The sequence below is a fragment of the Streptomyces sp. MNU76 genome (assembly GCF_020982545.1).
In the GTDB taxonomy this organism is placed as follows: Bacteria; Actinomycetota; Actinomycetes; order Streptomycetales; family Streptomycetaceae; genus Streptomyces.
This window is the reverse complement of the sequence record NZ_JAJKLK010000004.1, coordinates 1-43339: the sequence shown is the minus strand read 5'-3', so window position 1 is coordinate 43339 and position 43339 is coordinate 1. Positions and strand designations below refer to the sequence as shown.

Here is a 43339-nt window from a genome sequence, read left to right as displayed (position 1 = left end):
TCGTCCGCGTACGACTGTGCAGACGATGTCGCGGATGCGGTCGGCGAGGTGCCTATCGACGTTCCCGACCAGCCGCACGATCAGGCCGACCGGATCCGCGATGACCTCCTCGGCAAGGCCAGTCACCGGTCGACTCCGCTGATGCGGGCCGTCGAGGAGCCAGCTCACCGAGCCGGAGACCGAAGTCCCGCCCGCCGCAACCTTCTTCGGCTTCGGCGCGGAGCTGGCCGCGGAGATGGGCTCGATGAGGTCGTCCATGGTGCAGTCGAGGATGTCGAGCAGGGCCATGAGGATCTTCAGGCTGAGTCGCTCCGGTCGCTCGACGACGAGCCGGTAGACCTGGCTCGACGAAGTGTGATGCCGCGTTCCTTCAGCTGCGGGAGGAGGTCGGTGGTGGAGAACATCCCGCGGTCCGCCATCACCTTGCGCAGGTGCCAGTGGTAGTCGAGCTTGGCGGCCATCATCGGGTCCTTCCTCGTCAGGCGCCGGCGAACGCCGGGGCCAGGGCCTTGCTCAGGGCAGTGTTCATGAAGTCGTCGCTGACGTGCGTGTAGATGGCCGTGGAGCTGTCGCACTCGTGACCGACCTGCTGCTGGATGAAGCGCCGGTCCACTCCGTCTTCGGTCAGATGCGTGACGTAAGAATGACGAATTGAGTGCGGAACTAGGTCTTTCGGGAGCTTTAGGGCATCGCGGTATGCCTCGAACCGGTCGTTGATGGAGCCGGGCTGCAGACGCCCTCCGCGTTCAGTGATCCACAGTGCTGGGTGGTCGGGGAATCCGAAGCGCGGCCGGACGTTCTCGACGTAGTCGGCGACCGCCTCGACGGCCCAGTCCATCACCGACAGCACGTTCCGTCGTCGCGGCGGCTGGCCCTTCTTTGCCTTGCCGTAGCGGACGTTAAGCGTGCCGAACCGGCCGAACTGCCGAGCCTGCGGATTGCGCCCGAAGTCGACGACATCCAGCTTGGAGGTCTCCGTCCGGCGAAGGCCCCAGCCGTAGATGACCTTGAAGAGGGTGGCGTCGCGGTAGGCGGCAAGGGCGCCCTTGCGCTTGGACTTCACGGCGCGGGTGACCTGGTCGTCGGCGTAGTCGAGGAATCGCTGCAGTTCCTCGCGAGTGAAGGGCCTGGCCTCCGGGTCGCCCTCGTAATCCTGGAGGTGGGGAAGGGTGTTCCACTCGTGAGCGATGGCCACCGGATGGGTGCCGAAGGCTTCTTCGCAAGCCGTCCCCCACCCGTAGCGGCCGTCGATGAGGAACTCGCTGAACAGTCGAACGTCGCCCTGGTAGCTGCGGATCGTGGACGGCGCCAGATGCTTCTCGCTCGCCAAGGAGGCCGACCACTCGTCCATGTGGGCCGGCGTCCATTGCCACGGGTAGTCGTTCGCGAACTCGAGGAACCGGCGGACCAGGCGTTCCCGCGGGTCGATCGTCTCATCCTTCAGCCCGCGCGACTTCTGCTGAGCCCTCCAGCCCCGCAGCATCGCGTCGAACATCGCGTCCTCGGGACGCAGTTGAACGACCCCGGACACGAGCTCCAGTTGAGCTGCCCCGGCAAGGGCCACCTTCTGCTGATGCACCACTCCAGACCATCCCTTCTGGAGGGCAAATCATGCATTAGACGGGCTCTTCTTGGCAACATGCCTGTTCAGAAGGTCAGTTCGTAGTAGCGTTGGAGTCCTTCAGGCCGTCGCGCTGAACTTGCGACCTGCGACTTCTCGCCCGTCTGATGCAATTCCCGAGGGTCTGCATAGCCCTGCAGTATGCGGGTGTGCAGATGGCCGTACTGAATCGAGGCCGCGATCAGGCCCCGCGGTCGGCGGCGGATGAACCAGGCCAGGGTGCGCCGGAAGCGACTGGCCGTCAGCCGACCGCGCCCGTCATCAGGGATGGCATCGGTGCGCACACGGCGCGCGCACTCGGCGTTGACCCACGCCACGAACGCCGCCAGATCCTTGACGATGGAGCTCGTCGTGCGGGCCTGCCCGCGGCGCTGACTTGCTCGGCCCCGGTCCCTGCTGTCGAGATGGGTCGGGAACAGCAGAGTGTGGAAATGCAGCCGCTCCAGCAGCGTGATCGCGCGGGCAACCAGTTCGATGATCACCCAGGGGTCCTCGCGGATCTTCCCCTCGGGGACCACGTTGCCGTCCTGGTCCGTGGCGCCTTTGAAGTAGAGGCCCTCCATCAGCCACAGTCCGGTGTCCGCGTCGAAGCGCACGCAGCCGCGCCGGAGGTTGAGGACTTCCCCGACGCGGGCGCCGGACAGGTACGCGATGATGATCAGGCATGCCGTACTCAGCAGGCGTGCCAGCTGCGGTGCCTCGTGGTGGGTGATGCGCTCTGTCCGCCAGGTCACCCCGTCCAACAGGCCGGTCACCGGTGCGTCCAGGTAGGTGCAGGACCCGATGGGAACCCCGGACTCGGTGATCATCCGCCCGGTCCCGGTGTCCTCGACGGAGTCAGAGCAGCCCAGGATGGCGGCCAGACGGCGCCAGTCGATCTCCAGGTTCCCGGCCTCGTTGCGCCGGCCAGGAAGCGTCTCTCCGCGCTCGCGCAGGCCCGCCAGATAGGCGGCGACCTTCGGCTTCAGCCCGCCGCGGCCGTACCGGGCCCGCGCGGGCTCTCCCCTTCCGACGGCGGCCCGGCGCGCATCGGGCGTCCGGCTCATCAGTTCACGGTGCTCTGCGTGGCCAGCCAGGATGTCCTCGGCGAAGTCCTCGACAAAACGGATCGCCCAGGCCAGAAGCATCTCCATCGTGGCCGCGCCGATCCGGCGGGTGCGGTTCTCCCTCCGGCTGCACGTGCGCCCCAGGAGGTCGCCGGTGTCCTCGCCGTCCCAGGGCGGTGCCTGGGGAAGGCGCATACTCGCGGGCAGGACACTGCGATAGGCCCACAGCCTGCGGACTTCGGTGAGCTTGCGGTAGCAGCTCTCCAATGCGCCCTCTTGGCGGGAGATCTCGATGAGGTAGGCGTCCAGCATGGAGTTCGTCACCTGGCAGAACGCTGTCACTCCCTGGCCGGCGAACCAGTCGAGCACGAATTTGAGCGCGGTGTTGAACTGCGTCGCGATCGTGGTGACCCAGATCCGGCTGCCATTGGCGCCGCGCACCGAGGGCGGCTCGGTGTGGTTGAGCAGTTGCCAGGCGTAGTGCTTGGCCGCCAGCCTCAACGGGGCTGGGACCATCTTGAAGTTGAGGGTGTAGGAGCTGGAGTGGTCAGCGAAGACCGCTGGGTTGAGGTCCCAGTGATCGTGACGGAACCTCGACAGCTGGGAGAGGTCGGTCTCCGGCCGTAGATCACGGTTCACCAGCACCCGGGTGTCCGGAGTCGGCCACTGCGTCCCGGGCGGGATCTCCTCGGCCGCCAGCTGCTGCGCGAGCCTTGTCGTTGTCATCGCAGGTCAAGCTCCCGGTTCAAGAGACGCTCGGCCAGCGAACGGTCAGCATCCGTAGCGCAGTGCCGGGCGTCCGTGACAGCCGCCTCGTCATGCTGATCGAGCAGGTCGGCGAGCTGCGCGTGAGGACCGGCGAACCGCTCGGCCCACTGCAGCGGGTCCAACTGCTCGCGCCGCTCGGCCAGCCGGTCGTGGACCAGCACCTGAACGGGCAGATGATGCGGAAGGGCGCGGGCGCACTCACAGCCCAAGCACAGCATGAACGAGGCCGGACACGGCTGTCCCGGCGGCCCATGAGGACCGTTTCGGTTGTCAGTACAGGCCGCCAGCACCGTGTCCAGTTCCCTCGCGATCACCCGCCTGAGGACGGCGATGTCGAGCCGATGCTCGGCGGCTACCGCATCCGGATCCGTTCGGGCCCGCTCAACGTCCTGCGCGGACATCACCGCCACTGCGCCGAGTGTGCGGGCCTTGGCCACCTCGTCCACCAAGGTGGCCGCGACGACCTTGCGGTACTCGGTGATGTTGCCGCGGTTGCGGGCCAGGTAGGACGTCGCCGCGGTCTGCTCCGTGTGCGCGACCGGCATCTGGTGCAGCTCGATGAACGTCAACCGCAGCAGGTCCAACCGCAACGGCAGAGGCACCGGCTCGCCCCGCCCATCCGGGTCGTCCCGCAGCAAGCCCTGAGTCCTGCCCAGCTGTGAGACGTGCAGGCCGGCATAGGTCAGTGGACGCAAGCCTCGACTGGCCCCCTTGCCACCCGCCGCGCAATAGCCCACGAGCAGCCGGTCACTGTCGGTCAGTGCCCGCGAACGCCTCGTCAGCTCGTGCAGCAGCAGATAGAGGCCGAACGGTGTGTGCAGCTCGTCCCGGGTCGTGACCTCTTCCGGCTCGGCCGGGATGCTGATCCAGTCGGGGATCTCCGAGAGCGCCAGGTCCATGTAGGCGCGGCGGCCCCGCCGCGGCTTGCGCACGCCGACGATGGCCGTCGCCCTCTCACCCGTGTACCCGTCCGCGCGATGATGCACCGCCGGAGTCTTGAGGATCACTTCCGGGTTCTCGCCCGTCATCGCCGCCAACAGCACCGCGCCGGCGGCGGTCTCGGCGATCGTCAGGTGCAAGGCTGAAACGAACTCCACCACCGAGCCGAGCCTGCTCACCCAGGTGCAAGGGCGAGGAAAGGGACTGCTGGCCGACGGAGAGGGCGCCGACGCCCGGGGAACATCCGCGAAGCGGTCGACCCAGTCCAGCAGTTCCAGCCTCCGCGCGACGCTCCGGTCGCCCTGGGCGACATCCTCCCCGCGGCGAACGCGCTGCAACAGCTCCCGGTTGCCGCGAATACGCGCCGCCGCCGCGCGCAAGTCCGCGCGGGAGGCTTCTGTGATCCGCTTCAACTCCGCCCGGCTGTAACTCCGCCGTCCCTCACCCCTGATCTGCTTCGGAAGCGGCCCCGCCAGCCGGGCGGATACGGCATCACTGACCCCGTCGGCCAAGGCCAGCAGCTGCCGCAGATGGCTCAGGTCGACGCGAATGCTGTCGATGTGCCTGCGGCTCTGGTAGAACCCGTCGATGTGTTCGGCCGTCAGATGCGCCAACTCGGTCGGCGGCCAGGCCAGCGTCTCCAGGTAGTGGTCCAGCCGTACCACCGCGCCGTGCACCTTGTTCACCGACTGCAGGGACGTCAGCCCGGCCCCTGGCGCGGTCCGCTTCACGAACGCGGCCAGCAGGGCATCGCGCAGCCCCGGAGCCATACGTAAACGCGAGAAGTCATAGTCCCTTCGGTCCTCACCGTCCTGGCTGAAGCAGCGCACCGCGAGGGACCCGTCGTCCTCGACCAACAGGCCGCGCTGAGTCCTCGGGCCGTGACCAGGCAGCGACGCCTTGCGCCCGCGTGGACTCACCGGACGCCGGCCAGGGGATCGGTGCGGACCCGAGGGTGCCCGGTGAACACATCCGTCATGAAAGTCTCGACGGGGAACCCTTCCGCGTGGGCCAGCAGCATCTCGACATCCAGCGTCCGGAAGGGCTCAAGGTAGATCGACTTGGTCGTCTCGACCCTCAGGTGTCCGAGCATCGTCTGCACCAAGTGCCAGGTGTCACCGAACTGTTCTCGAAAGTCCTGCCGTTCATCCTCCGTGAGGTGTCCGATCCGCGGAGCGTGGACCAGCTTGCCGATCGCGTACCACTTCAGCGCGAATGAATGGCGCAGCATATGGGCGGTGCAGGTGAACCCCTCCAGCCCGAGCATCGCGATCCGCTTGTTCGCGGCGTCGAAGGTGTGTTCCCACCCTCGCCCGTCGCGTGGCAGACCGTCCTCGTTCAGCCACAACGCCAACGGCTCCAGCCCAAGGTCGGTGCGCCGCAGCAGACGCAGCCGGGTACGGGGGCCGATGTCATTCCACTGCCGACGCTCGGCGCCACCGTTCGCCCCCTCCAGGGTCACGGCCTCCATGCCGTGCGTCGCCAACACCATCCGCGCCCGGCCCAGACGCTCGTAACGGCCGGCGGCCTGGGCTCTTCGCACCGCAGCCGCCCGAGCGCCTTCCACGTACGACAGCAGCCCCTTCATCGCCACGCGGGGAGTCCAGTACGGATGGCCGTACCCGCCCTTCGCGCAGGCATCCGCCAACTGGCAGGTGTAGTAGCCGCGCCGGCCGTCGTAGGAAGACAGTTCGGGCAACATCACGCTCGCCCACTCCGACACCCGCAGCCCGTTGCCGTAGAGGCCGTCACAGAAGGCGACGTCCCGCTGCTCGTTGCGGCCACGCCACCACCTATCCGGGCGCCCGGACAGGTCCCTGCCACGGATCCCGAGGTCCCGCCACCGCTTATAGCCCCCGACGTCCAACCACTTGACGTCCTCCGTGCGCCGCGCCCTGGGAGCATCGAAGTCGCTGAAGGGATTCTCGACGCCATAGCGACGACGCATCCACCTGTAAAACTTGTTCAGGCCCGCAAGATCGCGGGAGAACGAGCTCGTCTGGACGCGCCCGGTGTTGGCCGGATCGGTAACCCGCCAGAACAGGAACTCCTCCGCGTCGTCTTCGACCGCCTCCCACCAGTTCACCCCCCTGGTGAGCAGGAAGTTCAACCACACGACGAGCGAGTACGTGTAGTCCCGGGCTGTGCGTTCCGCGAGGATTCGCCACTTTGCCGAACCAAGGCAGGCATTGATGCGACGGTCTGGCCAGCCATTGGGCCCCAGGAGGAATCTCTGGCCATCCCGACCGCCTCGGGCCTTCGCCCACGATTCCAAGTCCGGGGCGAAGACCGTCAGCATGGCGGCGAGTTCGCCGAAGCCCCGGCCGAAGTCATATCGGTGCACCTGCCAGCAGCAGGCACCACTGTCTTCTCCCACGGACGGTCTAACGAACCCGTGCAACAACGGTCACTGGATACCGAACGTACTGGGCGATGGAAGAGGAATCCGAGGACCTGTACGAGACCGCCCAGGCGCTCCTCGATCCCGCAACAGGCTCCTTCACCACCGAGGTCAGCGAGCGGCTGGAGTACGTCGGCTCCGCGCTGCTCGTCATGGACCGGGTGACGCTGGATCCCCTCTGGCGTGGGCACGGACTGGCGGCGGTACTCGGCTGCGAGTCATCACCCGGCTCATGGCCGGCTGCCGGGCCATCGCCTGCTCACCCGGTATCACCGACCTCGGCAGCCGGCGTCTGACGGACCAGGCCGAGTGGGGCCGCGTGAACACCAAGATCGCCCAGGGATGGCAGAGCCTCGGATTCCGCCTGTACCGCGACAACGTCTATCTCCTCTCGCCCGCCTCGCAGGACCTGGAGGAACGGCGCGGCGCACTTCGAGGATGGCTCGCGGAACTCGGTGCGTCTTGGCGGACCGGGACATCATGACGGGCATCGCCGCTGGGAGGGACAAGCACTCCAAGGAAGCACCGACCGAAGCCGCGAGGCGTGCCTCACTCCATTTCGGGGAGGGGCTGGATGTGCTTGGTCACCTCATCGAGCGCATCCCTGGCCAAGCCGAGAAACGCCTTCCGATCGGCGATGAACCGCATGCCGGCCTCGTGCACGTCGTCGCCCCCGATGGAGCTGCTCTCCGCTGCGACTGCTTCCGCGTACTGCCGAACGTCTTGGACGAGGGAGGACAGTTGTTCGACGAGGGTGTGGGCTGCTTCCGCGACGTGCTCGGGGCCCTCCAGCACCACCATCAGCCCCGCGCTCTCGGCATCCTTGAACTTCAGCCTTATCGCGGCGCTCCGCGTCTCGTCGAGCGGGACCGGAGCGTGCCCGGCACGCAATTCACGGAAGAAGGCTTGGTTCTCCCGGTCGGCGATGCCCAGCGCTTCGAGGAATGAGTGGTAGGCGGCCTGCCGGCGCTCGCGGCGCCATCGCTGATGCTCTACCCGCAGGTCACTCAGCCGGACCCGGTCCTGTGATCTTTCTCTGCGCCGTTCCGTACGAGCTGCGATGAAGGCAGTGAGGGCGGCTCCCACCACGGTTCCCAGCACACCCACGGCCGATACGAAGATGGCGGTCATATCTGCGTTCTTCCCAGAGGAAGTGCACGCGTACGCCAACATGGGCGCGCCCCAGGGGGCCGAGTCCACCGAGTCCTCCGGGCTGACCGGTTCACCAGCCGGACATCGACGACCAGTCCCGAGCCCCCTGGGTGGAGCGGTCACGCGGTGAGGGTGCGGCTGGCTCCGGAAAGCGATGTGAAGGTGCGGAGGACGGCTGCCCCCAACCAGGAGGATCGCTTGCCGAGTTCGTGAGTCGGTGAAGGCGGTGTCTGTTGAGGGGTGAGGTCGTGACGCGGACACGAAGCGTAGCTGCCTGCAACGTTGGCGGCATCGGCGGTGAAGTCGGTGTCCGGGTTGGTCGGACAGGGCGGTACTCCAGCTTTCCCGGGTTCCTCAACCAGTACTGAAATGCCGCCCGTTCCCGGCAGTGCCCCGGAGACCAGCGGCTGAGGGGGGGAGCGCTTGTTCGGCGGTGTTGGCGCGTGAACCGCGTACACGTGGCGGTGTGGCGACCAAGATCTCAAAAATGTGGGTTAAGGGGTGTTGTGCCTGGTCAGAGGCTCCGGTTGATCGGGTTGGCCACGCGCTGAGAGCTTCCCTGGCTTTGGTCTCGTCGAAGTTGACGCGGCGTTGGGGAGTGAGGCGGTCATCCTGGGCGGTGACGGTGGGCGTTGATGGGCAAGGGCGAAGCCGGTACCTCGGGCGAGGTGTCGGCTTCGGTGCGAGGTGGTTGGGCTCGTCGTCCAGCAGTGGTCAGGGACGGCTCCGTCTGCGGAGATGGCCTGGGGTCTTCAGGTGGGATCCGGTTCGAGGTCGGGGATCTCGAACATGGTGTCGGTGGGTGGCTCGAAGTGGAATCGGCCGCGCATGTTGATGTGGCCGTACATCATCCGAGAGAGCTGGCGGAGGTCGCTTTGGGCGATGACCTTGCCCTGGGCGCGCATTTTGTCGACGATCTTCTGGATGTAGACCGTGTTGAAGAGGGCCACGGTGTTGAGGACGAGACCGAGAACGCCGAGCCGGTTTTCCAGACCGGGGTAGTAGTCGGGGAAGGGGCCGTCGATGCCGTGACAGATACGCCTGGCGAGGTCGGCACGTTCCTTGTGCAGCCTGCTCTGTGCTTCGATCCCGTGCCGGTACTCGGGGTTGTCGTAGAGGCGGAGCAGGTGGCGTGTTTTGGCGATGCGGCCGACGGCGACGATCGCTGATCCGACGTCGGTGGGCTGGCCGTTGCGGGTCACGATCCGAAGTGCGTCGTGTGCGCTGACGGCACCGTGGTGGATCGAGCCGATCACTCGCAGGATGTCTTCCCAGTGCGTGGCGATCCGCGAAAGGTCGATCTGCCGGCGTGTTGCGCCCTGGAGCGGTCCGTAGTCTGCTGGCCTGTCGATGCGCCATAGCCTGGTGTCGTTGATCTGGTGCGGGGCGGGCTGGTAGGAGTAGCCGGAGAGAGTCAGAAGGCCGAAGACGAGATCCTCGTGCGTTCCGGCCTCGGCGACGATGGCTTCGGGGTGTCGGCTGTCCGGGACGTTGGTCTGGTCCCGGTACGTCGTAAGGGTGTTCAGCGCTTCCAGCGCGGCGCTGGGCCGGCCGCTGACCATGCGTCCGGACAGTTGGATGGCCTGTTCGTTCAGCATGGTCAGCCAGGTGACCTCTGAATTGCCTTCGGGCGCGATGAGCAGGCCGGGCTGTGACGTGGGGACGACGAAGCCGTGGCCGTCCACGGAGGCGAGGCGCTCCCCGTCCAACTGCAGGGTGTTGAGCGCGTCGCTCTCAGCGCCGAGCATGAGGGCGGTGCACGCCTCGATCACATCGGGGCGGAAGTATTCGCGGCTGATGCTGGTGAGACGGTCGAGTTTGAGGGCGTCCTTTTCTTCGTTCGCGACGGCTTCGAGGCCGATGTTGCAGCCGTACGCGACCATTACGGCGGCTACGGACAGCTCGAATTCCGGGTAGGGGGAAGGGTTGCCGTTGCGGGTGGTGAACGCGGCGATCCCGCCGGTCCGGATCAGCACGTCCAGCACGACTTGGGGCAGCTCTACCTTGGGGAGCATCTTCTCCACCTGCCGGCTCAGGCTCGATGGACGCGGTGGCCGCCCCTTCGGCAAGGCCAAGTCGCCGTTGCCGGACGGCATTTGAGCGCCCTCGGGCATGCGGGAGGCGACTCTGACGAGGTCGGCGTGCAGGCTTGTGGCAGCGCGGTCGAGGTAGGCGCTGGGGTCTTCGGGCAGACCCAAGCTGGTGAGCAGGCTGGGCCGGGCCTGCGCCCAGACCTCGCCTGACAGGAGTTGCGCGAGGAGGTCTCTCCAGCGGGAGCAGCCCTGCACGAAGATCTCACGTTTGCACAGATGCCGGTGGAAGGTCTTCACCACGCACAGGGCGTATGCCGCAAGGTTCACCGCGCCGTCGGACTGTTCCGGTTCACCTACTACGAGGCGTCTCCAGGAGCCTTCCAACAGCGTGGTGTCGATGTCTTCGAGCTGGACGTCCTCGCGATCCAGGAGAGGCGGCAATGCGTGGAGCGCGTTCAGCGCGGCCTGGCCCGCGGGACGTGCGCCGAAGCGAACCCTGTCGACAAGGACGGGTACGAGCGTCCGTACGTCTCGGAACCGTTCCAGTGCCTTGGCACGACGAGCCTCATGGGTATCGGAGTCCCGGGCCGGCATGTACTCCAGGAGATTCTTGGCCGCACGCAGGAGAGTGTCCCGGTCGGCGACCGCCTCCAGTACGGTGCGCGTGGAGTCGGTGTCGGTGACTGGGTCGGTGATTTCACCGCTGTCGTGGTCGATGCTCTCCGCCACGGATTCCAGGACGGCGAGTAGTGCCTGTGCGGTCAGGGTGCCGTCTGGGGCGAACGTCGGGTAGGCGTCGACCAGGGCCTTGTCGGCCCACCTCTTGGGTTTGCTGATAAAGCCCTCGGTGATCAGCTTGTCGAGCATGTCGATGGCATCGTCCAGTGCGCTCGTCTCCAGGCGCTTGACGGCCGCAAGTACCGCAGCCCGCTTGCCGGTCTGCTCTTTCAGGCGCGGTACCCGCTCGGTCAAGGCGTGATCGGCTAGTTGTGCCAGCTTGCGGCCGGGGATGGACGAGACATCCACATCAACGAATCCGAGAGCGCGGATCTCGTCCGTGCGTGTCAGCGCCTTCACGAAGTTCGCCCACGAGGGCACGCCTACCCCGCGGCGCAGCCCCTCCAGACGACTGATGCGCCCGGCGGGAGGAACCTCCATCAACCAGTCGATGGTGCCGACCTGGTGAGGGTTCAATTGGGAGACGAGTTCCTTCGACACTGCGTCTTCGGCTCTACTACGGCACAGCGTCACCAGGTCGCGCAGCGTCGAGTATCGGGGGAGCAGCACACGCTGCTCGCGGAGCCAGACCAGGGCCTGGAGCGTCATCGCCTTCGGGCCGTCCGTGGAGTACTTCAGCCGGTCTTCCAACCAGGCGACGAGCTGAGCCTCGCCCTCCAGGAAGGAGGTCCAGCCGTGTTCCCGTCTGATCTCTCGTACGTGGTCTCGAACGGTGTCGCCGTTCTCCCCGTACAGGATGATCTTGGCGAGCGGGTCGGAGATGCCGAGCTGCTCGCCCACACGCAGCACCAGGTCCTCCGGGATCCTCTCCATGTCGGTCTGGAAACGGCCCAGCAAGCGCACGACCGTCAGCTGCACGGCGAGGCCGTGCCGGTTGTGCTCGCCTCGCTTGCCCTGGATCAGCCGCTGGTCCTCCTCACCGAGCCGGAGATGGGGCCAGTCGCGCTCCGGGATCCCATTGACGAACGACGGGTACCCCGCGCTCACCTCCTGCCGCTCCTCTGCGCTGAGCATTGCCTCTCCTGACGATCGGATTGTCACGCAGGGCAGATTCAGGCCGTCGACTGGGCCGGGTCAAACCGGACTTCGGGGGTGATCAGCCGTAGGGCACATTTTTGAGATCTTGGTCGTCGACCCGATTTCTGCGCGACCGTTCGAGTGGCTCGCGGCCATTTCCGAGGGCTCGGGCTTCTACCGTCCTCGGCCATGGAGAACGTATGGATCGAGCCGGGCGGTAGCGCAGATCCCGGCTACACCGACGATCAGCTCAAACGCGCGAGAGGGTTCGCTGAGCAGGACGTCCAGGCGACGCGAGTGCAGCTTGCGGCGCGCTTCGGACTCGGCGACGTGTGCGCCGAGATCGCCGAGCAATCCAACCTGGCGGTGAGCAGCGCCCTGGAACCGCTGGCACGCCAACTCGGCTATGCGGCCGACACGCTTGAGCGATACCAGCGCGTCACGGCGTTGGCGGGCGCGGAACTTCGTGAACGTCTCGCCACGTCGTCCGTCCACGTGCCGTGGAAGTGCGTGGTCGCAGCCTGCGTAACCGACACGGCCGAGCGCGCGCGTCGTGTCGGACTGCTGCTCGGGCGGCTCGCCGGCGCTGAGCGGGCGGGATGGCCGGCCGTACTCGACGCCGGGGAGTACTGCCGGGCCGTGGGCCTGGCGGACGGAGCGGCCTGCGGCATTGAGACGCCGGGCGAGATCGTCGCACAGCTCGGCCGTGCAGGAGTGCGGGAGGCCGTCGTCGCGGAACTGACCAAGAACCCGGAAGCTGTCCTGTCCATCCTGCGGGAGCCGACCGTGCGTGAGGTCCTCCAGGATCAGGAGGTCGCCCGGTACGTGCGCGAGCAGATGCGCCCCGTGCCGGACCCGGACGAGGAACTGGTCAACGAGCTGATCGGCGACGACGCACGCGACCCGCGTGCCGACTGGACCATCCGCTACTTCGGCCTGGCCCACAGGTGCAGGGAAATCCTCCTGCTGGGTCCCGACGATTTCGCACACGTCGACGACCCCGACGTGTGGCAGTCCGTCGAATCCATCCGTGACTCGGTCACCTCCTGGGCCGGCCGCGTCCTGGACAAGCGCCCCCGCACGATCCGACTCCTCTCCGGAAAGTAGAAACCCGTGCCTATCCCCAATGCCGCCGGCCGCTACCCCAACGCCGTACGCGACGTCCTCGACCGGGAGGCTCTGCGGTGCATCCGCCAGGGCGGGAGCGAAGTCGAGCAGCTCGCCCGGATGCAAAGCGTCGTCCGGTCGAAGATCAACGTGCTCTCTACGGAATACCGTCCGGTATTCGACCGCGCCGTGAAATCGATGTGCACCACCTCGTTCAACAAGGTCTGCAAAGAACTTCGAATCGCCGCTCTCGCTGGTCCGGCCGGACCCACACAGGTCGGTACCACCATCATGGGTCCGAACTGTGGGACCGGAGCATCAGGCCCTGGCGACGCTGCGGTTCCCGGCCCGCACAGCGCTGGATGCGACGACGAAAGGGTCGTGGCGAAGGTTCTGATCGGTGAGGGCGGCGAGCTGACGGAGAAGTCGGCCCAGCAACTCGTGCTGGAAGACCTCGACCGCATCATGGAAGTCCTCCCTCCTCTTGCCGAGCGCGACTTCATGGAAGCGGACCGGCTTGAGAGCGCGGCCAAGGAATCCGCCCAAGGAGCCAAGGAGCATCGGGCCCGCGGAAACCGCATCCTCGCTCTGTTCAAACGCTACGACCGGCTCGTCGTCGGCATCGACAGCATCCCCGGCATCTTCAACCTCGCCGACTACCTTGCCGAGGTCGGAGCCCAGGCCCTTGGCCTGGACGACGAAGACGCCGAACTCCTCCGGTACGCGGGCGCCCTATGACCGAGTCCACGTGGCACAAAGAAGTCAAGGACTGGGGTGTGGCCACCGAAATCCCGCTCGGGAACCGCAGAGCGGACTGCCTGCTGCGCTGCGGCAAGCGGGCAGAAATCCAGGCCCATCCGCTTGCCCCGGTGGAAGTCGCCGGCCGGGAGGCCCACACAGACCTGTGGATCCTCGACTGCCGAGCCGCCCACGCGCGCAACCGCCTCCTGGTCTGGGACGACCCGGAGTTCGGCACGCTGTTCCGCTGGGACCGCGCCTGGCAGGGCTTCGCGGTGGCCAAGCGGCCCGCCTTCCTCAACACGGAACTGGCCATCAGCACGGGCCACGGCACCTTCCTGGAGGTGACCGGCTGGACCTTTGACGGATACCGCACTCTCGGTTCCGGCAGGCCCCATACCGCTGCCGCCATGCGTTCTTGGATGCGCTACGACATCCCGCTCACCTCGCACCTGGCCGTGACCCAGTGACCTGGGAGCCACTCCACGGACAGACGGGAAAGCGCCACCGCACCATCGTGATCGAGCTGGACGGTCTCCTCCAACAGGTGCCGGCCGAATACCACGCGCCCGGTGCGCTCGCGGAACGCATGGTGACAGCCAGGGCCTTCCACGCCGACTCCGTGTTCGGCGAATGCCCGGTTCCCGTGGCGGTACCCCTGTACCGGCCCACTGCCGGCACCCACCCGGCACTGATCGTCGTGGATGACCTGGCCGAGCCCTGGGTCATGGACTTCAACGTCTGGCACAACCAGATCCGCTACCACATCACAGGCTTCTACCCCGTCGGACGACGGGCGCCCCGACCACACTCGATCTTCGGCGACTTCGCCGTGCCGAAGCGTGATATCGCGAGTGTTCGCAATTCACGACGCATTCGACAGTGCCGGATTGCTGAGGTAACGCGCATCGACCGAAACGCAAATGATCAGCATGGTCAACCGTGGTAACTTCCGGGCCGTCGTGACAAGTTGGAGGACATGTGAACAGCGAGTTCCTGCTCGGCTTGATCGCTGCGGGAGCGGCGTTCGGCGGAGCACTTCTAGGCGCCGGTGGTACAGCCATAGCCGGACGCAGTCAGGCCAGTGCCGCCCGCTACCAAGCCGACGCTCCCTGGATTAGAGAACTCCTGCCCACCCTCTGCGCAGAGTTTCTCCTCCAGGCCGAGCAGCTCTACCAGGACTATCAAGCCATGTACGAGGACGCGTTCCAGGAACGCTGGGACGAGATGGAGCGCCGGGCCAGGGAATTGGACTCCCAACGGTTGAAGCGGGCCTTCGCTGCACTCGAACTCCGCGCTCCAAAAGACGTAGTCGATACGGCCACTGCACTTCAGCAGTCCCTCCTCTACGACCATGCCCCACAACCAGTCTGGCTTGGCACAGTACAAAGAGACCGCGGCCAACAGATGGCGGCCCGCACCAGGCTCTCCAGTGCTTACCACGGCCAGCACAACCTGTTCTTGAAGGCGGCCAGAACCGCTCTCCAGGTTGGCGCCGACGAGGCGCCGGCCCGGAGAGCGTGGCTGGCCAGGCGGCACCGCCAGCTGTAAACGGGCCCGCTGCTCGGCGAGACAGTGCGCACCAGAACATGTCGCTCTTGCCCTGTCTCAACGAATCCAGTGAACCCTGGAAGGAGCCTGCGGGGAGCACCAGATGTCAGGCAGCCGACTCGTACGACAGCATCACGTCCGGACACCCGGCCGCATAGCGGAACAGTGCAGTACGCTCCGCCTCGTCGACACTGAGGCCCCACCGCTTCTTCGTGACGACCCACTCCCCGACGTACCGGCAGTGCACCGCTTCCATCGGCATCCACGTGGCCGGGTCCTGGTCACTCTTCTGCCGGTTCGAACGCGCGCTGACCCCGACCAGGGTGACCTCGGAGCCGAGATCGTTGGCGTACCGGCGGCGTCGCTCGGTGCTCCAGCCGTAGCCGCCCGAGTCGTGGACCTCGGCCAATGGCACCATATGGTCGATGTCCACGCCTGCGGGGCCGCGGACGACGGCGTCATCGTAGTAGCTGTGCCACACGCCGCCGGTCAGAGTGCAGCCGGCACCCACGGTCGGGGCTTCGATCGCCTCAGAGATCAATACGTCGTTCCGGGCCGAGCAGCCGTTCTTGTCGTCGTCCTTCCAGTGCGGGTACAGCTCACGCTTGTACCCTTCGCGGATCTCATCGGCGATGGGCAGGGACGCGATGCCCTCCATGAGCGTGAACTCGTCAGCTTGGGCGGGTGTTGGGGCAAGGGCGGCGAACGCGAGGACGGCGGCAATCAGACCGCGGCGCAGGTTCTTGATCATGCAGCCGTTGATACTGCCTGGCGGACATCGCCGTGCCTCAGGGCGGTCATTTGTCACCCGGGTGGGCTGCTGGATTCACCGGCGAAACGATCATGCCCAGTCTCGCCAGTGGCGGCGGATCCGACTCCGATCAGACACCAGTCAGCAGATTCCGACATGCGAAATGGGATCCCACAATGTTGGCGGACAACAGTTCGCCGGGGGCAGACAGGAAAGATCGCGGAAGGACTGGCCAACGCGGTCGGGGGCATGCCAACGTAGACATCTTGCAAGAAATGCCAGGTCAGAGAGGTGATTGCCCGTGACCGTAGCGTCTGTGGGCTCCGGTTTCTCCACCACCGTCGAAGCCCTGCGGCTGCGCGAGTGGCAGCTCGGCCCCGGCCAGCCCGCGCTCGTGATGGACCAGTTCTCCGCAGAGGACTTCCATCTGATTGTGGACGACCGCGCGGACGTGCACGTCAGCTCGAAGGACGGTCGCTTCTACCTCGGTTGGTTCCCGCTCGGCCGTCCCGGCACGGACGGTGAGGGATGGAAGATCGCTGTGTCCGGCACGGCCAGGGTGCGTGGTTATCACCTGTCGTTCGACATCGAGACGCCGGCCGACATCGTCGCCGCCGCCGTGGCGCGCGTGCTGGAGACATCACGTCGTGTGCGACAGCCAAGCGCCCACGAGTAGTTCTCGCTCGGGCGGCCGGTCAGATGTCGGGCCCCGCCCTCTTCACCGCTCACTGTTTCCGCTCACCCCAGGAGGCTGTTCGTGACGTCCTCGGAGATGACCGTCGGTGATCTCATCGACCTGCTGTCCGCCTGCGACCGGGATGCTCCGGTCCGCCAGGCCATGAACCCCTTCTTTCCGATGGCGCACCGCCTGGAGCAGGTCGTGCAGTCCGTGGACGAGACCGGCCGGACCGTTGTCTACCTCGCCGAGGGGCGGGACGAGGGCGCCCAGCTCGGCCATCTGCCTCCTGAGGTCGCCATCGCCCTGACCTGGCAGGGTCCCGTCCAGGCACCCCCGCGCCGTCCCCGCCGCCGTGCCGGCGGCAATTAGACCCGCACCGACCTCTTGGAGGCGCCCCTGTATCCCGACTTCCCGCCCGACTCGTCCATTCCGCCTGGCGGCCAGCCCGCGTTCTGGGTCGGTCCCCGGCATCTGGCCGGTGACGACGGGTGCCTCTACGACGGCGTTGCCGACACGCTCTCCGGTCTGGGCTGGACGAGCCTGACGATCGTCCGCGGACGTCATGAGCCGGACGAGGAGCCGGAGGACCGCCAGGTCCTGCGCAGCACCGTCCTGCACATCAGCTCCGACACTCTCCGATGGGCGCAGTGGAGCCTGGCGGACGAGCCGTTCCACCTGGGAGACCTGCCGATCGCCTGGCAGATCTCCGCCCGCGCGGACACCAGCAGCCCGCTCGCGTCGTGGTCGTGCTACTTCACCACCGACGTCCCAGGCGAGGCAGTGGCCGACTTCCTCGTCGCGCTCGACGCCCGAGACCAGCCCACCGTGCCGTTCGCCGGCCCCGAACTGGTCCTCGACGCCGTTGCTGCCCACGGCTGGCTCCGCGACATCGACCAGCCCGACGCGGCAGCGACGGACCCGACGTTCACCTCGCACATCAGCCTCGGCGAGGTACCGCCCCTCATCCAGGACGCCGACCCCCGCGCCCTGACGACCGAGGCCGACGAGCCTGGACCAACTGGATGGCAGGCATGGGCCGAGCCCGCGCTCGGTGCCCCCTGCCTGTGGGCGGCCTCCTTCGGCTCCAGCGTCCCGCACGACCTCGTGGCAGCCTTCGCGGCCTCCCTCAGCTCGACCGCACCGGTCCTGCGCCGGGTCCTGCCCGAGTCCACCCGGGAGCGACTGCTGCGGGCGCCGGCCCAGTGATCGACGGCGTCCCTCAGCCAGATGCCAGAAGCCCGGTCCCCGAACAGGAGCCGGGTTTCTGGCATTTCCCTCCGGAGCTCGGGCGAGCCAACGAGTCGGAGGACAGCGACCAGGGCGCCGAGTACAAGGTGTCGGGCCTACCCTGCACCGGTGATCGCCTCCGGTCCCAAGGCGGTGAAGTGGGGATCTGCTCGGTGTATTGAAGCGGATCGGGTGATCTCGGTTGATTGCCTGACAGGTAGAGGCTGGGTTCGATAGATGTGTGCACATGGACGACTCCACGCCCGGGGAACCTACTCCCGCAGATGGCGAGCCCGCGCCCTCCGACGAGAAGTTGAAGAGCTGGTACGCGAAGCACAAGCCGAAGATCCGCGTCATCGGCGGCGTGACTCTGGTCGTGGGGCTGGCCGTGGTCACTTACCTCGCAAGGCAGGGCTCAGCAAGTCATGAGGTCGTGGACATCGCGGATTACGAACCGGCTTCTGACGACGAGGCTACAAAGCAGCCTCGCCAGTCCTTCCCTGCCCCTGACCGCGACCCCTTCCTCCGTAGGCTCCCTCCCGGTCAGCACGCCGGCGAAGAGGCCAGGGCGAGGTATAGGGAGCGGACGGGAAGCGAGCTTCCTGACAGTTACACCGTGGTTCGCCGCTGGATGTACGGAACCGCGGCCTGACCACCACACCGATGGTCCGTCAAAGCGGAACAAGCACAGCACTGCTGCCCCCGATCAAGGTCGGGGGCAGCAGTGTGTCGGGGCCGGTCAGCTGGCTGCCGTGGCCTTGGTGAGGGCCTTGTCGAGGTGGCGGTCGACGAGGGCCGGGGAGCCAGCGACGATCAGCAGCAGGCTGCCGTCGCGGATCGCGGTCTGCTTGACCACGGTGCTCCGTCCTCCGGCGGAGAACGTCAGGAGCTGGCTCCACTGCTCGTCACCGAGGCCGTGGGGCGCGGGCAGCTTCTGCGAGGCGATGTCGATCGGGGTGCCGCCCGCGACGACCTGATAGGTCGGGCATCCGGTCATGGCGTCGAAGATCCGGCCGATGCCCTCGGACAGCTTGTTCGCGCCGTCGCTGTACAGCTCCTCGGAGATCTCGGAGGAGCTGCCGCCGTAGGTGAAGGCCGTCTTCGCCTTGCGGGGGAAGGCGAGCGTGGCGCCGGTGGCCGCGTCGCCGCCCAACTCGCTCAGGGCCGGGCAGCCGATGACGGTGACGTCGCCGTTCTAGGCGGGGCGCTCCGGCTTGCGCAGGTAGCCGCTGCCGAGGTCGTTCTCGTCGAGCAGGCGCGTCTCCAGCGCGGCCGACGTGAGCGGAGCAGCCTGCTGGGCTGCGTCGGCCCGCGCCCCGGGATGGGCGGAGGCGGCGGTGACGGGCTTGGTCCCGTTGGTGTCGGTGGAGCAGGCGGGCACGGCGAGGAGGGCGGTGGTGATGCCGAGGACGGTGGTGGAGATGCGAACGCGCATGACGGAACTGACCCCTTGGTGCTGGACGACGGGTGGTCAGTGCGGGCCTGCGGGCCCGGTGGGGTCGTAGGAGTGGGGGTCAGTGCCCGAGGTGGCGCAGGCAGTCCTCGAACGTGGCGTGCGTCGCGTCCGCCGGCCCGGAGTTCCGGTTGAACCAGGCGGTGTCGAGGCGGGTCTCCTGCTGCTGGTGTCCGGCCCGGCAGCGCAGCCAGATCTGGCCGCGGGTGGAGAGGATGAGCCAGTCCCGGTACGTTCCGCACTCGGCGCAGGCGACCATCTCGCCGTCGAGGACGAGCGGCTGCTTCCACGGCATGATGGTGCCGTCGACCTGGTCGTGGCTGGGTACCCGCAGCTCCGGCGGAAGGAAGTCGTCCACCACCTCGGTCGGCGGCACTCCGATCCCGGGCGGGACCTGGGTCTGCAGCCGCGCCGACAGCTCGAAAAATCGGCGCTGTTCCTCGCTGGGCTCCTTGGCCCGGCGGCGTATTCGGTGAAACACCCTGGCGTCCTCCTATGTCTCGTCCCTGCTCGCTTCATGATCGTGCCCCACGCCCCTGGTGGTTTCAATTCACAAAGTCCACAGTCGTCTTCGGGCAGGTCATCAGTCGTTTTCCGATTCCTGGGGGCGGGGATGACGAGTGGGCACGGCGCGTGTCTTCGAGCGGATGAGTGATGTCCTCTCGGCGTGCCCGAACACGCCACCTGGACTTCGACCGCCCAACTTCGCGTCACGTGCTGGCTTGAGTCGCCGCCCTGCGCCCGTGCGTTCCGCCTGAGTGTGCGCAGCGCCCGTGACCCACACTGCGGGCCTGAACTGCTGCCGGGGTCCGCTGCGGCGTACGGCCATCTGTGGGTCGCGAGCGGGGCGGTGGCGGTACGCCTGCTCCTGGCCGTGAGCTGAGGCTGCACCGCGGCCGGCAGGGCTCACCGGGTCTTGCCCGAGGTCTCCTCCCCATTGCGGCGGCGGCCGGGCGCGGAAGCCTGGGTGGCTCTCCTGCGCGGTGCGGACTGGACCCCAGCGGTGCCGCTCTCGGACAGGGGCGAGGCGTCGGCGGGCAGATCGGCCGTCCGCCGCATCCGCCACACCAGCACGTCGCTCACCGACTCCGCGGTGTCGAGTTCACGACGCCCGACCGCGGCGGACAGAAGAGCGGCCGGATCGTGGCCGACGGCTTCGGCGTCCGCGATGGTCGCGGCCAGGGCGTACCAGCCGGGCTCGGCGAGGATCTGCTCGGCCAGCTGCGGCAGCGCCTCGCGCAGCAGCACGGTCTGCCGCTGGAGCATGGGGCGGCTCAGCCGCCGGCCTCGCTGATAGAGCACGCCGAGGGGCTGGGCGGAGGCGGTCTGGCATGCGGTGCGCAGGTGCTCGGCGGCCCGCGCAGCGGCTTCGGCCTGCTGGGCATGGCCCTTTCTCGCGTGCCAGTGGGCGGCGGCGGTGATGAGGAAGAACAGCATGTCGATCGCCATCGCGGTGGTGGCACCGTCCTCTCCGCGGCCGAGGGCGGGCCCTGCGTGGACGAGATCGCGGGCGGCCTGCCGCAGCGCGCGGTCGTGCCCGCGTACGGCGCGCACGTGGGAGCGGGAGGCCCGCTCGAACGCTGTTGCGGCGTCTCGCAGTTCGCGGCGGGTGTGGGCGGCGGAGGTCTTCGCGAGCGCGTCCAGGACCTCGCCGGCGGCAGCGATGTGGGCGGCGGCGACCGCGTCGTCGCCGTGCTCGACGACGAGCACGGCCTGCCACGCGGCCGATGCCGTCCCGCGGCGGGCGGAGGCCGGCATGCCGGGCCCCGTACGGACCGTTTCCTCCTGCCGTGAAGTCGTACCGGGCCCGGCGTCGCCGGACCAGCGCTCCCGGATGCGGGGCAGCGACAGGTCGGGGGCCAGGCGCGCGCCGGGGTAGAACACCGGCTCGCCGTCCTTGTTCAGGTCGCCGGGCAGGGCGACCTTGTATCCGAGAAGGTCTCCGGAGGGAGCTGCGCGCTTACGGATCAGGAGGCCGGCGGCGGCGAGCCGGTCGAAGAACTCCTCGTCACTCCCCGCCCCGGCCACCGCCCGCCGTACGGTCTCGCGCAGTTCCTCGCGGGCGGTGCGCTCGCGATCCTGCCGCTCGGCCTTGTGCCGTTCGGCGCTGGTGGGCCGCTGGGCGGCGGTGCCGTCGCCGGGGGCGACCTGATGGAGGCCGAGTTCCTTCTCGATGAGCCGGGCTTCTGCCTGGGCGCGGGCGCCGGAGCGGAAGTCGTCGGGGCGGTGGCCGTCCTCGGTGACGAGGGTGGCGACGATGTGGATGTGGTCATCGGCGTGGCGTACGGCTGCCCAGCGACAGCCGGGCTGTCCGCCGCCGGGGTCGATACCGGTGGCGGCCACGATACGGCGGGCGATCTCACCCCATTCCTCGTCGGACAGGATCCGGTCGCCGGGGTCGGCTCGTACGGAGGTGTGCCACACGTGCTTGGCCGGGCGGGCGTGCTTCGGCAGGGCCATCATGGGCTGGTCGAGGAGCCGCTGGAGGTCCGTGAGGGTTGAGTTGCGGCCGGGGTCGGGGGACATGCCGTCGAAGGAGGCGACGAGGTGGGGGTCGGTGTGATCCTCGTACTTGCCGGTGTCGTAGAGGTAGTAGAGGAGACCTCTGGTGTCCGACCCGGACGGGTTGACGCTGGGGATCATGAGCCGTGGTGCTCGATCAGCCGTGTGGCGGCTTCGTGGGCGGTGTCGGCGGCACGCCGTACGGCGGCGACGGCCGCGTCGAGCTGAGGAACGTCTGCACCGGAGTTGAGCGCCTTGACCGCCTGGTTGAGGTTGCTGCCGGCCCAGCCGAGCCGACGCCGGCTGTCGAACAGGGCCGTGATGACTTCGCGTTCGTCTGCGATCTGGGCGTTGGTGCGGTCGAGGTCGCGGGCGGCGGCGAGCGCGGAGCGGGCGAGGAACCCGGCGACGGACAGACTGCACTGGGCGGCGGCGGACTTGATCACGGCGAACTCGTCATCATTGAAACGCGTGTTGGGCTGGTGCAGGCGCTTCTTCTCGGGCGACTGGCGCGGACGCTGGCGGGCGCGAGGAACGCGCTGTCGGCGTACACGCGGCTCAGTCTGCTTCTCCCCCTGCCCTGGCTTCGATCCGCCCCCGGTCGAAGCCTGATGGACCTGCGCCCCCTGGTGCAGGTCCTCCCCGTCCCCCTTGGGGGCGGGGTTGGCGGAAGCTACGCTTCCGCCCCAACTTGCTCCTTCTGAGACCGAGTTGGAGTCGCAAGGAGCTTCCGGGGTGGTGCCGTTCTGAGTGGGGTTCGTCATCGGAATTCGGGCCTCATGGTGCGGGTGTGGTGCTGGATGGTCGCCGCCAGCGCGACGACATCGGCCGGTCCCAAGAGGACGCGGACGGGTCCGTCGGGACGGTCCTGGACGAGCCACTGGCCGTTCGGCGTGAGGACGGCGGCGTGCAGGACTCGCCGGCGGACCAGGACTTCCGCCCAGGCGCTGGCCTCGGCGGCGGTGGGCTCGGATGAACGACGGGGACGCGGAATCACGGCGTGCCTCCTTAAGCGGGGTGGTGGCCCGGCACGGAGCCGGGCCACCCTTTGCGGATAGGGGTGTTGAGCTGAGGTTTGGCCGGTTCAGCCGCACTCGGGGCAGCGCCCGACGTGGCTGTTGAGCGCCCGGGCCATCCGCTTCTTCGTCGAGGCAGCCTGCTTTGCGCTGGACTTCGCCGCCGGCCTGCCCTCGTGCCGCTTGGAGTGGGCGAGCATGAAGCCGATCTCCCGCTCGTACTCCGCACGGACGGTGTCGAACTGGTGGCAGGTCCTCATCGGGCGGTGCTCCTTGTCTTTGTGGTGTCGTCGCTCCGCAGTTCCTGGAGGACGAGGCTCAGCCGGTCGTTCCGGCCGCCCTTCAGGCCCTCGCGGCGGAGGATCTCCCGCAGCTGGACCCGGGTGACGGACTCGTTGCCGTCCCGTTCGAGCAGGGCGGGGACGTGGGGGCGGACTTGCTGGACGAGCTGGTCCACCGACTGCTCCAGCTCGTGTGGCGGGCGCTGTGTCTGCGGGGTGCGGGACCGGCCGCGCTTCCCCTTGTTCTTCGTCCTGGTCTTCGTGGGCGCCTTCCGCCGGAGAGGGACCTGGTTTCCCCGGTCCCCGGTGGGCTCGGTCCCCGTGTCGGTGTCGGTCGGTCCCCGGTCCCCGGTGGGCTCGGTCCCCGTGTCGGTGTCGGTCGGTCCCCGACTCGAATCAGGGCCATGAGCAGGCACTTCTCGCGTCAGGCGCTCGGTCCCCATGTTTCGGGCGTCCCTCTCCGAGGCTTCCGGGTTGGCGGGACCGGTCCCCGGGACCGCGCTTGTTTCTGGGGCCTCGGTCCCCACGCCGGTCCCCGCGTTCTCGCCTTCGGTCCCCGCGCCTGCCGACGCCTTCGAGTCCGCAATCTCGGGGACCGGTCCCCTCGGGGCACTCGGTCCCGGGCCCCCGTCCGACTCGTCGGGACCGTGGGGACCGGCTACGGGGACCGGCGCCTTCGAGGCTGACTGCGAGGGGACCGTGGCTGCCGTTGCGGTGCTCTGCACCGGGGACCAAGGCGAGGGCAGCGGGACCGTAGCGAGCGCGAGTGCGTGCCGGCGGGCGGCGAGCTGGTCGAGCAGCTGCGCGCGCTGGAGGGGGTCGGTGCCGACCGAGGCCCTGCCGACCGCCTTCGACAGGCTCCGCGTGAGCCGCCGGCCGCGCCAGCTCCGCTGCTGCTCGGGTGTGCGCTCGGCGAGGCGGGCGGCGAGGGCGACCGCGCGGGTGGTCGCCCGGTCCCGGGTGATCTGTGCGGCGTCGCGGTCTCGCGCGGCGATGCCGAGGCGGGACAGGAGACGCTCGCGTGCCTCCCGGCCCAGGATGGCGATCAGCCCGTGGGACGCAGCGCCCGGGGTGCGCAGGCGCAGCTCGATCCCCATCGCGAGGTGCCACAGCATCGCCGCCATGACCGGCCCGACGAAGGCCCGGACCGTGCCGCCGATGGGGCCGCTCTCGGCATAGGCGGGGATCACCTGCACTCCGGTGATCACCCAGACCAGGGTGCCCGGCAGACCAGGAGCACCCTGAGTGGCCAGGTTCTGGCGTGCCATCAGCGCGGTCGCGAAGAGCGCCAGCTCGGCCGCGGCGAACATCCCGGCCCGCTCGGCGGTGCCGGCCATGTCGAGGTAGTCGGCGGCGAAGCGCCACGAGGTGTCGGCGCTGTAGGCGGTGCAGCCGAGGGCAGCAAGGGCAGCGACCTTGACCGCCGGACCGCCGAGACGTTTCTGCGGGCGCGTACCCCGGCGCCGGATCGTCCAGGCGACCAGCACCAGCACGAGGGCGGCGGGCACGCCGGCGGCGAGGAGGAGAGGGAGGTCCGGAGCGGCGCTGAGGGCCAGGACGGGGTGGGTCATGCGGCCTTTCCGAGAGAGGCGGGCGCCGGAGTCGACGCTGCCGGGCGGCATACCGGCTGCTGAGTACCGGGTACAGCGGGCGCGGGGCTGCCTGCTGCCGGATCGGTCTTCTTCCGCTTCTTCTTGGGCCGCGGCACGCCGTAGGTGCGGTCGCGGTCGAAGACCTTGTTGGCGGCCTGCCGGAGCAGGTCTCGGGCGTGCTTGTGGCTGATCTGCAGGGCGGCGGCGAGCCGGCCGGGCCGCCAGCCGCGTACGTAGGCATGGTCGATGACGACCTGCCGCTCGGCCTCGGTCAGATGCACGTCACGTCCCTGGAAGAAGGCCGTCACGCGCCGGTAGTCGAGACGCTGAGGCAGGCCGTCGTGCAGGGGGCGCCGCTCGGCTTCGGTGAGGCCGCCCCAGACGCCCTCCTTGAGGACGTTCTCCAGGGCGAAGTCGAGGCACGCGCGGCGTACCGGGCACCAGCCGCACAGCTCCTTCGCCTCCGCGATGTCCTCGTGGTCCCGGGGCCCGGGGAAGAAGACGGCGTCGGCGTCCTCGACGTCCATGCCGTGGCACGCTCCGCGGCTGTGCCAGCTGGTGTCTCCGATGCCGCGCAGGCCAGTGGCCGGCGCGTCGTGGGTGGTGATGTGGCGCAAGGCGATCTCCGATGTGCTGCCGCGTCGGCCGACCGGGGCGGTGCGCGGCGGGCGCGGCGTCGGGCGCCGGCCGCGGTGCGCGGGCGTGCGCCGCAGCCGGGGCGGGACGGTGAAGTTGGGAGGCGGTGCATCGGACGGGATGCACGCGCCGGATGCCCCGGTCAGGCCATGGCGGGCTGTTGAGCCTGCTCCGTCTGCTGGGCCTGGGCGGCGGCGAGGTCGAGGCGGCCGGGGTGTGGGGTGGCGCGCGGGGCAGTTCCGCGTACCCCGTCGTCGGGGCCGATCCGGCGGCGGCGACATGGCTCGCCGGGCTGGGCCAGGCACCACTCGCAGCGAACGCTCATGGCGTCGGGCAGCCCCTGCGCGACGGCGGCTTCGCGGGCTGCTCGGGCGGGCCGGTAGGGCGCGAGGGCGGCTCGGGCGGCGGGCGGTATGCAGGAGCCGATCTCCCGCAGCCGCGCCTCCAGCCTCGGGTCGATTCCGTCGCGACCGCTGGTGATCGCCCGGGCCTGTGCGGGCTGCGCGGTGCCGGCGGCGACGGCGCGGCGCGTGCCGACCAGCTCGGCGGTCCAGGCGGCCTGGTCGTCCGGGTCGACGGACGGCGTGGGATCGGTGTGCCGGGCCAGGCGGTCGCGCCGGTAGCTCTCCCAGGGCCGGACGACGTCCGCGGGCAGGATCTGGTACGGCGAGGTACGGATGTGCTGGCGGGCGGCGAGGCGGGCGTCCCAGCCGTGCGGGGTGGCCATCGGCACGTCGCCGAGCAGCTCATGCCACTGGGCGAGCTGGTCGCGGGCCTCGCCCGGGTCGGTGCGGATGGTGCGGGGGTCGAGTCGGCCGATGTAGGCCAGCAGGGCGGCGGTTTCGCGGCGGTCCACGGTCAGCCCTCCGTTCCGGTCGGCTCGTCGAGGGCGGCGAGAAGGGCGGCGGTGTGGGCCTCGGCCCGCGTCATGCCGCTCGGCGCGGCGGTGGCCCTGCCGGGCACGGCGTAGAGGTTCGGGCGGCTGGGGGCGTGCTCTCGGGCGATCCAGGAGCGCCAGTCGGCAGCCCAGGCGTCCGCCGGCCTTGGCTTGAAGTCGGCGCGGTGGGCACGCCACTTCGCGTCGGCAGCCTGCAGACCCTGCTCGCCGAGGCGGTCGAGGTGTCCCTGCTGGCGGGCCCAGGCGTGGGTGGCTGGGTCGACCTGCCACTCGGCAGCCGAGAGGACGGCAGCACCACCACTGCTGCTGTACCTACGGTTCAAATCCGGTTCACTACGGTTCTGTGTGCCGGTTTCCGGTACATCGCTGTGCCGGTTTCCGGTACGTCGAGGTGCCGGTTTCCGTCGGGACCTGCCGGATTCCGGTACTGCCGGTTTCCGGACCCTCGCAGGGGATTCCGGCACCTTACGGGGGCGGATTCCGTACCGTCGCAGGGCCGAGATCCGGAGCGTCGGGGTGGCTTCGGGCGCCTCCTCCGGCGCCTGGTCGGCGTCCTCGTCCTCCTGGGCGGTTTCTGCCACGGCCTTGGCGGCGAGGGGGAGGCGGTAAACCGTGCTGCGCTGCGGGCCGGTGAGGTCGTCGAGCTGCTCCAGCTCACCGGCGTGGACCAGACGGTCGATGGCCTCGCGCACCGTGGAGACGGAAGCGCGCGTGCGCTTGGCCAGACTGGACAGCGAGGCCCAGGAGACACACTGCTCGTCGGCCACCCGGTCGGCGATCGACAGCAGGACCACACGCGCGGTCCCCCGGCTGGAGCTGTGCTCCCACACCCACTCGCGGGCTTCACTGCTCATCGGCCACCCCCGCTCACGAGGCAGGACTGGCGGCTTTCCGAGGCCGTGATGGCGTGCTCCGGGCCGGGGCGGGAAGGCGCCGAGACGAAGGTGGCTGCCGCGCAGGCCAGGCGGTTCGACCTTTTGCGCAGGGCAGGAGGCATGCAAGAATCCCCTTTGCAGTGTTGCCACGCTGAAGCGCCCCGTGGAAGGGATCAGCGTGGTGATGGTGGGCAATCTCCGCCCTTGCCGGGGCGGTTTGTGCCGTTGAGCGTTCGGCGTCCGGGAGTTCGCACCTCTCGGGCGCCGTCGCTGCTATGCGGGCCTACGAGGCCCGGAGTGAGCGCATGCGCTTCTCCTCGTTCGTCGTGCGGGCGGGCTGCCCGGGGGACGACGAACATACGCACGACCCTGCGTCAAGATCCAGAGTTGGTTCTTAAACTCTGTACTAGTTGCAGAGCGTGACGCGATGACCGGGCTTCGTGATCGCCGCCAGGCGCGGCCGTAGCCACACGAAGCCCCCGAACGGCCGTAGCTGCAGTCGCCCAGGGTGCTTGGAATGCGGCGGCGCGCCTGATTCTCGGCAGGCTCGCGAAAGTGGCATCGCGCAGGGGATCGCGCGTCCCTGCCTTCCGTGAGCGCCCATCGAAAGCAGAGCTGGCTTCCGTTTCTGTGCCGGAAACTTTTCCTCGAACGGCTCGGGATTGAGCTTTCTCAGAGGCTTCGAGGGGCAGGGCTCGTGTATGAAGGGGGCGTGAAATGTGCTGCGAACGGGCCTCCCGTCGCTCTATTGGACCGATTGCGCATGTAAAAACGTGACTCATGAGAGCAAGCTTTCCGAACCAACCGAGGAGTGCTGGCGGTGGAGAACTTTTCATATCCGGGGCGTGCCAGTCAACACCAGTCAGCGGTGGCGTACGGTGGTGGTGTCACAAGGGTCGGATATAGGGGAAGTTGATCATGAGTGGCTTGTCGGGGCGAGCGTCCGCCGATGAAGGGGCCGTGTTCCGTGAACGGTTGAACTGGCTGTTCGAGCACGTTCACCCTCCGCGGCGGGGGGTCTACAGCAACAAGGAAGTAGCCGCACGGATTGCCGGTTTCGGAGGCTCGCTCTCCGACTCCTATATCTCGCTGCTGCGCACCGGGAAGCGAGTCAACCCGTCCGCGGAGACCAAGGTGTGGCTAGCCCGGGCGTTCGGATTCCCGCGCGACTTCTTCGACGATGACGACGTGGCAATCGCGGCGATGAGCCAGTTTGCTGCGGTCAAGTCGAAGCAGGCCGGTATCGAGAACGTCTTCTACCGGATGATCGGGCTGTCCGAAGATGGATTTGCCCAAGTGCTGAAGGAAGTTGACAGGGTGAGAGAACTCGAAGGGCTTCCGCCAGAGCCCGAGTGACACCGTGTCAAATAGACTCAGAAGAACGAGAAACAGAGAGAACTATGTGGTCGTCTCCTCGCCAACAGTCGAGTCTCTTGGCGGAATTGAAACTCCCTCAGGTCGCAAGCGTCCGTGACCTCCGGCACGAAGTGACCCGCCGGACAGGGCGCGCGGTGCACATCGAGGCGGCCCAGACTGTTCCGGGGCGGCGCTGCGGCGTCACGTACGTCACCCGAAGCGCCTTCTACATCTTCTTCGACCCGCGGACCAGCCGTGCCCACCAGGATCACGTCATCGGCCACGAGATGGCCCATCTGTTTCTCCGCCACCACGAACGCGGCCAGGTGCCCGCAGCGGAGCCGCAGGACCTTGCCCCGCTGCTCGACCCAGAGCTGGTCGAGATGATGCTCGGGCGCAGCAGCTACGAGGAGGCCGAGGAGCACGACGCCGAACTCCTCGCCTCCTACCTGTCCGGCCGCGTCATCGAGCACCGTCTGCGCACCGCGTCCCCGACGGGCGACGACATACAGGAGCGGGTCGCCCACACCCTGCTCAGCCGCAGAGGGAGCGACCGGTGAAGGACCTCCTGCATCCCATCAGCCTGACCGTGGCGCTGGTCGGCCTCGCATTCCTGCTCAGAGACCTTCCCGCCCGGCGCAGGGACACCGCCTGGGCGGCGCTGACGGCCGTCTACCTACTCTCGGCGCTCAGCTTCCTGTTCTCGCTCAGCCCCATGTGGCGGGCCATCGACGACACCCTCGGCACGCGGAACCTTGCCGTGCCGCTGGCCATGAGCTGCGTGGTGGCACTGCTGGCCTGCCAACAGGTCGTCCTCAGCCACTGGGGATCACCCGCCGACCGGGCGCGGCGCATGTCGCGGTACTGGCTCAGCTCCGGCGCCGCTGTCATCAGCGGGTTGTTCGTGCTCTTCTTCTTGCTGACGCCTGCCGTCCAGCGGCCGACGGACTTCACCCTCTACTACGCGCACGACCACATCTACGCGACCTACCTGACCCTCTACATCAGCGCCTACACCTTCGCCGAGCTCTACCTGGCCGTGGCGTGCTGGCGCCTGGCCAGCCGCAGCCCCCGCACGGCCGTCCGTATCGGCCTGAGGATCGTCTCCGTCGGAGCGGCCATCACCCTCGGCTACAGCGCCGTCCGTATCGGCAACGTGATCGCCGCCGCCCTGGGAACCTCACTGGCCGGCTGGGAAGACTTCGCCTGGATCTGCGGCGACATCGGCACCATCCTCACCCTCGTCGGCTGGCTCGTCCCCACCCTCACCGCCCAAGTGCAGCGCACCGCCTACTGGATCGGCCTTCAACGGGCCCACCGCCAACTGCACCCGCTGTGGCTCGCCTTCCACCGGGCCGTACCCGAAATCGTCCTCACACCCAACGACTCCACCGCCACAGGACGCCCACCCACACAAGGCATCTCCTTCCAGGTCTACCGCCGCGTCGTGGAGATCCGCGACGGACAGACAGCCGTCCGCCCCTACCTCGACCACGACGTACGCAAGGACAGCGAACAGCGGCACCGAGCCGCCGGCCTCGCGGGAGACGAACTCCACGCGGCCATAACCGCTGACCAGATCCGCGCCGCCCTCACCGCCCACAGACACGGCACGCCACCGGCCCGATCTACCGACTTCGCCGACCAGAACATGGAGTCCTCCCACCCCATCGAGGACCTCACCGTCCTGAGCGCCGTCGCCCGGCACTTCGCCCGGCACGAACGTCCCACCGCCCGCGAGGATGTCATCCGGTGACCACCGACTACACAGCCCTCCCGGCCCACGCCCAGCTCAGCGCTCTGAACCGGCGTCTCATCTCCAGCCGCGAACTCCTCGACCTCCACCACAAGCGGATCCAGACCAGCACCCTCAACGCCGTCATCACCCTGGACATCGACGCGGCCCGGCAGGCAGCCAGCGCCTCAGACGACCGCCGCGCACAGGGCCGGCCCGTCGGCCACGTCGACGGACTGCCGCTCACGATCAAAGACTCCTTCGAAACCGTCGCACTGCGTACCACCTGCGGCGCCGAAGAACTGCGCCACCACATCCCCGCACGCGACGCCGACGCGGTCGCACGGCTCCGCCACGCCGGAGCCGTGATCATGGGCAAGACCAACGTCCCCGCCTACTGCCAGGACCTCCACACCGACAACCCCTCTTCGGCGCCACCCGCAACCCGCACGACCCACCCGCACCCCGGCGGCTCCTCCGGCGGAGCCGCAGCAGCCGTCGCCGCCGCCTGACCCCCTCGAACTCGGCAGCGACCTCGCAGGCTCCCTCCGCCTGCCCGCCCACTACTGCGGCACCTACGCCCTGCGCCCCACAAGGAATCGTCCCCGCCCGAGGCCACATCCCCGCCCACCCGGCTGGCTGACCACCAGCGACATGCTCACCCTGGCCCCCTCGCCCGCCACCCCGCGACCTGTCCCTCATGCTCACCGCCCTCACCACACCTGTCCCGGACGAGCACACACCGTGGCGCCTCAACCTGCCCGAACCACCCCGAAACCTCGACGACTTCCGCATCGCCATCTGGCCGAACGACCCCGGCTGCCCCGTCAACGACGCCACCGCTGAAAACCTCGAACAACTCACCCGTCGGCTGACCGCCACCGGGACACATATCACCCACACCCCCGGCCCTGTTGGTTTCACAGCGTCATCGAGACTCTTCGAACAACTCCTCCACGCCAACGCCGCCCTCGCCGGCACCGACACCGAATTCACGGCGAACCAGACCAGCGCACGTCACCTGCCTGACGACGACACCTCCCCCCGAGCCACCGCCCTGCGCTACCGCACCCAGACCCACCGCACCTGGCTGACCGCGAACGAAGAACGCGCCCGCCAACGCGCCGCGTGGACGGCGTTCTTCGACCACCACGATGTACTCCTCACCCCGCCGCCCCTACCCCCGCCATCTCCAACGGCAGCCGCACCCTCTACGTCAACGGGAACGAACGCAGCTTCTTCGACCAGACCGGCTGGACCAACCTCATCAGCCACATCGGACTGCCCGCCGCCATCGCCCCCGTCGGCACCGACGACCACGGGATGCCTATCGCTGTCCAGATCATCGGCGCACCGTACGCCGACCGCACCGTCCTCACCATGGCGGAACACATCGCCGACCACGGGCCAACGTGAGCTGTACTGAGCCCAATGCCAGTGACTCAGCGATCGATTCGATGCTCTGACGTGCGAAAATGTCGTCAGCCAGGGCTTCCGGCAGCCGTTACTGATCTCGGCTCGTTAGGGTGATGTTTGCTGAACTTGCTGATGTGGGTGTGGTGTTGTCGGTAGTCCGTGGCGTGTGAGATACGCGGATGGGGGCGGGCTGACGCCTGGAGCACGGCGGCGTCGGGAAGCGGTGCGGATACAGGCGGCGGAGCTGTTCACGCAGCAGGTCAAACCGCCCGAGGTGGCCCGGCAGCTGCGTGTGAGTCTGAAGTCGGTTTACCAGTGGCAGCAGTTGTGGCGGCAAGGCGGTGCCGACGAGCTGCTTTCGCGAGGCCCGAGCGGGGGCCGGTGTCGCCTGTCGCCACGCTGTCTTGAAGAGCTCGCCGGGTATCTCGAGCAGGGTCCGGCCGCGCACGGCTGGACGGAGGACCAGGTGTGGACCGCGGCGAGGGTGGCCACGCTGATCGGCAGGAAGTTTCACGTCTCCTACAGCGTCTCCGGGGCGACGCGGCTGATGCACCGGCTCGGCTTCAGCCCGCAGGTCCCCGCACGGCGGGTCGCCGAGCGCAACGAGCAGGCCGTCACCGCGTGGAAGGAGGCGACCTGGACGGAGGTAAAAGAGCTCGGGCGGCCTGTGGGGGCTACATCTGCTTCGAGGACGAGGCAGGCTTCACCCGCCGGCCGCCCAGGGGACGCACCTGGGGCCGGCGCGGCCACACCCCGCAGGTGACGGTGAGCGGACGACGCTCGGGGCGACTGTCCGTGGCCGGGATGATCGCCATGCGGCCCGGCTCCCGGACCCGGCTGTGCCACCGCCTGCGCACCCACCGAGTGGGCAAAGGCAAACGTCGCAGCATGGGCGAGCGGGACTTCATCGCGTTGATCGACGGCGTCCACCAGCTCGTCAAGGCGCCCATCGTGCTGGTGTGGGACCGTCTGAACACCCACGTCTCCCGCGCCATGGGCGAGCTGATCGCCGAGCGTGAGTGGCTGACGGTATTCCTGCTGCCCGCCTATTCACCCGACCTCAACCCGGTCGAGTGGGTATGGGCGCACGTCAAGCGCAGCCTGGCCAACCTCGCCGTCGTCGCCCTCGACCGGCTCGAAGCACTCGTACGCAACCGGCTCAAGCGCCTTCAGTACCGGTCCGGCATCCTTGACGGCTTCATAGCGGGCACCGGCCTGGCCCTCGACGAACCAGCGTCACCCTGACGAGCCGAAGTCAGTATTCGATGGGCTGGTCGTCCCGGTAGGACCACACGCGGCCGGCGGTGAGGCTGTTGAGGTAGTCCAGCAGGGGTTCGATCTCGGGTCGGGTTGCGGTGGAGGACGATAGGACGGACTTCGCCTGGTCCAGCGGCAGCAGGACAGCGCCGGTCACCTTGCCGTCCGGGTCGTGGACCGCGATCTCGCCGTCCCACTCGGCGCAGTCGAAGGTCGCGACCAAGGCGGAGGGGTACCGGGCGGTCGTGGTGTTGACGAGGTAGGCCAGCGGGCCCACCACCGTCAGATTCAGACCGGTCTCTTCCCTGACCTCGCGGACCAGGGCCTCGGTGAGAAGTTCGCCGCGCTCGACGCCGCCGCCGGGGATGGACCACATCTCCTTGCCATCACGCTGTTCCTGGACAAGGACGATGTGGTTGCCGCGCCGCAGCAGCGCGGCGACGACCTGGACGCCGGGGCCACTTGCCGGTGCGGGAGCCGGGGCGGCCGTGATGGCGGTGTCGTTGGTGGTCATGTTCGCTCCAGTTCGGTTCGCAGAGCCGCGGTGCACCCAGGGAAGCCGCCGGACTCGACGAGGGGTAGGCGGTCTTGGCGTCTCTCCCACGGGATCCCGTATGGCGAAGCCGTAGTGATCGCCGGATATGGGGTCGGGCTGGCCTCTACCCTGATGCGGTGAGCCATTATTCGATGTCAGCCAAGGATGTAGTCGCGCTTGTGGAGCGGCTCGACGCCCACGGCGTAGATGCGTGTGTTGGCGGCGGGTGGGGTGTGGATGCGCTGCTCGGGGAGCAGACGCGAGAACACTCCGACCTTGACGTATGGGCGCCGGCCGCCCATCTGGAGCCGTTGTTCGTCGCGTTCGCTGAGGCTGGTGTCGACCGGATCTTCCCGTGGCCTGGCGACAGGCCGTGGAACTTCGTATTGCACGACGGTGTTCGGTTGCGGGTCGACTTGCACCTCTACGAGCCGCTCGCGGACGGATCGCTGCATTACGGATCCGTGGTGGAGGGCGGTCCTTTTCCGGCTGAGGCCCTCGCCGGACATGGTTCGATTGCCGGAACTGCAGTGCGGTGCGAGTCGGCCGAGTGGGCGGTGCGCTGGCATACCGGCTATCCGGCTCGTGATGTCGATCGCCACGATGTGCCCTTGCTGTGCCAGCGGTTCGGGATCCCTCTGCCTGAGGGCTTCGAGCCGCTTAAGGAGCGTTCCTCAAGCGGCCCGGCGTAGACGCAGGTGACCCTTCTCGATCGGTGTCTCCTCGTGCCAGACGCGGGAAGCTCAGTCTTCTCAGTCTGAGGAGACGTCGGCAAGGTGTCGGGCCTCGCGTAGCAGGGCGAGGAACGGCAGCCAGGTACAGGTCGCGCACCGCTGCCGGACTTGCGTAGGGGTGAACCATCCGGCAGGCCCGCACTCCGAGTCCCGGGGCGGGGCCACCGGCGGATCGGCGAGGCCGGTCTGCGCGGTGAACATCAGCGTGTACGACACCGGGAACGGGTACGGATAGCTGGCCTGCGGTTTCTCGTGCAAGGTGAAGCGTTGCCATCCGAGCAGCGCCAGCGCCTCGGCAGATATGAGAAACCCGGTCTCTTCGCTGATTTCTCTCGCTGCGGCCTGCCGGGCGTCCTCGCCCGGATCGATGTGACCGCCGGGCACGTCCCAGCCCCGTCCGGGAAGGTTGACGTGCGTCAGCAGCAGGTGGCCTTGAGTCTCGGATACGAGGCTGAAGGCCGCGGTGGTCAGGTGCTGTGGTGGGTAGAAGTCTGCGCTGACCACCTCCATCAGATGCGACACCGGGATCCATGGGGCGCTGCCGGTGGCGATGACTTTCTCCGTCATAGGTTCGCTCGCAGGGTGTCGACCAGCCTGGTCGTCGAGTACGGCGCGATCCGGTCGATCGCGTGTACGTGTGCCGCAACCTCGGCGGCGGACGCTACTTCGCTGGGGTATGCGGAGATGCTTGCGCGCGCGGTGGCGAAGACCTGCGGACGCAGGAAGCGGATTTGGCAGTCGGCGGTGGGCTCGTCGTAGAGGAATACCCGGTCGACGCATCTCAGAGCGCCCACGAGGGCGGCGCGTTCGCGTTCGCCGACGATGGGCCTGTTCGGGCCTTTGAGGTGCCGGACCGATTGGTCGCTGTTCACACCGACGACCAGGAGGTCACCGAGCCGTCTCGCCTGCTCCAGGAAGCACAGGTGTCCCGCGTGCAGAAGGTCGAAGCAGCCGGTGGCGAGCACGGCCCTGTCGCGAGGCCGGCTGCTGAGCCAGTCCCGGATTTCGTCGAGTGTCGCCGGGCCGGCGCGGTCATCGTCCGGCGCCGTCATCGCGCGGCGCGCATGAGTAGGTCCCGCGCCGGCGTCAGCTCGACCCATCGGCCGTCGTCGGCCGCCGAGGCGTAGGCCGCGTCGATTACCAGGGAGGTCGTCAGTGTCTCGGCCAGCAGCGGTGCCGTCTGTTCCGGGTGCCGTGTCTTGGTCAGGAAGTCGGCGAACATCGCGGCGAACCAGTCGCTGTGCCTGGGGTCGTCGAAGTTGGACGGCAGGGTCGTGCGGTGCAGCTGGCCGTTGAGGCTGTATTGGACGTCGTCGTTCTCCACGGTGACGCTGCCGCCGCTGCCGATGATCGAGTAGTAGCTGTTGCGGTATCCGGCCGACCAGGTCACATCGAGTTCGATCGGGACGTCGTCGTCGCACCGGATCATCAACATCGCGGTGTCCTCCGTGCCGGTGTGGCCGTCGTGGCGCATGGCACCGGTCAGGCAGGACACGGCTAGCGGGGTGCGTCCGGTCAGGTGGGTCGCCAGGTACACGCTGTGGGGACCGTGGTCGCGGAGGATCCCGCCGCCGGCGATGAGGGGATCGCGCCGCCAGTGCGGGTTCCACTCGGGGACGCCGACGGCGTGACCCTGGCGCAGGGTGCGGAAGCGGGCGCTGAGGACGTCGCCGAAGCCGGGGCTGTGCACGACCTGCTGCATGGTCGCCAGGATGGGGGCGAACTTGTAGTTGTGGCAGGGGTAGAAGATTTTGTCCGAGGCCGCGATCTGGTCGAGCAAGCGGTCGTAGCCGCCCTCGTGCGGCATCAGGACCGGTTTTTCGCACAGCACGTGCAGGCCATCGCGCAGCCCGAGCTCGATGTAGCTGGCGTGGCTGTTGGGCGGTGTGCAGATGTCGATGAAGTCTGGGGCCTCGTGGTCGATCATTTCCGCGTACGTGGCGTATGCGCGCAGCCCGGCTCTGCGGGCGGCCTTCGCACGTGCTGGGGTGGGGTCCACGACGGTGGTCACGTCGATGCCTTCGGTCTGGCGGTATCCGATGGCGTGACCGGTCGCGATGGTGCCGTAGCCGATGATGGCGCCGTTCATGACATACCTCCGTCGGAGAGCAGCTGAAGAAGCTGGTCGCGGTTTGCAGTGAGCTGGACATCCGAGCGCACGTGGTAGGTGGGGCAGTTGGTGACCGCCGCGTGCAGCTGTGCCCGCATCCGTGCGTACTGCGTGGAGAAGGCGCGGTAGTCGCCGCCGCACAGGTCCAGCAGGTCTTCTTCGAGCCGGTAGACGTTGAGCCCGAAGGCGAACTGTTCGGCGATGCCGGCCGCCTCGTCGGGGGGCAGTTGTTGCACGTCGTGTTCGTCAGGGGCACGGAAGTCGGCGATCCACACGGCGCGCAGCGGCACCGCAGCGCCCGCGTGGTGGGGGAATGCTTCGTCAGGGTCGACCAGGCGCTCGCGTGGATCGAGAGCCGCGGTACTCGCTGTGCCGGCTTGGTCCAGCCAGGGGCCGGGCCGCATCCGCATGGTGCTCGCGACTCCCTGGACAGCGCCGCCCGCGAGGACCACGTGCGAGTTGGTGATAAACGTCGCGCCGTTCCGGCATAACCCAGTGACCAGGACGGACTTGCCGGCGCCACCGCGGCCGACGATCAGCGTCGCCCCGTCGCCGACGGCGAGGGCGGCTGCTTTGAGGAAGAGTCCACCGGCGGTAGCGGTGTGCCGAAGGAGCAGGTACTTCACGACGTACGGCCAGACCAGCCGTTCCAGGCGGTCCCCCACGAGCACGATCCGGTTGCCCGAGCTGGACATGCGCACCGGTGCGCCGAAATGGTCGGTCACGTAGTAGCCAGCGCCGAAGTTGCGGGCGCGAGCCGTGGTGTCGGCGGGCAGACCGGGATCGGCGTCCGACAGGCACCACAGTTCCACGTCGGGCACGGTGCCGGTGGGCATCCGTGCGGCTCGGCTGAAGTAGCGCAGCGCGGGGAAGTTGGGCACGTCGCTGGCGATGCGCAGGGTGAGCGGGCCGACGCGGACGACCTGATCCGTACGCAAGCACCCGGACCCGAGCGAGGGCGGTTGCGTCATCGTCCCTCCTTCCTCAGGGTCGTGCAGGCCAACCGGAAGCGGTCGGGATCCTGCCGGGCGGTGTCCAGGACGTCGATGCGGTCCACCAGTGCGCGGATCGCCGCGTGCGGCGCGGTGACGGGCCCGGTGTCATTGCCGGCGAGAAGCTCGGCGACCTCGGCGACGACGAATTGCCGTTCCGCCTCGTCCACCGCGTGGGTGACGGCCTGGACCGCGTCGTCGAAGCAGCCGTGCCGGCGGCCTGCGATCAGGATCTCGGTGGTTTTGCGGTCGTAGTCGTCCGCGTCGGTGCGACCGGCGCAGCTCAGGTAGTGCTCGACACGGAAGTTGACCAGGCCCGGATAACGGGGCTGCCCGGTGATGGGGTCACGGTCTGGCGATCGGACCTGCCAGATCTGCCGGTCGGTCCGGTTGTAGGTGCCCAGGTCCGGGCCGATGATGCCGCGCCCGGAGAGAACCGCCGTCACCTCCGGGCGCGGCGGGAACGGTACCGGGCCGGGCGCGTTGAAGTCCCAGGTGTCGGGATCCAAGTAGCCGTGCAGGCATGCGCGGACCTGGGCTTCGGGGCACAGGACCCCGAGTTCCTCTACTCCGATCTGGCCGCGGCAGTAGGCGCCCCGGTCCCCGTGCGGTACGGGGGCTTCGCCCGGGACCTGTGTCTTCTCGAAGTCGACGAGATGGTGCACCCGGCCGTGCACAAGGATGTTGCGGGGGCTCAGGTCACCCCAGAGGATTCCGCGGTCGAGCAGGGCGTCCAACAGATCCCGGTAGTCGCGCAGCAGCGACGTGTGCTCGCCCGGTGCCAGCAGCATCGACTCGGCGGTCTCACCGGGAACCCACTGCCAGACAGCGTAGACGTGCCCGGACGCGCCGTCCCGGATGGTCGCGAGTAGGGGCGCGAGCTGAAGGCGCCTGGCCCGGCCGAAGGCGATTCCGCCAGCGAGCCGGGAGGCGATGGCGCGGTAGGCGACCTGTTCCTGGGCGAACCGGCCAGGTTTGGCCGGGTTGGCGCGTTTGCTGATCACACGGGTGCCGTCGGGCAGACGCCATGACTTGACGATGCCCTGGCGCAGGCGGGCGTTCGGTCCGGGCACCTCGTGCTGGCTCTCCACGAAGTCCGAGAAACCCGTGCCGAAGTCGTCCAGCAGGGCACCTACCATGTCCCGATGCCCGGGATCAGGTACGTAGGCCCGGGTGCGGTTGTCGGCCGCCGTCAGCACCTGTTCGAGGTCGCCCGTGAGGCGTACCTTCGCAGTGCCCGGGCGAGCGAAGCGGCGCCGCCCGATCTCATGGTGCAGCCGGGCGCGCTCCTGCGCGTTTTTCGTGGACGCGAGGCGTTCACACAGCCGGACGACGGCGTCGGGCGAGTCCGGCTGCAGGTAGACCGCAGCGAGGCGGCAGTCCCCGGTTACCTCGCGCAGCCGGGTTGCCACCGTGGCGGCGCGCGCCAGCAGTTCCGCCAGCCGCTCACCGATCAGGGCCTGGATACTGGCTTCGACCCGCCCGGTCGTGTCCCAGGAGTATCCGGGGAGTTGAGCGGCGCGGATCATCGGGCACCCACCCGATCTGCCGTCTGCCAGGTGGCGGGAATCAGTATGGCCGACAGCGGCGCTCCGGATGCGTCCTGCTCGGCCACGCCGACCAGCATCTCGCCGCCCGCGCGGGGGGCGCGGTAGCGCAGCCGGACGCGACGTCCGGGCAGCAGGTCATAGGTGTCATGGCCGCCGACAGCGGTCAGCTGTCCATCGGACAGGACCCACTCCGTTCCGATCGCTCCGAAGTCGACCCGGCCGTGTTCGGTCGCCGCGTCGGTTGATTCCGGCAGGGCGACCGTGACCGTCACTTCGTCGCCGTCGCGGCGGACCTCGACCGTCCAGGGCGGCGCCGGGCGGCCGGTGTCCAGTTCGATCCGGCTTCCGAGTAGGGGGTTCACGGTGGCAAGGTCGAACCAGTCGGGCAGGAGCAGCGCCTCCTCATCGACCGGAAGGCGCGCCCAGAAGTCCCACCATAGGCAGCGGGGAAACGGGCCGGTGCCAGCCGGTACGGGCAGCGGATTCCTGCCGAGGAGCACGGTCGAGGCCCAGCCCGCCCAGCTCACCGCGTCCCCCGCGTCCAGGTCTGCGACCAACGCGAGGAACCGCTTCGTATCGAATGCCTCGTGCTGGACCAGGGCGTGCAGGTCGGCCAGCTCGGCCAACTTGACGTACGGCTTGGCCCGATGCGACAGCGACCACAAGTTGGTGAAGTTCAAGAAGGCGTGGGCACAGAGCACGATCGTCAGCAGGCAGGGGTCGGGAACACGGACCCGGCCCACCGTGACGGTGCCGCCGTCCATCAGCTGGCCGTGCCGGATCGGGTGCATCGAGGGAGCACGGCGCGGTTGATACCAGGTCTTCGCGTGTTCAGGGGGTGTGAGGTCCGCGTGCCGCACCGCACCGTACCCAGGTACCGGAAGGTAGGCGTGCACGTCGATTTCGACGCCCTCACGGGTGAATTCGCCGAGTTCGTGGAGGAACGGTGCCCGGGTGCGCTCGTAGCCGAGCCGGGTCAGCGCCTCGATCAGTGGCCCTCCGTCGGCACAGACCAGGTCGATGTCCCCGCACCTCAGCAGGTGCTTCTCACCGGTGAGCAGCCCGGTCGCGACCCCCTTCACCACAACCGGTGGTGGCTGTTCGCCGAGCGCGGCCACGATGCGATCGACCGCACGGATGTGGGCCTCGGCGAGCGCCAGGGTGTCGGAATACATCGCCGCTACGGGCCCACCGAGCCGGTCGCGCAGCCATGGAGGCCCAGTAGGAAGGCGCAGCTCCAGACGGCCGCTGAGCGCGTGCTGCCCGATCAGATCGAGCAGCACACGGTCGTCGAAATCCTGATCCTCCGGGATCTCCTGCGCACCGGCAGCCCACCGCAGGACCTGCGTGACAGCGCCCATCACAGCACCACGAACGCGGGGTACGGCGACTGGGGAAACCGCTGGACGCGGTGGCCGGCGAGGTCGATCGCGCTCTTCAGAGCCACGGTCTCACCGGGGAAGTCCGGGTGCGTCAGCTCATCGAAAGCCAGGACACTACCGGCTGCCATGTGGGGCCGCAGTAACTCCAGGCACGCGCGGGTCGGATCGTGCAGGTCCATGTCGAAGTAGGCGAGCGCCACGAGCGTCTGCGGGTTGCGTTCCAGGTAGGCGGCCAGTTGCTCCGGAGCGTCGCCCTTGCACAACTCGAACCGCTGGATGTGCGACATCGGCGCCTCGGCCTCGTGCAGGCGCAGGACCTGTTCCAGGTAGCTTTCGTAGCCGGGCGTGACGCTCATGCTGCCCGGGAAGACCCGGTCGGAGCCGCCGTCCTGCGGGGCCGGGTCGAGGAAACCGGTGAACGTATCGAACCCGACGATCTTCCGGAACATGTTGGTCGGCTCGTGGCGGGCGCGCAACGCGTTGAACACGGACAGGTGGCGGCCCCAGCGGACACCGAACTCGACGATGATCCCGTGGACGCCGAGGATGTGCTGATAGAGCTGTTCGAGGGTGAGGATCTCGTTGATGCGCTGCGGGCGCATGAACACTTCAAGGTGGTCGAGCAGCGCGTCATCGGGGATCGGTCGCTCGGCGAACAGCTCCATGAGCCGGTTCCTGGTCGCCTGCTCCGTGTCGGAAGGCGCGATCAGCCGGGCTGTCGTCACTCGTGGGTCTCCTCTTGCTTCGGCCGAACTCGTCGGCGAGCTGCGAATGAATCTGTGCCAGCCGTCAGCGGGCAACCGCCGACTGGCAGGCTCGCGCCTGGATGTCGGCGCCGGGGCGCGCTGGGAGGGGCTTCGGCGTTGATCAGGCGGCTTGCGTCGCGAGCACCGGTTCGAGCACGGCCAGCGCCTGGTCGCAGCCGTGCAGCGCGCACTCGATGTCCTCATCGGTGTGCGCGGCGGACAGGAACCACTGGTGGCTCGGATGCAGCAGCACCCCGTGCCGCGCCGCCTCGGCGGCGAAGGCCGTGCTCATCCGCTCGCGAATGACTGGATCGGGGTGGATGAACTGAAGGAACGGCATCGGCGGGTACCCGACCACCCGGGCCGGCACACGATGCCGGTCGACGAGTGCCGACAGGCCGTCCTGGAAGGCCGAGCCGGCCTTCCAGATCCTCTCGGACGCGTCGGTGTCACGCAGGATCCGGATCGTGGTGAGTGCCGCGGCCATCGGTGCGGGGTCCGCGTAGAACGTCGACGAGATCCGGGTACGGGCCAAGGTAAACAGCACGTCGGCCCGCCCGACGACGGCGGAGATCGGATGCCCGTTTGCCATGGCCTTGCTGAACGTGCTGACGTCCGCCTGGACGCCCAGGAGTCCCTGAGCACCAGACAGGTCCAGCCGGAACCCTGAGCGCATCTCGTCGAGGACGAACAGCGCCCCGTGCTCGTGCGCGATGTCGCGGATCTTCTGCAGGTGGCCCTCGGGAGCCCTCTCGTTGCCGAACGGCATCATCAGCACGCATGCCACCTGCCCGGGATGACGGACGAACGCATCGCGCAGCGTGCGCAGATCGCTGTAGTCGAACAGGAGGGTGTCGGCGCGGGTCGCTTCCGAGATGCCTGCCGGGATACCTGCTGCCCAGTCGTGCCAGCCGTTGTAGCCCCAGCGGATCACCTTGTCGCGCCCGGTGAAGATCCGGGACAGCCGTACCGCCGTACTCGTCGCGTCGGACCCGGTCTTGAGCAGGTATGCCATCTCCGCGCCGGGCACCACCGAGACCAGCAGGTCGGTGAGCTCGCTCTGGCGGCGGCTCCACAGCGGAGCGATGCAGTTGCCGTTGCGCAGTTCAGCGAGCACCGCCTCGGTCACCCGCTCATCGGCGTGCCCGAGGACGACGGGCCCGTACCCGAGGTTGAAGTCGATGTACCGTCTCCCGTCCAGATCCCACAGGTAAGGCCCGGCAGCGCGACTGAAGTAGCGCGGGTAACGGGTCTGTCCGCTCGCGCACGGTCCGACCACGTCACCCCTGGTCGCCGCCCGCGCATCCGTACGAGCACTCTGGGCGTGCCATCGGTCGTCGAGCGCCATGCCCGCGCCCGTGGCGATAAACCTCCGCCCGGAGCTGGGAGGGGAACTGTCCGTCGGCGGGGCCAGGCACTGAGCCAGGTTCGAAGAGGCCACGGCCTCGTCGGTGGCGGTCATCTCGTTTCCTTCCGGTGTGAAGTGCAGGGCGCAGCGATGCCGCTAACCCGGCCAGTTCGACGGTGCAGAACAAGGGGCGTGGGTTGGCAGGCGCGTGGCGTGAGCGCCGTCGCCGGTATGGCGTGCGGCTCCAGGCAGCGGGTCCAGTGCGCGAAGCGGTCGGCTCACCCGCCGGTGGCGACCCCCGCCAGGATCCGGTCCGGGCGATCAGCAGATCCGCCACCGTCCGGTCAGGAACGGGAGCGGGCTGCCAAGTCCAGCAGGGCAGCCTCCGGTCGGCAGCCGATCCTTGATCAGCCACTCGCCGATGACGGCACGGGTCTTGGCCGGGTCCAGACGCTGAACGTCCAACCCCGTACACGTGGTGTCGAGCCCGCGACACGGCAGAGAATCGGCAGGTTGATCCACTTTCCTCCCCCTTACTCCGTGTTCGGTGCACGACAGAGAACCGCAAACGGGGCCCGGGGAGTAGTCGTCCGCGCTGTTTACGGGGTGGACGGGGTGTACGCACGCAACCCGGTGTACCTACACCGGGTTTCACCCGCGCCAGGTGCCGATTCGGAGCGCCTCGCGCTAGCGTCGACAGACGTGTTGCGCGCCCGGAAGGAGTGCCGTGGTGGAGCCACAGCCGGTAGGTGCAGCACCGCTTGCCGTCCTCCTGACGCAGCTCGGGATGAAACCCGAACAGCTCGCCGCGCGAATCAACGAACTGCGCGCCCGTCGCGGGTTATCGCCGCTGCACATTAAGAGCGCGTACCCGTGGATCCGGCCGGTGCCAGTCCGACCTGACAAGGCCAATCAGACGGACGCACTCGCCGTGCTCAGCTTCCGAGCCAGACGCCGCGTGACAGCCCAGGAACTGGGCTGGGGCGGGCCACGACGCCGCCAGAACAGACCTGTCCGCCCATACCTGGACACCCCCGGCGACGCCGCCTTGCCCGACCTGCTCCACGAGATCAGCAAGGGAGACCCCAACTCCATGGACCGCCGTACCCTCCTCAGCGGAGCCGCTGTCACAGCGCCCGGCCTGGCACTCCTCATGT

Annotated in this window: 46 protein-coding genes and 4 pseudogenes; 22 read left to right on the top strand and 28 right to left on the bottom strand. The window is 68.4% G+C overall.

From position 1 onward, the window contains the following. From E4N62_RS49365 to E4N62_RS13300, 6 genes and pseudogenes are all read right to left on the bottom strand, one after another. Window positions 1-288 (bottom strand): annotated as a pseudogene (locus tag E4N62_RS49365) (hypothetical protein); the annotation flags it as partial. Between the two features lie 8 nt (window positions 289-296). Next, entirely contained in the window at window positions 297-464 is a 168-nt protein-coding gene (locus tag E4N62_RS49360; protein WP_230214182.1) for a hypothetical protein, read from the bottom strand. A gap of 14 nt (window positions 465-478) precedes the next feature. Next, window positions 479-1582: a tyrosine-type recombinase/integrase gene (locus tag E4N62_RS13315; protein WP_230214181.1), complete on the bottom strand. Its 1104-nt coding sequence runs from the start codon at window positions 1580-1582 to the stop codon at window positions 479-481. 65 nt (window positions 1583-1647) lie between these two features. Beyond that, window positions 1648-3393, bottom strand: a complete 1746-nt coding sequence (locus tag E4N62_RS13310) for a site-specific integrase (RefSeq protein WP_230214180.1) — start codon at window positions 3391-3393, stop codon at window positions 1648-1650. Next, window positions 3390-5231: a hypothetical protein gene (locus tag E4N62_RS13305; protein WP_230214175.1), complete on the bottom strand. Its 1842-nt coding sequence runs from the start codon at window positions 5229-5231 to the stop codon at window positions 3390-3392. Before E4N62_RS13305 ends, E4N62_RS13310 begins: the two co-directional genes overlap by 4 nt. 59 nt (window positions 5232-5290) lie before the next feature. Then, window positions 5291-6751, bottom strand: coding sequence for a site-specific integrase (locus E4N62_RS13300; protein WP_230214173.1), 1461 nt, complete (start codon window positions 6749-6751; stop codon window positions 5291-5293). Between the two features lie 56 nt (window positions 6752-6807). Here E4N62_RS13300 and E4N62_RS13295 point away from each other — a divergent pair, with 56 nt between their 5' ends. After that, entirely contained in the window at window positions 6808-7071 is a 264-nt protein-coding gene (locus E4N62_RS13295; protein WP_230214170.1) for a hypothetical protein, read from the top strand. A 23-nt stretch (window positions 7072-7094) separates the two neighbouring features. Next, window positions 7095-7259: a hypothetical protein gene (locus E4N62_RS13290; RefSeq protein WP_230214169.1), complete on the top strand. Its 165-nt coding sequence runs from the start codon at window positions 7095-7097 to the stop codon at window positions 7257-7259. A 65-nt stretch (window positions 7260-7324) separates the two neighbouring features. Here E4N62_RS13290 and E4N62_RS13285 read toward each other — a convergent pair whose 3' ends face one another. Continuing rightward, on the bottom strand, window positions 7325-7906 hold the full coding sequence (locus E4N62_RS13285; RefSeq protein WP_230214168.1) for a hypothetical protein: 582 nt from the start codon (window positions 7904-7906) through the stop codon (window positions 7325-7327). Between the two features lie 773 nt (window positions 7907-8679). After that, the gene (locus E4N62_RS13280) at window positions 8680-11712 is read right to left on the bottom strand and encodes a Tn3 family transposase (protein ID WP_230214167.1); all 3033 of its coding nucleotides are present in this window, start codon (window positions 11710-11712) and stop codon (window positions 8680-8682) included. Window positions 11713-11904: 192 nt separating this feature from the next. On the opposite strand from E4N62_RS13280, the gene E4N62_RS13275 reads away from it, so the two are divergent. From E4N62_RS13275 to E4N62_RS13255, 5 genes are read left to right on the top strand one after another with little or no spacing between them, the layout of a single operon-like run. Further along, window positions 11905-12822, top strand: a complete 918-nt coding sequence (locus tag E4N62_RS13275) for a hypothetical protein (protein WP_230214164.1) — start codon at window positions 11905-11907, stop codon at window positions 12820-12822. 6 nt (window positions 12823-12828) lie between these two features. Next, the gene (locus E4N62_RS13270; protein WP_230214162.1) at window positions 12829-13560 is read left to right on the top strand and encodes a hypothetical protein; all 732 of its coding nucleotides are present in this window, start codon (window positions 12829-12831) and stop codon (window positions 13558-13560) included. Between the two features lie 38 nt (window positions 13561-13598). Next, window positions 13599-14030, top strand: coding sequence for a hypothetical protein (locus E4N62_RS13265; protein ID WP_230214160.1), 432 nt, complete (start codon window positions 13599-13601; stop codon window positions 14028-14030). A 47-nt stretch (window positions 14031-14077) separates the two neighbouring features. Next, complete coding sequence (locus E4N62_RS13260; protein WP_230214158.1) at window positions 14078-14509, top strand: hypothetical protein; 432 nt, start codon at window positions 14078-14080, stop codon at window positions 14507-14509. A gap of 32 nt (window positions 14510-14541) precedes the next feature. Beyond that, complete coding sequence (locus E4N62_RS13255) at window positions 14542-15111, top strand: hypothetical protein (RefSeq protein WP_230214156.1); 570 nt, start codon at window positions 14542-14544, stop codon at window positions 15109-15111. A 106-nt stretch (window positions 15112-15217) separates the two neighbouring features. Here the strand turns inward: E4N62_RS13255 and E4N62_RS13250 are convergent, their stop codons facing one another. Then, window positions 15218-15862 (bottom strand): HNH endonuclease family protein, encoded by a 645-nt coding sequence (locus E4N62_RS13250; RefSeq protein ID WP_230214153.1) that lies wholly within the window; start codon window positions 15860-15862, stop codon window positions 15218-15220. 301 nt (window positions 15863-16163) lie between these two features. Between E4N62_RS13250 and E4N62_RS13245 the strand changes: the two genes are divergently transcribed. From E4N62_RS13245 to E4N62_RS13230, 4 genes are all read left to right on the top strand, one after another. After that, window positions 16164-16538: a DUF317 domain-containing protein gene (locus E4N62_RS13245; RefSeq protein WP_230214152.1), complete on the top strand. Its 375-nt coding sequence runs from the start codon at window positions 16164-16166 to the stop codon at window positions 16536-16538. Window positions 16539-16619: 81 nt separating this feature from the next. Then, the gene (locus tag E4N62_RS13240; RefSeq protein ID WP_230214151.1) at window positions 16620-16910 is read left to right on the top strand and encodes a hypothetical protein; all 291 of its coding nucleotides are present in this window, start codon (window positions 16620-16622) and stop codon (window positions 16908-16910) included. 15 nt (window positions 16911-16925) lie between these two features. Beyond that, window positions 16926-17747, top strand: coding sequence for a DUF317 domain-containing protein (locus E4N62_RS13235; protein ID WP_230214149.1), 822 nt, complete (start codon window positions 16926-16928; stop codon window positions 17745-17747). 268 nt (window positions 17748-18015) lie between these two features. Next, complete coding sequence (locus E4N62_RS13230; RefSeq protein ID WP_230214147.1) at window positions 18016-18420, top strand: hypothetical protein; 405 nt, start codon at window positions 18016-18018, stop codon at window positions 18418-18420. Between the two features lie 87 nt (window positions 18421-18507). On the opposite strand, the pseudogene E4N62_RS47950 reads toward E4N62_RS13230, so the two are convergent. The 10 genes and pseudogenes from E4N62_RS47950 to E4N62_RS13175 all read right to left on the bottom strand — a co-directional run bounded on the left by E4N62_RS47950 (window position 18508) and on the right by E4N62_RS13175 (window position 27000). Beyond that, window positions 18508-19203 (bottom strand): annotated as a pseudogene (locus E4N62_RS47950) (hypothetical protein). Between the two features lie 79 nt (window positions 19204-19282). Beyond that, entirely contained in the window at window positions 19283-19702 is a 420-nt protein-coding gene (locus E4N62_RS13215; RefSeq protein WP_230214141.1) for a hypothetical protein, read from the bottom strand. Window positions 19703-20127: 425 nt separating this feature from the next. Next, window positions 20128-21864, bottom strand: coding sequence for a relaxase/mobilization nuclease domain-containing protein (locus E4N62_RS13210; RefSeq protein WP_230214140.1), 1737 nt, complete (start codon window positions 21862-21864; stop codon window positions 20128-20130). Continuing rightward, entirely contained in the window at window positions 21861-22169 is a 309-nt protein-coding gene (locus E4N62_RS48665) for a mobilization protein (protein WP_308184973.1), read from the bottom strand. The genes E4N62_RS13210 and E4N62_RS48665 overlap by 4 nt, the downstream gene beginning before the upstream one ends. Before the next feature lie 314 nt (window positions 22170-22483). Next, on the bottom strand, window positions 22484-22720 hold the full coding sequence (locus E4N62_RS13200) for a hypothetical protein (RefSeq protein WP_230214138.1): 237 nt from the start codon (window positions 22718-22720) through the stop codon (window positions 22484-22486). 87 nt (window positions 22721-22807) lie between these two features. Continuing rightward, window positions 22808-22999, bottom strand: coding sequence for a hypothetical protein (locus E4N62_RS13195; protein ID WP_230214137.1), 192 nt, complete (start codon window positions 22997-22999; stop codon window positions 22808-22810). After that, window positions 22996-24591 (bottom strand): hypothetical protein, encoded by a 1596-nt coding sequence (locus E4N62_RS13190; RefSeq protein WP_230214136.1) that lies wholly within the window; start codon window positions 24589-24591, stop codon window positions 22996-22998. Before E4N62_RS13190 ends, E4N62_RS13195 begins: the two co-directional genes overlap by 4 nt. Continuing rightward, window positions 24588-25229, bottom strand: coding sequence for a WhiB family transcriptional regulator (locus tag E4N62_RS13185; protein WP_230214135.1), 642 nt, complete (start codon window positions 25227-25229; stop codon window positions 24588-24590). The genes E4N62_RS13190 and E4N62_RS13185 overlap by 4 nt, the downstream gene beginning before the upstream one ends. A 161-nt stretch (window positions 25230-25390) precedes the next feature. Next, window positions 25391-26104, bottom strand: a complete 714-nt coding sequence (locus E4N62_RS13180; protein ID WP_230214134.1) for a hypothetical protein — start codon at window positions 26102-26104, stop codon at window positions 25391-25393. 2 nt (window positions 26105-26106) lie between these two features. Next, window positions 26107-27000 carry a helix-turn-helix domain-containing protein gene (locus tag E4N62_RS13175; RefSeq protein WP_230214133.1) on the bottom strand — a complete coding sequence of 298 codons (894 nt, stop codon included), beginning with the start codon at window positions 26998-27000 and terminating at the stop codon, window positions 26107-26109. A gap of 939 nt (window positions 27001-27939) precedes the next feature. Here E4N62_RS13175 and E4N62_RS13170 point away from each other — a divergent pair. From E4N62_RS13170 to E4N62_RS13135, 9 genes and pseudogenes are all read left to right on the top strand, one after another. Further along, entirely contained in the window at window positions 27940-28377 is a 438-nt protein-coding gene (locus E4N62_RS13170; protein ID WP_230214132.1) for an XRE family transcriptional regulator, read from the top strand. A gap of 131 nt (window positions 28378-28508) precedes the next feature. Continuing rightward, on the top strand, window positions 28509-28937 hold the full coding sequence (locus tag E4N62_RS13165; RefSeq protein WP_230214131.1) for a secondary metabolite protein: 429 nt from the start codon (window positions 28509-28511) through the stop codon (window positions 28935-28937). Further along, window positions 28934-30133, top strand: a complete 1200-nt coding sequence (locus E4N62_RS13160) for an MAB_1171c family putative transporter (protein ID WP_230214130.1) — start codon at window positions 28934-28936, stop codon at window positions 30131-30133. The genes E4N62_RS13165 and E4N62_RS13160 overlap by 4 nt, the downstream gene beginning before the upstream one ends. Beyond that, window positions 30130-30624 carry an amidase family protein gene (locus tag E4N62_RS47945; protein WP_308184969.1) on the top strand — a complete coding sequence of 165 codons (495 nt, stop codon included), beginning with the start codon at window positions 30130-30132 and terminating at the stop codon, window positions 30622-30624. The genes E4N62_RS13160 and E4N62_RS47945 overlap by 4 nt, the downstream gene beginning before the upstream one ends. Before the next feature lie 40 nt (window positions 30625-30664). Next, window positions 30665-30958: a hypothetical protein gene (locus E4N62_RS47940; RefSeq protein WP_268269372.1), complete on the top strand. Its 294-nt coding sequence runs from the start codon at window positions 30665-30667 to the stop codon at window positions 30956-30958. Then, window positions 30870-31280: pseudogene (locus E4N62_RS13150) on the top strand (amidase); the annotation flags it as partial. The gene E4N62_RS47940 and the pseudogene E4N62_RS13150, both read left to right, overlap by 89 nt. After that, window positions 31241-31528 carry an amidase family protein gene (locus tag E4N62_RS13145; protein ID WP_230214129.1) on the top strand — a complete coding sequence of 96 codons (288 nt, stop codon included), beginning with the start codon at window positions 31241-31243 and terminating at the stop codon, window positions 31526-31528. The pseudogene E4N62_RS13150 and the gene E4N62_RS13145, both read left to right, overlap by 40 nt. Before the next feature lie 223 nt (window positions 31529-31751). After that, window positions 31752-32291, top strand: a complete 540-nt coding sequence (locus E4N62_RS13140) for a winged helix-turn-helix domain-containing protein (protein WP_308184968.1) — start codon at window positions 31752-31754, stop codon at window positions 32289-32291. Next, complete coding sequence (locus tag E4N62_RS13135) at window positions 32207-32773, top strand: transposase (RefSeq protein ID WP_230214184.1); 567 nt, start codon at window positions 32207-32209, stop codon at window positions 32771-32773. Before E4N62_RS13140 ends, E4N62_RS13135 begins: the two co-directional genes overlap by 85 nt. A 10-nt stretch (window positions 32774-32783) precedes the next feature. Here E4N62_RS13135 and E4N62_RS13130 read toward each other — a convergent pair whose 3' ends face one another. Next, window positions 32784-33299 carry an NUDIX domain-containing protein gene (locus E4N62_RS13130; RefSeq protein ID WP_230214128.1) on the bottom strand — a complete coding sequence of 172 codons (516 nt, stop codon included), beginning with the start codon at window positions 33297-33299 and terminating at the stop codon, window positions 32784-32786. Between the two features lie 158 nt (window positions 33300-33457). On the opposite strand from E4N62_RS13130, the gene E4N62_RS13125 reads away from it, so the two are divergent. After that, window positions 33458-34012, top strand: coding sequence for a nucleotidyltransferase domain-containing protein (locus tag E4N62_RS13125; protein ID WP_230214127.1), 555 nt, complete (start codon window positions 33458-33460; stop codon window positions 34010-34012). A gap of 60 nt (window positions 34013-34072) precedes the next feature. Here the strand turns inward: E4N62_RS13125 and E4N62_RS13120 are convergent, their stop codons facing one another. The 8 genes from E4N62_RS13120 to E4N62_RS13085 all read right to left on the bottom strand — a co-directional run bounded on the left by E4N62_RS13120 (window position 34073) and on the right by E4N62_RS13085 (window position 42296). Further along, on the bottom strand, window positions 34073-34621 hold the full coding sequence (locus E4N62_RS13120) for an NUDIX hydrolase (protein ID WP_230214126.1): 549 nt from the start codon (window positions 34619-34621) through the stop codon (window positions 34073-34075). Next, window positions 34618-35106, bottom strand: a complete 489-nt coding sequence (locus tag E4N62_RS13115; protein ID WP_230214125.1) for an adenylyltransferase/cytidyltransferase family protein — start codon at window positions 35104-35106, stop codon at window positions 34618-34620. Before E4N62_RS13115 ends, E4N62_RS13120 begins: the two co-directional genes overlap by 4 nt. Next, a complete protein-coding gene (locus E4N62_RS13110) occupies window positions 35103-36143 on the bottom strand; it encodes a Gfo/Idh/MocA family protein (RefSeq protein WP_230214124.1) in 1041 nt (346 codons plus the stop codon). The genes E4N62_RS13115 and E4N62_RS13110 overlap by 4 nt, the downstream gene beginning before the upstream one ends. After that, complete coding sequence (locus tag E4N62_RS13105) at window positions 36140-37135, bottom strand: hypothetical protein (protein WP_230214123.1); 996 nt, start codon at window positions 37133-37135, stop codon at window positions 36140-36142. Before E4N62_RS13105 ends, E4N62_RS13110 begins: the two co-directional genes overlap by 4 nt. Further along, complete coding sequence (locus E4N62_RS13100) at window positions 37132-38685, bottom strand: hypothetical protein (protein WP_230214122.1); 1554 nt, start codon at window positions 38683-38685, stop codon at window positions 37132-37134. The genes E4N62_RS13105 and E4N62_RS13100 overlap by 4 nt, the downstream gene beginning before the upstream one ends. Next, window positions 38682-40067 carry a nucleotidyltransferase family protein gene (locus tag E4N62_RS13095; protein ID WP_230214121.1) on the bottom strand — a complete coding sequence of 462 codons (1386 nt, stop codon included), beginning with the start codon at window positions 40065-40067 and terminating at the stop codon, window positions 38682-38684. The genes E4N62_RS13100 and E4N62_RS13095 overlap by 4 nt, the downstream gene beginning before the upstream one ends. Then, on the bottom strand, window positions 40067-40813 hold the full coding sequence (locus E4N62_RS13090) for a class I SAM-dependent methyltransferase (protein WP_230214120.1): 747 nt from the start codon (window positions 40811-40813) through the stop codon (window positions 40067-40069). The genes E4N62_RS13095 and E4N62_RS13090 overlap by 1 nt, the downstream gene beginning before the upstream one ends. 142 nt (window positions 40814-40955) lie before the next feature. Next, the gene (locus E4N62_RS13085; RefSeq protein ID WP_230214119.1) at window positions 40956-42296 is read right to left on the bottom strand and encodes an aspartate aminotransferase family protein; all 1341 of its coding nucleotides are present in this window, start codon (window positions 42294-42296) and stop codon (window positions 40956-40958) included. 673 nt (window positions 42297-42969) lie between these two features. Here E4N62_RS13085 and E4N62_RS13080 point away from each other — a divergent pair. Further along, window positions 42970-43339 (top strand): annotated as a pseudogene (locus tag E4N62_RS13080) (XRE family transcriptional regulator); the annotation flags it as partial.

Bases quoted from the DNA above. Each gene is read 5' to 3' on its own strand.
- E4N62_RS49360 (WP_230214182.1), bottom strand. From the start codon at position 464: ATGATGGCCGCCAAGCTCGACTACCACTGGCACCTGCGCAAGGTGATG.
- E4N62_RS13310 (WP_230214180.1), bottom strand. From the start codon at position 3,393: ATGACAACGACAAGGCTCGCGCAGCAGCTGGCGGCCGAGGAGATCCCG.
- E4N62_RS13295 (WP_230214170.1), top strand. From the start codon at position 6,808: ATGGAAGAGGAATCCGAGGACCTGTACGAGACCGCCCAGGCGCTCCTC.
- E4N62_RS13285 (WP_230214168.1), bottom strand. From the start codon at position 7,906: ATGACCGCCATCTTCGTATCGGCCGTGGGTGTGCTGGGAACCGTGGTG.
- E4N62_RS13280 (WP_230214167.1), bottom strand. From the start codon at position 11,712: ATGCTCAGCGCAGAGGAGCGGCAGGAGGTGAGCGCGGGGTACCCGTCG.
- E4N62_RS13275 (WP_230214164.1), top strand. From the start codon at position 11,905: ATGGAGAACGTATGGATCGAGCCGGGCGGTAGCGCAGATCCCGGCTAC.
- E4N62_RS13250 (WP_230214153.1), bottom strand. From the start codon at position 15,862: ATGATCAAGAACCTGCGCCGCGGTCTGATTGCCGCCGTCCTCGCGTTC.
- E4N62_RS13230 (WP_230214147.1), top strand. From the start codon at position 18,016: ATGGACGACTCCACGCCCGGGGAACCTACTCCCGCAGATGGCGAGCCC.
- E4N62_RS13210 (WP_230214140.1), bottom strand. From the start codon at position 21,864: ATGATCCCCAGCGTCAACCCGTCCGGGTCGGACACCAGAGGTCTCCTC.
- E4N62_RS13195 (WP_230214137.1), bottom strand. From the start codon at position 22,999: ATGAGGACCTGCCACCAGTTCGACACCGTCCGTGCGGAGTACGAGCGG.
- E4N62_RS13190 (WP_230214136.1), bottom strand. From the start codon at position 24,591: ATGACCCACCCCGTCCTGGCCCTCAGCGCCGCTCCGGACCTCCCTCTC.
- E4N62_RS13175 (WP_230214133.1), bottom strand. From the start codon at position 27,000: ATGAGCAGTGAAGCCCGCGAGTGGGTGTGGGAGCACAGCTCCAGCCGG.
- E4N62_RS13170 (WP_230214132.1), top strand. From the start codon at position 27,940: ATGAGTGGCTTGTCGGGGCGAGCGTCCGCCGATGAAGGGGCCGTGTTC.
- E4N62_RS13130 (WP_230214128.1), bottom strand. From the start codon at position 33,299: ATGACCACCAACGACACCGCCATCACGGCCGCCCCGGCTCCCGCACCG.
- E4N62_RS13120 (WP_230214126.1), bottom strand. From the start codon at position 34,621: ATGACGGAGAAAGTCATCGCCACCGGCAGCGCCCCATGGATCCCGGTG.
- E4N62_RS13115 (WP_230214125.1), bottom strand. From the start codon at position 35,106: ATGACGGCGCCGGACGATGACCGCGCCGGCCCGGCGACACTCGACGAA.
- E4N62_RS13110 (WP_230214124.1), bottom strand. From the start codon at position 36,143: ATGAACGGCGCCATCATCGGCTACGGCACCATCGCGACCGGTCACGCC.
- E4N62_RS13105 (WP_230214123.1), bottom strand. From the start codon at position 37,135: ATGACGCAACCGCCCTCGCTCGGGTCCGGGTGCTTGCGTACGGATCAG.
- E4N62_RS13100 (WP_230214122.1), bottom strand. From the start codon at position 38,685: ATGATCCGCGCCGCTCAACTCCCCGGATACTCCTGGGACACGACCGGG.
- E4N62_RS13095 (WP_230214121.1), bottom strand. From the start codon at position 40,067: ATGGGCGCTGTCACGCAGGTCCTGCGGTGGGCTGCCGGTGCGCAGGAG.
- E4N62_RS13085 (WP_230214119.1), bottom strand. From the start codon at position 42,296: ATGACCGCCACCGACGAGGCCGTGGCCTCTTCGAACCTGGCTCAGTGC.